Genomic DNA, 46,027 nt, shown 5'->3' with positions numbered 1-46,027 from the left:
ACTTGCTAGAGCTTGTATTTGGTCAAAAGTTATCCAATTAGGGCGTGCCGAGTGATTACGGTCTTTGCTGTAGACCTTATTAATAATCGTGTAGCGTGCATCAAATAAAGAATTAGCTAAACGCTCTCGGTCTAAACCACTGGTCATATCCAGCACGATATCCAACATATTGGCAAAGCCCAACAGTGGACTATCCCCCAGCTTCAGTTGCCCCCGGTCAAAATAAAGTGCTGTCGTGTTCCTGTGACCGAACATCAATACAGCTAGTTGTTGATTGCGTAACCAATCTACCCCCTGCTGTTTGATTCGCAGTGCCGCTAGTCCCCCACCTTCAGGACGGCACAAGAAACGCTCTAGGTTCACCTTTAAAGAAAGTTGACGTACCGTAAAATCAGCCAGCATCACCCGTAACTGTTCTTCAAAGCGGCGGCGATCGCTGTACTCATTCCACGGCAGAAGTAACGCCAGCTCCAAGTAAATTTGTTTTTTCGCCGTCACCTTGACCTTGCTTAGTTCAATAATTAAGCCAACAGCCCCTAGTACCTTCCACAAGGCATTCTCATATTTGAGTTCCTTAATGCGGTCAAGCGGATCAAAGTTAGCCGCGAACTCACCCAACACCACCACTCTGTTATTCCACTCGACCCACAGTTGTTGATCTGGTGAAGGGCTACCAATCCAGCCCAAGCGTTCCATAAAAAAATTGAGTTTATCCTTAGTAATCTCTTCTATGGCAGGTGGCAGCAGAAGATAACTAGGTTTAGTCTGGTCATCCACTTGATAAATTATCTTAGTTTGCGACCCACCAACGTCCACGCTAAGGTAAATGTCAGTCATGCAAATAGCTGGTTAAAGTAATGACTTTATGATGACGCATTTTTAGAGCAAGTTGGCACTAAATTGGTACAGATTTATCACCAATTTGGCACAAGTTGGCACACAAGACTGACTCCGACCCATGAGTGTCAGTGGTGATTTAGCCGTACTCAATTGTGCAGGTTTGCTCTAAAGCTGTGCTAAAGAGGCACTATTGTGTGCCAAGAAGTGCCAATGGCTTTCGGTTGGTGGGCGGTAGCCGCAGAATTTCGGTTAGGGGTACTAGTATGGAGGTGTACTCACTACACTTCCGCGCCCTTCGGGTGGTCGGAGACCATCCTTCGCTACGCTCAGGACGCAGAAGCTACGTTCGCCCCTTCGGGGAATTTGCACCCCTTTGGCACAATTGTAAAATCCGAAAGAAAACCAATGGTAGCTTTGGCGATTCTGCGCGTTGAAAAACTCAAATCTTTCGGCAATGTCGGGGGTAGCGAGAAGCATACCGCCCGTTTACAAGATACCCCAAACGCTGACAACACTAAAAGAAATTTCAGGCTGATTGGTACTGAGGACGGTACAGCACTGGAAGATTTAGTCAAAACGAAGATAGCCAGCACCACAAAGCACAAACCCCGCAAGGATGCCGTGCTGTGTAGTGAGATATTTTTATCGGCATCGCCCGAATATTTTCGCCCTCATGACCCATCTAAGGCTGGGGAGTGGGAGCAAGACCGCATGGTACTGTTCGCTGGAGCTTCTCGACAATGGCTGATTAACCACTATGGTGATAAGTGTGTCCGAGCAGAATTGCACTTGGATGAAGCTACTCCCCACATTCATGCTTACATCGTCCCCATCAACGACAAAACTAAACAGCTAAGTCACAAGGAAATGTTCGGTGGTGATGGTCGTGTTGGCAGCATTAAGTTATCTAAGCTGCAAGATAGTTACGCTTCGGCACTCGCTCCTTTGGGAATTGAACGGGGTGTTAAGGGCAGCAAAGCAACCCACACCAAAGTAAAGGAGTATTACCAAGCCGTTAACAGCGAACCACTAACCAACGTCTGGTCGAATAAAAAACTTGAACCCGAACCTTTTGAATCCGCTACAAATTACGTTGCCCGGATTCAGAATGATGACCAATTCCATGTCCTCAACCACCAACTGGCTGACCGGGCTTTCATGCAAGAGCGACTATCCCGTGCTGAGCAACGAGCAAGAGCCAGCGAGAAGGAGCGACAACGGTTAGAAAAAGAAGTGCGCGAACTTGAGTTAAAGACCCAACAACTGCGCGACTTGGCTTTGGAGGATGTCGCCTGGGAGTTGGGGCTAGATTACGATCAGCAACGGTGGAGGGGTCACAGTCACATCATTAATATAGATGGCTCAAAATTTTACGACTTTTCACCCGACCAGCAGAAGGGGGGCGGTGGTGCGATTGATTTGGTGATGCATGTACAGGGGTGCAATTTTCGCTCTGCGATCGCTTGGCTGGGTGACCGATTTGGTGAAGCCGGGGCAGAACGGGCAGCTCTAGCCCACGCTAAAAAAGCTACTGCTGACATTATCCAGGCTGAACCGCGTCCCCAATTCACCCCACCTGTTGAGGATAAAGCTAACTGGACTCCCGTTGAACGTTACCTCACCCAAACACGGGGCATCCCCTCTGACTGTATTCAAATGCTTCATAACCAGGGGCTTGTTTACGCTGATGACCAACAAAACGCTGTTTTTGTCATGCGGAATCTTGATGGTCAACGTAACGGTGCATTCCTACGAGGAACTAGGGGAGAGGACAACAGATTTAAGGGTTACTCTAAAGGCACTAAGCGCAGTGATAGCTGGTTTTACTTCAGTTTGGGGGGAAAGGCTAATGATAAAACCTCAACAGCGATTTTGTGCAAATCCCCCATCGATGCTATCTCAAGAGCCATGCTGGAATATCTTATAAGGGGCGATGTTCCACCCGAACGAACAGCTTATATAGCCATTGATGACATCAAAAGTTTGCCTGTTGAGCGATTGCAAAAAGTTCCTAATATACTGGTGGCGTTTGGTAACGATAAAAGCACTGATGCAATGGCACAGCGTGTATTAGAACTACTGCCACAGTCCCAAATCAAAAAATCTAAAGCCAGTGATTGGAATCAGCAGCTTATTGATTATGGGCGACAGTTAAGGCAACAGCAGCAGCAACAGCAGCAGGAGGATGAATTGAGTCTTTAAAAGTGGTTTTTGTAGTGCTGATGTAGTTTTTAATAGTCTTTTTTTCAAATTACTCTCCTTTCTACATGAATTTTCGCTCAAAAAAAAACAAAAGCAAAAATTTGGCGTACTGTGCCTCAAAAAACAAAATTAAAATAAAATCAATCTGACGCAAAACTGCCAATTATTAGCCATGTTGTCTCCACATATTCACTTCTTACCGAGGGTTCACCGGATTGTGTCTCTAACTCAAGTGCCGCCACTGACAGCGTATCAATCGGTGACTTACACAAAATCACCCTCAATATTTCCGAATCGGCTTTTTCACCCAGCTTGACATAAAACCAACAATCTCTGCGGCTATCAACTTGCTTAATTAGTACGATTTAACATGAATAGATTAACCCTAGCCAAACTCAAAAAAATTGCAGCACATAGAGGGTACGAAGTTCGATTTGATAGGGGCTGCTACAAAGTTTTTGAAAAGATTGCTGATTTCGATTCTTTGTCGGATGCTTCTGAGTTTATAGCCCAAAAAACACCTCCACCACCCAAACCCCCAACACCACAGTATGACCTTACTGTTATATGGCAGCGTGTTTTGGAAAATATCCCCAAAGCCTCCACTAAGGCATTAATTGGGCAAATGTGTTTTTTACGTGATTATGATGGTGAATCTGCATTAATACAGTGCAAATCGCTTTGGTACGACAAAATAACAACAGAATTACCGACACTCAGCGAGGCTTTTAAAAGTGCATTTGGTAGAGCCGTCGCTGTATCGCTGTCAAAGATTCCTACTGCACCAACGCCATACCTTACACAAAAACGAACACATATACCAGCACCACCACCGCCACCACCACCGCCACCACCAGCACCCATAACACACCCACCTATACCACCCGGCACAACCCAGATATTATTCCTCAGTTCTGGAAAATACAAAATTAGGGTACTTGATGAAGTTATTAACCAAGGCTACCCTGACTTAGATGGTCGAAAATACCTGGATGTGCTGAAAACGGTAGACATAGCGAAAATACTTGATTGTTATCAATTATCACAAGGCATGAAGTTATCTATAGCTATCCCTTTTAATTCATATCAATCTTGGTTTTTGAATTTTTCTGTTATCAGTTTGGCTATTCAATCGCTCAAGAATGGTAATTACTTACTTGTTATTTTGCAACCAATATCACGCCTTACATCCACAGATCACTATTTGAGTATCCACACATACCAGCAGTGAGGTTTTGTGTGCTTCTAACTTGCTCTAGTTCAACCTGGTGACACGTTAAAGACAATAGCAGAAAAACTTTATGGAAATGCTAATGATTGGGAGCGAATTTTTAACGTTAATAAACCCATAATAGGCCCCGATCCTGAAAGGATATACCCAGGGGTGGAAATTGTTATTCCCTAAGTTAAGGAATACCAGATATTAAAAAATACGGCGTATCAGAATAATTATTTCTACACAAAGGGAGAGGTTGTCGGCGGCAGCCTTTCCCTTCCTGTAGGAAATTCAATAATAATTCATAACGCAACTGCCACATTGTTAAGCTTCCCAGCCGGGTGAAAACGTGCTACTTCCCCAACGTGAGATTAGTGGTTGTAGCACTGGCATTACAACTGGCACAGTTCGTTACATAAGTTAATCATTTCTCGAAGTGCGATCGCGTTTGGATACTAGTAAACATCCTTTGGCAGTGTTCCGTTCCAAGCTCTTTGAAAATTGCCTCCACAATTATGTTTAAAAAGAGAAATTAACCAATCACAAACGCTTCCCTGAAGTAGGCGCACTTCTCCCCGTCTTTGGTCGCTACGTTAATAGTTCCGTGCGCCTTATCATAGCTGGCCATCTGTCCTGTGAATTTAACAGCACCCGAAAGCGATCGCAATTTTCAACACAGTTCCAGCGCGAGTGTGCTCACTCTCCCGATTGAGCCTTAATCCCCAAACGAGTTGTCGTTGACTAAAACGCGATCGCAATCGTACCTGCAATTGCTCAATGTGCTGCAACCATAAGCAGGTTTTATCAGCCAACGAAATCATCAGGGTTGTAGCGATTGCGATTGATAAGTTGGAACTGACCAAGAGCGATCGCGATTGCTACACGAACGGAGTTACAATACTTTCGGTCACTAGTTACACGAATTAGCCCAAAAGTGGAATGTCAGCTACATGTAGAAAACTGCAATGTTCAGGCGATTCGTAAACGTTCAATATCCTTTATAGGTGGTGCACCAAATAAGCGGGAATATTCACGGCTGAATTGTGAAGGACTCTCATAACCAACTTGATACGCCGCACGGGTTGCATCTGCATTTTCAGCCAGCATCAAACGACGGGCTTCCAATAACCTCAACTGCTTTTGATATTGCAACGGACTCATTGAGGTCACTGCCTTGAAGTGCCGATGAAATGATGCGGAAGACATTCTCGCTTGCTTTGCCAAATCATCCATGCTCAGTGGCTTTGTAAACTCAGCTTTGATCTGGTTAATCACCTCGGCAATGCGCTGCATCTGGCTGCCGGAGGTCGCAATCTGCCAAACCGCTTCGCTCTGGTCGCCCATTAAAAGACGGTAATAGATTTCGCGAATCATCATCGGTGCCAGGAATGGAATATCTTCGGGCGTATCCAGAAGCCGTGTGAGTCGGGTAGCACACTCAATCAACGGGGCATTTGCATCGCTAACGAACAAGCCTCTGACTGAACTTTCTTTTTGATCTCGATGGCGCTGAATTTGCTCAATAATGTCCCAAAGCCCAGTCACGTCCAGACTTAGCTTAAAGCAGAGATACGGCTGATCCGCCGTTGCTTCGACAATATTTCCGCTGAGCGGCAGATCGACCGTGACAACAATATATTGAGCCGCACCATAGTGATAGGTTTCCTGTCCTAGTAAGGTTTCTTTTCTGCCTTGAAGAATAATGCAAAGCGTCGGTTCATACACCGTGCAGAGTTCTGTCGGAGCCGCAGATTCTCGCATAAATTCCAACTGAGCGATCGCCGTTGAATGAACACCGTTTCCTCTGCCATCCGTGTGGCGAGTCACTAATCTTGCCAATTCTTGACAAGCATCAATCGTGGTCTCGCGCTTTAGAAATTCATCTGCCATACCAGATCCTTGTCAACGTTTAGCGACGTATCGTGAGACATCCCTCTCATCGTTTTACTGCACCTATTATAGAGGATTCTTTTGAGCACCATCTTGCTGTTTGAGAAAATCAGGCAATAAACTGCAAGGTTTATGTATTCATAACCTTCTTTCCAAAGCCTATGATGAACTCATGCCAGAAGAGCAATGAAAGGATAAGGCAATAAAGGAGAGCGATGCACAAAAGAACTGCCAGTTTTGACAGTAAAGGGTTAAAGTGTTCCGTCACCTTTTACACTCCAGATCAAGCCGCATCTGGTCAACGTTGTCCTGCCATTGTCATGGCGCATGGCATTGGCTTGACCAAAGAGATGGGGCTACCTCAGTTTGCTGAGCGCTTCGCTCAAGCTGGATTCGTTGTCACGCTGTTCGATTACCGCTACATCGGTGCCAGTGAGGGAAAACCTCGTGGACAAATGCTCCCGACCGAGCAGCACGAGGATTACCGCAATGCTATCACCTGGACTCAACTGCAACGTGAAGTTGATCCCAATCGCATCGGTGTTTGGGGCTTCTCCTATAGCGGTGGTCATGTGCTGCATCTGGCGGCATTTGATCGGCGCGTGAAAGCCGTCGTAGCCCAGATGCCGACAGTGAATCTTTTTCTCAACTCCCGTCGCCTGACTTCACCCCTTGACCTTGATGAACTCACAACGTTGCTTTCACAAGACCGCATCAAACGGTATCAAACTGGGGAAGTGAGCTACTTTCCCCTGGTTGCCGCACCCGGGCAACCGAGCTTTCTGCCGACACCCGATGCATACACCTGGGTTGAATCTGCTAAAAGCGCCAGTGAAGGACGATGGGAGAATCGCATCACCTTTGAATCGATCGAGCATTCGCTCTATTACGAACCCGTTCCTCACCTGGAGGCGATCTTTCCCACTCCGCTATGTCTGATTGTAGGTGAGAAGGATTTTCTTGCACCTCCCGACTTAACCGCTGCTGTCTACGCTCATGCGATGGAGCCGAAGTCTTTCACAATCTTGAAGGGTGGACACTTCGACGGTTTCCAGGGAAAGGGTTTCGAGATTGCCAGCACAACTGCCGTGAAATGGTTTGAGAAATATCTGCAACACGTTGAGGCTCCTGTCTTGGAAGTTACTGCCGCTTAATGGACGCTGGAGCAGACTGTTTTTGCGATAGCGAAGTGCTGCTGCGTTCGCCCTTGGCGTTGCCGTTAGCGAAGCGGGGCGAAGCCCAGGCTAGCGCAGATCGCATCTTTTCCACGATCGTGGCGCTTTTGATTATGTCTACAACACAGGTGACACTCTTAATCCAAACGTGAGTGTGATTAGTCAAACTTCGTGATTACTGCAATTCTGTTCCGGCACTTCTAGTTTTGTTACTGAACAATCGATCGTCATTGATAGCGGAGTTAACTTCGCCATCACAAAAGATGGTGAATGGAGGAGTGTATTGGTGTGAATCCATTACTGTTCATGACACAGCGCATTGATGAACAGGAGTATTTTTATGTCTCTAAACAATGAAAGGAAGTAATTAATGTCAGAACAACATCAAGGAACTGCTCAATACGAGCAAAATGGGCAAACTCATGTTCAAATAGCATCTCCACAAGAGAAGCTGCATGACTACGAAGAAGCGATGGAGATACTTGCCTCGAAGATCCGAGGTGAACTGATCCTGCCTGGTAACCCTGCGTATGAAGCTGAACGAAAAGTCTGGAATGGTCTCGCTGATGGCTATCCCGCTGCAATCGTGCGTTGCATTGATGCGGAAGATGTCAAAGTCGCTGTCAATTTTGCCCGTGAGCAGGCAATGACGCTCTCTGTGCGGAGTGGAGGACATAGTGCAGCCGGACATGGCACCAATAACGGTGGGCTGGTGATCGACCTCTCCTACATGAAGACGATGACAATTGATCCGGTACACCACACAGCGCGTTTGGAACCAGGTCTTACCTGGGGTGAGGTTGCCAAAAAGCTCCAACCCTTTGGATTGGCATTGACGGCAGGCGACGTTGCTTCTGTGGGTGTGGGTGGCTTGCTGCTGGGTGGCGGCATCGGTTGGATGGTTCGTGCCTACGGTTTAACGATCGATCGCCTGCAAGCAGTGGAACTGGTTACGGCAGATGGACAACTGCTGCGTGCCAGTGCTGATGAAAATCCCGAACTGTTTTGGGGATTACGCGGTGGCGGTGGCAACTTTGGCATTGCAACGGCTTTCGAGGTAAACCTGCATCCAGGCGGAACTGTTTTGGGTGGTGCCGTCTTTTATGAGGCAACCGAGGCAGAGCGCATTCTGCGAGAGTATACTTGTCTAGCAGCGGCAGCACCCGATGAACTTTCCACTGAAGTTTTGTTCATGCTGGCACCTCCTGCCCCCTTCATTCCCCCTGACAAACAAGGCACTCCAGTCGTCGGGATTATGGTCTGCTACATCGGTGACATCAGCGAGGGTGAGCGGGTTGTGGCTCCCCTGCGTCAGCTTGCCACCCCGATCGCCGACCTGATCGCTCCCATGCCCTATCCAGAGATTTTTGCGCTTACAGCGGTTGGTGAAATCCCTGGCTTTCAGCATCATTCGCGATCGCAGTTTTTCGAGACGTTCTCAGACGAGATGATACACGCATTAGTTGAATCCGCTCAATCTGTCATATCTCCTGAAACATTGGTTTCCCTACGTGTCCTGGGTGGCGCGATGAGTCGGGTCGCAACCGATGCGACCGCCTTTGCTCATCGCGATAAACAGGGCATGGTGTTGATCGCTCACTTCGCACCATTATCTGCCGATGCTGCCAGTCTCGATGCCCGTACCCAGCGAGTCTTTCGGGCGCTCTTACCCTACGCTAACGGTGCTTATGTGGGTTTCCTGGCGGATGAGGGGGAGCAGCGGATTCGTGAGGTCTATCCGACTGCCACCTACGAGCGACTCGTGGCACTCAAGAACCAGTATGACCCAACCAATCTGTTTCATCGCAACCAGAATATCAAACCCACCGCTACCCCAGCGATGCTTGTTACCTCAGTAAGTTCATAGCACTACCTTTACCCCTAAAACAATGAGTACTCAATTCAATCAAAGCAAAGTTGCAATTGTTGGACAGAGCGAGAACCTCGACTGGTTCGATACAATGCCCGGCGAGCAGATGGCTATCCGCGTCCATAGCAAAGATGTCGATGGGGCTTTCACAATTATTGAAGTGAATGTTCCACCGTTTGTAGGGCCGCCACTCCACTATCACAAAGATAGGGAAGAAATCTTTGAAGTGCTTGAAGGCAGATTTCGCTTCCACTGTGCTGGTAAAGAGTTTGAGGCTGGGCCAGGAACATCGGTTGTGGTACCCCGTAACACCGTGCATGGATGGGTGAATCTTGGACCCGGAAGGGCCCGGATGCTCGGCACTTTCGTCCCCGGTGGCATCGACGAATTTTTCCCCAAAATCGGTCAAACGCCGCCCGAAGGTTGGACAGAGCTTGCACGCCAGCACGACACTTGGATCGTTGGAGCGCCCCTGTCTGTTCAAGCTCCATCTTCCAACGCTGCTACTGAACCTGCACTGAATTAACGTGAGTTTGGGATAGGGAGGGGTGGAACAGATACCGTTGAAAGTACTTACTTCTCAACCCATCTAACCACCCCATCCCTATGTCGCGACATAGATGATCGATTGATGGGGCAAGATTCCTGGCTGTCACCAGCCTCTTGAAGTCGCTGTCATTTAATACCCTCAAGCATACCGCGCCTTTTTCTCATACCGAAGGTCTCGCTGATACAGATGCATTGGCAAATCCCCTGTTTAGACTTTACGGAATTGTGCAATATCCTTAATGGGTGACATACCAAACATACGAGAATATTCACGGCTGAATTGTGAGGCACTCTCATACCCAACTTGATAAGCAGCATTGGTTACATCGGTGTTTTCGATCCGCATTAGACGACGGGCTTCCATCAGCCTCAACTGTTTTTGATATTGCATCGGACTCATTGAAGTGACTGCTTTGAAGTGACGATGGAATGATGCGGGAGACATATTTGCTTGCTTTGCCAAATCATCAACCCGCAATGTTTTTGTAAACTCAGCTTTGATCTGTTTGATCGCTTCCGCAATGCGCTGCATATGACTCCCAAATGTCGCAATCTGCCGAACTGCTTCGTCTTGTTCACCAATTAAAAGGCGGTAATAGATTTCGCGAACAATCATCGGTGCCAGAAATGGAATATGCTGCGGCGTATCTAAAAGCCGTGTCAGCCTGATGGCACAATCAATCAACGATTCATCAGCATCACTGACGAACAAGCCTCTGACTGAACTTTCTTTTTGATCTGAACTGTGCTGGATTTGATCGATAATATTCCAAAGCTGAGTCGCGTCCAGACTGAGCTTAAAGCATAGATATGGCTGCTCCGGTGTTGCTTCGACAATCAATCCGCTGAGTGGCAGATCGACCGTGACCACGATGTATTGAGCCGTCCCATAGTGATAGGTTTCCTTGCCCAGTAAGGTTTCTTTTTTACCCTGAAGAATTATGCAAAGTGTCGGTTCATACACGGCACAGAGTGCTGTCGGAGCAGTAGATTCCCGCATCAATTCCAACTGCTCAATGGCGGTTGAATGGATACCGTTTCCCTTTCCATGAGTGTGCCGAATCACTAATGTTGCCAATTCTTGACATAAATTGCTCGCTGTACCCCGCTTCATTATTTCAATCGCCCTGCTGGATGCTTGAGAAATTTAGGCATTTCCAGACACTATATAGAGAATATTCCCTCTGGTCAATCCTCTACCTGAGAGTATTAGGCAAGTATGTGCAAGTTTTATGTATTTAGTGCTAACTCTTTCAACTCTATGATGAACACATTCCAAGGGGAAATGAAAGGATAAGGCAATGAGCAAGGCATAACGAAACTTGCTTTGATAGCTGGATCAATCGGACTATTGGACAAAAATACGGCTACTCATTCAATGAGATAACGCTGTTATTCACTAATTCTTAGAAGAACAAAGATGTCTCAAAGAACTTGAGTGATTTGTATTGGGCAATCGCTGAACACTGAAATGTAGCTAGGATAGGCAGCAAGCTCACTAACCTAACGGGGACAAAATGAGCACTGAATTAGGTTGTAACGAAAAATGCGTTTGAGCTTCTGTCTATCGGTGGGCATTATGCGTCAGTCGGATTGGTGGGCGATCGAATTGACATCCCGCTGTTTCCGTTGGTGGCTCGCGAATATACCTATCACGGTTCGTTCTGGGGCAATTACAACGATCTGACCGAAGTCATGGCGCTTGCCTCGCAGGGCAAGATTCGTCACACGGTCAAAATTATCAACCTCGATCAGGTCAACGAAACCCTCGATCTCCTGTGGACGGGCAATGTTGTTGGGCGGGCGGTCATCAAATTCTGACTGATCGGTTCCGTCGCAAAGAAACTCGTGGAGCGATGATTTTGAGAAGCTACCTCAACCCCAGAAGGAGTGTACATGTTTACCCGCGCAGGATACCTTTTTGTTGCCGTCATCATCGCATGTTTGATGGGAACTCCAACTATGAATGCCTCTGAAACAAAGACCGAAGTGAACAAGCAACTGATTCAAGCAAGTTTTGATCGCTGGCGCGCTGGAACCGGAGGACCATTCGAGTTGCTTGCGGCTGATGCTACCTGGACAATTACAGGAAATTCTCTAGTTGCTAAAGAATATGCGTCTCGCGATGAATTTCTAGATGCGGTGATCAAACCGTTCAACGCCCGGTTGACCAAACCCCTATCCCCCACTATCCGCAGTTTATACAGCGAAGGTGACACAGTTATCGTGTTGTTTGATGGTGAGGCCACAGCAGTGGACGGTAAGCCCTATCGCAACACCTACGCTTGGTTCATGGAGATGCGGGACGGAAAGATTGTCAAAGTCATCGCATTCTTTGACTCGATAGCCTTCGATGAATTCTGGAGGCGCGTACCGCCGCGCAAGAAGTGATAAAACATTGCGATTTGCAGTACACCGAGCGTCAATGCCTGTTTCACCCTCCAGTTTGAGAAAATTAGGCAATAACCTGCAAGGTTTATGTATTTAGAACCTTTTCCCTAAAGCCTATGATGAACCCATACCAGAAAAGTAATGAAAGGATAAGGCAATAAAGGAGATAGACAGATGACTCAGAAAACATGGTTCATTACAGGTGCTTCCCGTGGAATTGGTGCCGAAATCGCGAAAGCTGTTTTGGCAGCAGGGGACCAATTAATTGCAACTGCCCGCAAAAAGACCGATCTGCATCAATTTGAGTCGAACCCAAATGTGTTGGCGCTCAGTTTGGATATTACCGACGAGGCTCAGGTGCAAGCGGCAGTTGCAGCAGGACTGGAACGCTTTGGGCAGATCGATGTGTTAGTCAACAATGCCGGATTCGGTGTACTCGGCGGCATCGAAGAAACCAGTGCCGAAGAGGTTGAGCGGGTCTATCGCACCAATGTCTTCGGGCTGTTGAATATGACCCGTGCCGTATTGCCCAGTATGCGCCAGCGCCGCTCTGGACACATTATCAACCTATCGTCGATCGGGGGCTATCGCTCCACTCCAGGGTGGGGCATCTACTCCTCAACCAAGTTTGCAGTTGAAGGCATTACCGAAGCGCTGCATGATGAGTTAGCGCCTCTGGGCATCCATGCAACGGTGGTCGAGCCAGGATACTTCCGCACCAATTTTCTCGATGGCAGTTCACTCCAGCGCACTGCAATGGAAATTCCCGATTACGCCGAGACAGTTGGTAAAGTTCGTAAAATCGCCTCCCAACTGAGCTATCAACAGCCGGGAGACCCGACCAAGCTTGCCCAGGCGATGCTTCAACTCGCGAATGCGGATACGCCACCGCTACGGTTGCCGCTCGGCACAGACACCCTTCGAGCCATTGCCCAGAAAAACGCTTACGTCGAGCAAGAGACGGCACAATGGCGGACTCTGGCTGAATCCACTGATTACAGATAGTGGAAGATGGTGAAAAAAAAGTAGATATGAATAAATGCTTCAAGTTCTCGGTGGCAAGATTACTTCTTACCTTCTTACTGAGGACTTGAGCCGCGTCACAAAGGTTATGTTCCTGACTTGGTTGCATCAAGGTGTCGATCTTCAGTCTGCCAAAGAGCGATCGCGTAGAGAAAGGAATTGTTGATGCTTGGCGGGAGCATCCTAGTGAGCCTGTTCGCGGCGTTTAAGTAGCATCTGTGCAAGAACTTACACATTCATATTTTTAGCCAGAAAGGCAGAGGGCAGGAGGCAGAAGGCAGAAGGGAATTCAGATTCCTGCCCTCTGCCACGACCGAAGGGAGTAAGGGTTGAAGCCCCACTCCAAAATCTCTGATTTGGTGTCCTGCAATCAGTGTAGGTCTGAAGCCTACACTGATTGCAAACCTTCTGCCCTCTGCCCTCTGCCTTCTGCCTTTTTCACTTTGAATGTTTTGTCAATAGAACTCTTGCCACGACTGGGCAACAGCGATGCTCGGTCGCAGATCTCGGCTGCTGTCTGGGTACAGCAGTCATGGGCCACAGTCGTCAGTCTGAACTGAGAATGAGTAAATCACAGTCCGGAGTCTAGTTAATCTTGGTCATTTCATTTAAGACCCATTCATAACAAGCCAGAATGTACTGCTTTGATTGAGAGGGAATGGTAGCACTGTCGGCAATTAAAATTTGTACATTGCTGCAAGAAGAAGCGTAAATCTTGCCTACAGCCACTTGGTAACCTTCACCCAGCATACAAGCCTTATGTAGTGCAGCCACTACACTTTTGTAATCAGAGTAGTTGATATTATCTATATCCAATTGTAGTTGGCAACTGTCGGCGACTGTCGGCGGGACTTTTGGCAAGATGTCGGCAGACTCTTCTTCTTGTTCTACATCGGTTTGCGCTTGTGTTGATGATTTTGTCGGCAATTGTGTCGGCGATTTTGTCGGCGAGTTTTCGGCAGCCCCAACTGGCTCTGTATCAAGGGTTGGCGCTTCTAATGGTGAATTTGTCGGCGATGTCGGCGCAATTAGAGATATATTTTCATCTCTTTTTAGGGGTGGCGAATCTCCAAGATTGATTGAGCCAACATTTTGACCCCCTTGCACCAAATTTGAAATTCCTAAACCGCCGACAAATTCATCCCCTTGCGCCAAATCTGAAATTCCTAAACCGCCGACAAATTCACCCCCTTGTGTCAAATCTGAAATTCCTAAACCGCCGACAAATTCACCCCCTTGCGCCAAATTTGAAATTCCTAAACCACCGACATTTTCACCCCCTGCCAAATTTTCAGAATTTGCCCAAAAATCGCCGACATCGCCGACAAAATTTAATTGAGATGGTTCAAACCCAGTATTTTCATTGCTTCCAACTATTTCATCAGTCGCCGACATTTCGCCGACAACCGCCGACATTTTTTGAGGCTCAGGACTCAAAACCATTGGTATATTAGGCTTGGCTGCGTTTAACCCATTCGCCGACATTTCGCCGACAATTTTGCTGGAGCGAAATTCTAACTTTGTTCCACTCCCCCTTAACTCCCCATACCCCATATCTTTGGCTTTAGTCATCAGTTCTCTAATCTCAAGGGACTTCATCCGTCCCTTAGCACTCTGATGGCGGCTAATCTCCCTGGCGTTTAACCATCCTTCTTCTCCTAGTGACTGCCGTTTTACCGACAAGTTAATCATGGCGACGATCGCCGAGGAGGTGGTTTCCCCTGCAATCTGTAAATGGACTGCCTGAATCTGCTTTAATAAATGCTCTAGTATACCTGCGGCTTGTTTTACCCGCATTAAGGGGATAACTGTTGGCGGTGTGCCACAATACGGATTTGATAGTTCATGGATGAGATGCAGGTTGAGTGATAGCCGTCCCAACAACCCTTTGCATTTCTTCAAGAATTCTTTTAATGCCCCATTGGGCAACTTTGCCGCTTCATACTGCCATTTAGTATCTACTTCCCGGAAATATTTATACGCTTCACCCGTAATGTGATACGTTTGTGGCTGGCAATCCAGAATGGCTCTGTAGAGTCCAGTTAATATCCCGGTGACATCAATGCAAGAAGCATTCTCATCCGGTAATAGCCGAATGATTTCCGGCAAGACAGAGAATGTGAACCTGGGCAGTAGCCCATCGCTTGCCCCTAACTGAAAATACTTGTGGAGTATGGTCGGTTGTAACCCGCCCAGCCAAGCGGTATTACTTTTTTCCACAAAAATATTTTTGGAAACTTTGGCTTCACTGAAACCATCACCGTCATACAAGCTTAAAAACTCTTGACGGTCATTACCTTGCCCGCGTTTGTATTGATTAAATCCCCCGAATAAACCTGATAACTCGTCAACCACATTCAGGATTGAGTAATCTGGGGCTTTGGCTATGTAATCTTTTAATCCCTCTAGAGTTGCCCCGGTTAGGTACATTCGGTTAATCGGTTTTGGCGGTTCTGGTTGGGGAGTAGATTCACCGGATTGTTCCCAAGCGGCTAAATCTTTGTCGTACTGTTGTGAGGACTCTAGGTAGCGTTTAGTTTCTGCCTTTCTTAAAGCATTGAGTGGTTTTTTCACTAAAGCTCTAAAAATAATTGATTTCCCAGACCCACTATCACCAACTAGGGCATGGTTGATGGCGGGATTTTGATAAAATTCGTTGTGTTTATTGCCAATCAATACCTGTGTACCAATCAGGTGAGATGCACTAATGACGCTAATTAGCGACATCATTAATGATGTTTGTGGCAGAGATTGGTTGATGCCAAACAGCATCAAAGCAGTGGCTAATTTTTCGGGTAAAAACTGCCTGATATCTAGTTCGTGTTTGTCGGAATCAAGTACGAGTTGGATATCTTCTTTGATGAGTTCGTCATCTTCTGCTGTGCGATATTCGGTTTCGACATCGCTCAGGAATTTATCTAGTTTAATGGGATAATATTCTTTGCCTACTTCTGCTTTAAAGCGGCTTAACTCTGATTTGGATGCACCTGCTTCCAGTAATTTGATGTAAGAAGTTTTGAGTGCATCGTAGTTGATGGTGACAGTTGGGTGCAGGACAACATTATTTGTTGTGTTGGTGTGAGCGCCTTTGGTGGTGCTGTCAGTGATTGCGTTCCGCCCATTGCCGGCGGCGTGAGCGCGTCCCTGATGATGGCTTATTCCCTGACTCTGGTTTCTGTGCCATGCTTTAATGCAATTCAAAAGAGCGTCATCGGTCAGTGTGGCTGAGGGATTGCTTTTGGCTGCTGATTTCCAGATGCGCTCTGCATCTTTAGTAGACAGGGGCGGCGAACATCTAGAGCAATAATCATCAAACAGTTGCCTAGCGTCACCCTCATACCGATACCCAAGGTGCGTTAATCGGCTAGCTGTGCCAATCAAGTTACGGGCAAGTTTAGCCCCGTTATCATCCCTTGAGCCTGACCCTACACCGCAGTCAATTAAATCCCTGTCATCTTTAGTTAAGCACTGGTAGAGAGGTACATCGCCAGTTAGTAGCGTTGTGGATGTGCTATTTGTAGTGACAGTAGTGGATTCATTTAAGAAATACTCAATTATCCAGGTGGGGCATTGGGCGATCGCGCAATCTTGAGGCGAATTTACCCATTTATATGAGCCTGTTTCTGGGTGAACTGATGGAGGTAAAACGCTTTGACATCCATTCCAGCGCAGTTCTAGAAGCTGGTCTTTCCCGTCAGCACCTTTTACGCCAGTGTTAATTTTTTTGGTTGAAATCACTGACCAATATTCTTGAGGTACTTGCACAAGATACTGGCATCGCCCTGGCTTACCTGATGTGAAGCTGACGGTTTTGGGCAATCCACCAAGTTGATTTAATTTTTCATGGGCTGCTTCTCCATCAGCGTCGAGAGCTAAAATCCCGTTAGACCATTTACCAGTTCTCAGCCCGTACCCCTGTGGATAAACCGTAAAAAGCCCATTTTTTCCGCTTGCTGTATCGCCATTTTCTATGACCGCTATTAATTGTCGGCGACTCATGGGAATAGCGTGGTTCCAATCTTCGCGGTATGGATTTTTATTGCCTAAAACTGGTGTTAATGCCCAATCTAAAGGTATTAGCTTCAAGCCACAGAGAAGTTGAGCTTTGTCAAAGTCGGAGGTAGTGAAGAATTGTGCAACCATTACACCATACCTCCAAAAACATTATTTAATTTTTGACCGTTGCTTAATAGATAATTTTGTGGTTCCTTGGATGCGACTGATGCGTAGTGTCGCTTGCTACGAGTGGCTGAGTCATTAAATAGCTGTATCTGCACTTCCCGATCCTCCATTAACTGTGTGTTTTGGAGGAATTGGAGCTATCCTTTACAGTAATCTTCTAATACAAACTTTCAGAAATATAAGCACGAAATTACATAAAATTCCTGAATTACTGTTTGTCTCTAGCTATGCAGTGTAACAAGGGCTTAACACTCACTTCGTGTAAGATAAGATTACTATTAGGGATATTAATCAGGCGCTGTTAAAACCCGATACCCCAATTCCATTGGAAAACCTCGCTGTCCTCGCAGGACGTGAGGTTTTCATTGTTTTGCCTATTTGTACTGGGCTAACCAAGCCTTGATAAACTCGGTTATTTCCTCCTGTTGAATTACAAATGCAGTCCCTTTCCTTCTGAGAGCTAGAGTTTTCATACCTCCAACTTCAGAAAAAAGGTGTGAATTATGATCGTCGGCCGCCTTGGTGGGAGGCCATAAGACCAAAACTTTTGCTGTGGGTGTCTTTTGAGCTTCACGAGAGGACATCCCAAACAAATTTCTGTTTTTGTCAAACCAGCTTTTGTAATCTGCTAGTTCAACTAGAGGGCAGGGTTCCCAGGTTCTTAAACCACCTTTGTTTTTCCGCTTTACCTGTAAAATCTCCCTCTTTTCGTTATAAATAATCTCGCTGTCTCCTTTTGAGCGAATCGAGATAAATAAGTGAGTTTTGCGCGGAAACCTAATGAACAAGTCGATAGGGTTTTTGTCTTCTACCTTAATTACCGGAAAGACTTGTATTTCCTCGCTCTTAAACTCATCCAAAAGAGCAGCTGTTAATTTTTCTAACCGTGCAAGTTTTTGAATTCGTACCAAAGGTTTGTAAGCCAATGCAAAAGCAACCCAGCCAAAAGGACTAATGAAACTGCCTGTACCAAGTGCAAAACTACCAGCCGCTAGAGCAAGAGCGGATTCATGCTCTATAGCTTCCCTAATCATCTCTAACGCCGCTTCGTTGTGCGGCGGGAGTTGAAAATTGGGTAGTGGGTCTTTAACTGTGGTCATTGGTGGTATCAAAAATCATAGTTAAGTCAGGGTTCATCTGTATGCTGGATTGAATTTATCTGTCCTGTCTTAGTGATTAACTTATGCTGTACCCTTACCTTTTTTAGGTTTGGCAGATTCACTTTGTTCTTGATGTTCTCTGACAGCCTGACTTAGCAAGTAAGCTGCAAGATTAGCCAATGGTCGTTCTTCTCGATCTGCCCATTCATTAAGATACTGATAAACGTCATCAGACACGGTAACTGTAATTCGCGGTCGTGCCATTAATTCACAACTAATTGCTGTATACAGCATCCATATTACTCTCCTAGCACATTAAAGATATCAAAAGCACTAATAACATTAGTAGCACTAAAAGTTCTATTAGCACTATTAGCACTATTAGTGCTATACTAGCATCATCAAGCCAAAAGCAGTCACCCAACAAAGGCAACAGAAGCCAGAAAGTGAAGTTTAGGCTTGCCAAAACCTGGATGAGTGGATTATGGGCACTTCAGCCGATAAATTCTCCAAACCCAGAATAAATAAGACTTTTACCAATCATCTGAACCATGACAACCACATATACCAATGCCAAAAATTGGCTCGTTCAAGCTGACTTATTAGCCAATTCCGGGCTAACTGACCTTACAGGAGGTAAAGACCCAGGCGCAGGATATGGCAAGGCAATCATCGGTGATTTTTGCATCATGATGCCTGCCGCATACTCACTAGTTCGCAACCGCAACATCATGCACCACGAAACCATCTCAAAAGATGGGGCATGGGTACGGTATGTAGAAGGTTCACGCCTGGACTTAAAAGATATTCAATTTTTCTGGGGCAGTGCAGCTCTAGCACAGGCTGACCACACCCTACTTCATGAAGACAAAGCTAAAAAAGCAGAACTGGCATTAGAAAGCATCCTTGCAGACTTAGCAGTTCTCAACATTCCCGATGGGTTCAAGCTTTCAATTAGTTTGAGCAACCACAACCCGGAACGTTGGGGACAAGAGATTAAACGCAGAGTGTCAGGAATTCACACCTTTGAGCATTTACACCCACTTACTCGTTCCATTGTCAACAAGACAGTTGAAATCGCGGTTACTGGCGTATATCCAGAGGGTTTTGGAAGCATTGCTCACTGCTTATTTGGTGAAGCATCTTTAGTACTAGACCCTTCAGAATTGGCGATCGCTCTCGATATCGGTTCATCAACTTGGCTAGTGACTGTCTTTAACGGCAGTGGTGCAGTCATAGACCGCCATCTAATTGAGGGTGGAGCCGGTGAACTCCACTCGATGATTGCAGAAGCCCTCGATAAGCGAAACGACCGAGTAAGTCTGCTGTCCAAGGATGTGAAGCACTCACCCAGTCTCGTTAACCAGGGCATTCTAGAAGGCACTTTCACATACGGGGGCAATCACCTAACTGGTAAGAAGTTTGAAACCGAGTACAGCCAGTGTCTTGACACTTGGTGGAGTACCAGAATTGAGAAATTTGCCAACTTTGTCACTGCTGGTAATTACCTAGACCGCGCTAAATACCTTGTCGCCTGGGGTGGGGGTGTTTCTCTACCAGTGGTGGATCAAAATCTCGCCTCTTTAGGTTTTGTGGTCTTGAAAAATCCCCAATTTATCAATGCATTGGGCTTGAAACTATTAAGTCAAATATCTCTAGGAGCCTAATTAATGAATTACGAATCTCGGCGTATAACCATCTCCTACCTAGCAGTAATTGAATTGTGCAAGATTTTTGATTTACCCCAAGATGCACCGACACAAGCCCTTAGTGCAGGTGTAGAAAAGTTGATTTTTCAACACGGTAATGTACAAACATCGCCCAAAGTAGAAACACCGCAACCTACACAGCCAAATAAATCGGCACTTAGCGCAATGGTCACTAATTTTAAGGGAGCAGCATGACCAAATCCACAGTAAAGAACACGCTTTTTGGCATTGGTGCAACAGCCGTAACTATTGCATTGGGCTATTTCGGAGTGCAGTACATCGGTAAAAACAATATGTTCACTATCGCTGCTGCTGTGGGTGGTGCTGGGGCAATCAGCTATGTACTTCAAAAGCCAAAAGAACAGCCAGTCTCGACACAATTGGAGCCAGAATTATCCAAAACAAAAAAGAGGTCTAAGAAGGTATGAGCGACCAACAAACCATGCAGACACAACCATCACTAACAACAACCGAAATAATGACCATTCTCTTGGGTTGCGAACAGACTCTTAGGTTCGTGCAAGCATCACCAAATTACAAACAAATTGAAGGCTTCTCAAGGTTCAGCACATCGAATGATTTGCGTTTGGGTGATGCCATTCAAGCACTTTTAGAGATTCACGAAGCAATCCTAGATATCGAGTTTTATTCCCAAGTTGAGGGAGAAACAAATGCTAAATAGAGTTTATGACTCAACCCTACTAACCAATTCCAAAGTTTACCAAATCGACCGAACGCTATACCAGTACCTATTTAGAACAGGGACAATCCAGCATCAAAAATATCACTTTCGCCCTCTATCTGGACAACGAAAGAAGGCTGATTTATTGCTGAATCACAAAGCTTTAACTACTCGCTGTTACGAAGTGTCAGGGATGTCTACTAATGCTTCAGTTATCAGTCAAGAATCGCTGCAATTATCAATTTTTTGAGGTGAATTATGAATATTCAACCACTGCCAGAATTGATTGCACAAGCCCAACAATTAGTAACCCAAATTAGGCAGCATCCACAATATCAAGGCTTACATTTTGATTGTGATTTAACGCTTGGGGATGTCAGCCAGTTTTTCAATACTCTGCAATGGTCAGCCACAGCTTCAACTGTGGACATTTCTAGAGAAGGCTTTTTTCAGTGATGGGAGAGCGATCGCAGAAAGCCGGCAAGCACAGCGTTCGCCCATCTGATGCATCAAGTACATCACACAATTTGGATCTTACAGCATGACACTTGACTACAAAAATCCCAACGATTGGGGCAAATCACCCCTGACCGACTCTGCCCTTAGACTACAGCAAATCAAAACCGAAAATCCTGAACAGTGGGCGGCAATGATTGAGGCGGATATCGAGGCACTTGACACACCATTAGAAGAGATTGAAGATTACCCACCTTTCACCGGAACCGAATTCTTAGCAACTCATTCAACCATTGATGACCATCCATACTCTGCTGCATTTGGTCAATTCTTGGGTAATGGGATTGACGCGGACATTGCAAATATCTTGGCGTTTGGCTCCAACAGATTTGATTTAATTTCTGAAGATTTTGACGACCCCGTAAGGCAACTGGCAACGAGAATTTATAACCGATTTGAAGAGATGGGTTACTGGGATGAAGTGCCCCAAGAGTCGAGTGATATCAACTACGACTACATACCTTATTAGGAGTGTCAGCAATGGACTTTGCAATACGCAATCCGGTACTTGGTCATGCAAGCCACATTGATGAGAAAGCACAATCTTGGGGAGGATTTGAGTCTGATATTCTGGGCTATCTTTCGGATATAAATAAGCTCGAACAATTCGCTGATTATGCGAATAATGCCCAAGAATTAAGTGACCGATTAGAGCCATTTCTGGACAATGCCAAGGTTGTCTTTGAGGCGATGGAGAAGCTAACAAAAGGTCAGGTTACTTGGACAGAACTTCGTAAACAATACGGCTCTCATGTTGCGGGTGCTATCGCCAAAATTCGCAAACTAAACTCCGAGTTCGATTCGGAGATGAGTAAAATAGATGCCCAAGATAGAGCAGACCTCCTGCGAATTGACCAAAAACGGAAGCACGGTTTAACCGAAATTGCAGCCCAATTACACAATGATTTACAAGCTGAATTGTGGCGGCATGAAAATAAAATCAGCAGCATAGAAAATAAGCAAACTGTGCAAGCTGAAAGGCAAGCAATTACTACGGGATTAAGAGAGAAACGACAACAACTTTTAGCCCGTGCAAGGTTTGGCTCAAGAGCATTAGAACCGAATCAAGCCCCCCAAGAAGTGATACCAGTTACTAGCCAAACTTCTGCACCATCTTCTAGTGTTTCTGCAACCGGAACAGTTCGCGGTTGGGGTGCAATGTTGGGTAACTTGTGGCAGAAACTAGGCGACAGATAATCAATTAATTAGGTAAGGCTGATGCTAGTAAGGAAACGAAATGAAGATCCTCATAGCGTCAGCCCTTTCTTGCATGAAGGGCTGGCCCAGAAATCACAACAACAGCAACCAGAACAACCACAACCACTTCCAGAAAATAACAGAGCTAGAACATTTAGACGCGCTGGTAATGCTTGTGAAATTGTCGCTGGCAGTTGTTTAAACAGTGCAGTAATTTTCACCTTTCATTTATTGCAAGTTCACCCAGTTGGAATGTTCTTAGCTGTGGGTACTGCACACCTGTATTTTACTGCCACTGCAACGGGTGAAGGATTCAACAAATTTGTCACTAATTTAATGACTGGTTGCAGTGCATCACTAGCTCTCTTGTGTGCGCTCTATGAACCCATTAGTGAGTGGAATGAATCGAGAACTTCTACTAGTACAGTTAAGACTTCTATTGAGTCGGTTTATAAACCAAAAACCGCTGAATCTTCAAGTTGGATAGATGGTGCAGGAGTGGCCATATTTCTAGTGATCTTAATGTTTTTTCTATTTGGTGGTGGTAAGAATAAATGAATTATTTAACCGAGAAACATAAAGAGTTAGAAGAGTCACAACAATCGGGTTTAATGTTGTGGTTTGGTCAGTTGCCAATGGACAAGAAAGCTGTTGCAATTGGGCTGAGTCTGACTGTAGGAATTAGCTCGGCTGCGATGGCATGGCAGGGAACGAGCAGCGACCGCATTTACTTCTGCATCAAAACCCCTTTAAAAACATTGGTGTGTCAGGACAAGAATAACCGACCTTTCAGAATGACCCCCTTCTATTGGCAACAGTGGCAGAATGATGGAATGCCCACTCAGATTGTGCGTGACCCAGCAACCGGAGTAAACGGGCTGGTGAAAGCAACTAATCCATATAAACCGTTTTGGGCGTTTGGGGGATTCCTGGGGTTTGCGCTAGCTGGGTGGATGTTGCGCCATTGCCAGGATGAAGAGAAGCAGAGAGCAGTTTTTGTTGACATTGCCCAAAAACGGGATGCTGCAAAAGCAGAAATGGCAGCACGTTCAGAGCTACTGGACAGTTACAAAGACGTTGCTATTAAAGAAGTAGAGTTACAAGCCGATTTGGATTTAATCGCCGGCGATCGCACTGTTGACATCCAAAAAGCAGAGATTTACGCCAACACTGAAATTGAAGTTACCCAGATGGAGGCATCTGACGCTATTTTTGAAGCGCAAACGGCGGGGATGAGCGAAGAACAGAAGGCAGAGTACATTAAGCATCTGCGCGACACGAAAACGCCTTACTTACAAGGTAGCCAGACTTTACAGGGGACGATTGACCCCAACGATAAAGTAACTGGGGGAGAACAGCCGGCGATCGCTCCACAGGAGAATAAAACGGCGTGGGTACAGAATTTAATCAAACAAACTGCCCTCATCTGGGGCAACCAAGGGGGTGGTAAGTCGTGGTTAGCCCGTTACGTCGCATTAAAGAAGAAAGAGGCAGGTTACAGGGTGATTGTGCTTGACCCTGACAGCAACCGCGCCGAATGGAAAGGGCTAGAAAGCTATCACTCATGGTCAGATATTGAAGCACAGATCCGCGCTTATGTTGAGGAAATAGAAAGCCGACTTTTTACCTTCAATAACTCCAACTTGAGTGAAGACCAATGGCGACAAAAGCTATGGGCTGATGGTAAAGCAACCGCTCTGATTTGTGAAGAAGTCACTACCTACAGCGATTTTATTAAGGATGAAGAATTACTTTCAAAGTTCGGCAAGCTGGCGTTAACCAAATCCAGAAAACAGGAGATGCCTATTACTGTGGTAGCTCACAACAACACCCAGACGTGTTTATTTGGCATCAAGGGATTACATAATCTTGTTTCTAAAATGCTCCAAGTTGAATGTTTAGCAGAAGTAGATCCTGTCACACTACAGCCCAAATCTACGGGTAAAGCCAAGGTAAAACTCGATAGTTCTAACGAATGGCTTGATGTTAATCTGCCGACTATGACAGCCAAAATATCTGATTTTAGTGACACTGCAACACCAGTATCTAACTCAATTCCGCCCATAGATAAAGCCACTTGGGAACGCATTTATGAACTGGAATTTAATATCGGTGGCAAGAGTGGTGATACTCAAAATAAAAAGAATCAGCTATCACCCCAGGCGCAAAAATTGTATGAATATCTCACCAGGACTGAGCGAATAGAAGCTGATGTAAGAGAGTTCAAAGGCAATTTTAAAGTGAACGGTGAGAGATTTACTGTTGAGCAAATCAAGGGCTGGATGTACGAAATTGTTGGGGCTGATTTAGCAGAATGGATAGGCGAGGGAGTTATCAAGCTCAATCAAATTTGACGGCGATTGGTGGCTGGTGTCTAGCCCCAAAAACGCCCTTTTTTTGCGGACACTGGACACCGGACACCACAGACACTAAAGCCCGAAACCCTTATACAGCCGAGACACCAGCAGACACCACCCCAGACACCGCCCAGACACCAAGTGTCTAATACGTGTCCGCTAGACACCAATAATAAATACCCGAATAAACAGCCATTTATTATTAGAAGATTATCAACATCATGCTGAGAATAGTAATTGTTGAACCAGAAACATTCACGCTCTTAGGCATTAAAGGAGCTATTGAAAAGTCTCCTGATATAGAAGTTACAGGGTCAGCCACCAGTGGAAAGATAGGTTTTCAGTTAATTGAACAAGTAAATCCTGATGTTGTGTTAGTCGATTTACTATTGCCCGATATGAGTGGTTTAGAACTTACTCGTTAAATTAAAAGAGAAGCTAATAGTAAAGTGGTGATTTTTCCTAATCAGACTCATTCAGACTTTATTAACTCGGCTTTCCGTCATTGGGCTGATTCTTATATGCTCAAGAGTGCTGATATAGAATTGATTGAACTAGCCATCAAGAGAGCTTACTTTGATGAATGCCTGCTCGACCCTAAGTTGGCTAAAAAATTATTAGAAAATCTTTATCACAACAGATATATTGACCCCAAATTCGTTGACAAAAACTTGCTTGACTCTCCCACCGAGTGCCAAATACAAGTCCTGCGTTTACTGGCTCAGGGTTTAGTTTTTCAAGATATTGCCAAAGAAATGTTTCTCTTAGTTAGTACAGTCAAATGCTATGCCAGTGATTTATATAGTAAATGGGGCGTAAAAAATCGTTATGATGCGATAAAAAGAAGGGCGATGCTTGGTTATATCGACTATAGCTTGATTGTGAATGAATGATGTATTGGTGAGGAGAGGGAAAGAATTAAGTCGGGAATTGAAGTATAAAAACTGGTATTGCCAAAATTAATGTGCTTTAAAGCGTTGTAATTACGGAATTTATCGTGGTATATCTGTATCCAAAAAACAAAATTGGATGCTGCACCCAACCATGCCCAAAGACTTCTCTGATCAAAATCTCCGAGGATGCTCATTTAAGGGTCAAAACCTTGAGGGAGCAAATTTTAGTGGCGCAGATATTCGGAGCGCAGATTTTACTGGTGCTAATCTGAAGGGTGCAAACTTCAGCCATGCTACTGCTGGACTGCAAAGGCGTTGGGCTATTTTTCTAGTTTGTGTTTCGTGGTTGCTGTCTGGAGTTTCTGGATTTTTATCAGCTTTGATTGGATATTTAATGGTTTTCATATTTGATATTTCTATTCTGGAAACTCAGGTTGGAGGCTGGACTGCCTTAATAGTAGTAATTGTTGTGGGCATCGTTATAATTCGTCAAGGATTAAATACAGCTATCCCCGTCGTCATAGCCGTCACCATGGCCGGAGCCTTCGGCGGAACCGGATTCTTCGCTGGAGGCTTCGCCGGAGCCTTCGCCATCGCCTTCGCCGGAGCCTTCACCATCGCCGTCGCCGTCGCCGTCGCCTTCGCCGGCACCATCGCCGGCACCTTCGCCATCGCCATCGCCATCGCCTTCGCTGTCGCCTTCGCCTTCGTCGGAGCCATCGCCGGAGGCTTCGCCGTCGCCTTCGCCGTCGCCGTCGCCTTCCCCGAAGTTTTACTCAGTGCCTACATTGCTTGGCGAGCGATGAAAGGAGATGAAAAATACTCCTTGATTCGCAACATGGCTATTGCCTTTGCAGCTATCGGTGGTACAAACTTTCGCAACGCTGACCTAACCGATGCTAAGTTTACCGGAGCCACACTCAAAAGCACAGATTTAAGAAATGCCATGCTTATTCGGACTTGTTTTTCCAACACCAAACTACTCAATCGTGTTCGTCCTGGGAACACTTATCTTCAGAATGCCCAGTTACGCCAATTGGTAACTACAGGACTGGGGCAAGATAAGAACTTTGACCGTCAAGATTTGCACGGTGTCAATTTACAAAAAGCTATTCTCACAGATGCCAGTTTTATTGGTGCAGATTTAAGTGAAGCTAACTTACAAGATGCTGATTTATCAAGAGCCAAGCTGGTAAAGGCTCAACTAGATACAACAGACTTCACGGGTGCAACTCTGACTGGGGCATATATTGAGGACTGGGGCATTACCAGTGATACCAAATTTGATGGAGTTAGGTGTGAGTATGTTTTCATGCGACTACCCACTAAAGACAACCCAGACCCCCTACGCAAGCCTGACAACAATAAAGAAGTATTTGCAGATGGGGAGTTTGGTGATTTTATTAAACCCATTGTTGATACTCTCGACCTTTATCATAACCAAGGAGTTGACCCACGTGCGATCGCAATTTCATTCAAACAGTTAGCAGAGAATCACCCTGATGCTGAATTAGAAATCGTAGCGATGGAAAAACGAGGTGAAGATAAGTTTTTGCTTCGTGCTAAAACAGCAGATTCTGCAAACAAATCAGAACTGAGTGCAGAATATTTCAGCACTTATAATCAACTAAAAGAACTGCCAGAACGAGAAATACAATTATTATTAGCCGAAAAAGATAGCAGAATTCGTAGTTTAGAAACTATGGTGATGACGGCGTTAGAACGCCCTAGTTTTTATGCTCAAACTTATCAAAATCAAGGAGATACTATCGTGACTGGAAATCGCAATATCAACACAGGTGGCGGCAACTATAACGAGCGCATTCAAGGTAACTATGTTCAAGGTAATTACTACGCTGCCGGACAACCCCAAAGTCTTGCTGAAGCTGCTGCTGAGATTCAACTATTACTAAAACAATTAGAGCAAACTTACCCAACCACTACTACATCACAACAAATGGTAGTAGCAGCAGAAGCCATCAATCGAATTGAAAACAATCCAACCTTGAAAAAACGAGTAATAAATGCTGTTAAGGAAGGTGGTTTAGCTGCTTTTGAGAAAGCTATTGATAACCCAGCAGGTGCTTTTATTGTTGGTGCTATCAAAGGCTGGCAGGAAGTAGATGCAGAAGATTAAGGAAACTGAACTAACATACTTCTAAGTTCATAGTTTACCAACCCGCAGCTTCTAGGCTGAAAATTTAGCTCATGCAAAAATATGGAAGAGCCGAAACCGCCTGAAAACCGCAATATTAATACTGGAGGAGGTAATTATAACGAACGGATTGAAGGCGACTATATTCAAGGTAACGTTTTTCAAAATATTTTTAATATTCTAGGTGGGCAGACAACAACACCAGTGGGCAACCCTGCTCAACCGATGACAAATGATTGGCTTCAGAAACGATTAAATGATGCTAAAGCTCAAGCAGGTAAACGATATTCGCCAGAACTTTCAGTAAACGTTCCCGCGTTTAGTGCCTTAGAAGCTTTTACCCATCAAGATACTTGGACAGAAAAAACTAAAAGGTATTTAAAAGAGTTAAATGAGAATATTCAAAAATGGAATATTCATGTTAGTAATGCGGATGAATTACATAAAAATAGCCATCAGATAATCCAAAATATTACAGAACATATTGTTTTACTTAATTCTATTTTAAATGAAGCTGTTGACCCTCTACCCTCTACTAATGTACAGACTGTAAGCTTACAAGTTAGTAGTTTAATAGAAAACATAATAAGAATAGAAGAAATATTTCTGAATGTACTTCTAGAAGAACATGGTCAAAATGCAGATACTCCCCAATTTAGACAGTTTCAGGCTGAGTATCAATGTGAGTTCCCTGCTGCAAAGTTAGATACATCTCGTGATTTATTAAAATGTTTACATACAATTGCTGAATGGGTAAATAGCCCAGAATTTCTCCTACCTAAAAGCCAATTTATGCTACTTCGTGGCTGTGCTGGAGTAGGGAAAACTCATGCTATTGTAGACCATGCTCTACATAGTAGTAAAACTGGACAGATGTGTTTAGTATTTTACGGTGAAGATTTTACTGGAGATGAACCCTGGAAAATTATTGTTAATAAACTGGGGCTATCTAGTAATGTTACCAGGGATGAACTTTGGGGGATGATTGATTCGGCAGCAGAAACAACTGGAAAACCCGCAATAATTTATATTGATGCACTTAACGAATCGCCAGAGATGCAAAGATGGAAGACATCTTGGCTGGCTCCTTTATGCCAACAAATTACTCATTTTTCACGTTTAAAATTATGTGTTTCATGCCGTGATACTTATTTGGATGAAGTATTTGATGATAGAAATCAATGGGTTGAGTTTGAGCATAATGGTTTCTTTGGATGTGAGTTTTATGCAATTAAGCAATTTTTTGAATTTTATAAGTTAGAACCACCAACTACTCCATTATTACAATCAGAGTTTACCAATCCTCTATTTTTACATTTAGTATGCCAAGCTATACAAAGCCTAGAATCTAGATCGATACCTCTAGGCACTCTTGGATTTACTGATGTTTTACGTTTATTACTCGAAGAAAAAAATAAGCGAATAGCTAAAGTGTGTCGTTATGATGGAAGAAATGACAAGGTGACTGAAGCTGTTAATGCTTTAGCTAAAAAAATGGCTGAAGAAAAAACTCGACTCCTTTCAAGAGAGGCAGCTGAGGAAACTGTTCATCGAATATTTTACGTTGATGATAGTGAACGTTCTCTATTTATTCAATTAGAAAAGGAAGGGCTAATTGCTCTGATTGAACATAGAAGTAGACCTCTTGCACCAAAACAATGGTTTTGTCGCTTTACATTTGAACGTGTAGCAGACTTTTTAATTGCTTTATTCTTATTAGAAGGAATTGAATTTTACCAATTGAGCGATATTGTTGCTTCTTATTCTGACAATGAAGTTTTCACTCAACATCAAGGTTTGCTTGAAGCTTTCTCAATTATCTTACCTGAAAAATTTCAAATCGAACTAAGTGACATTATTAGTAATCTAGATCGGTATAAATTTTTATTACCAATTATTAGTTCGGGATTCCAATGGCGTGCTATTGAAAGTTTTTCTGAAAAAGCTCAGGATTTAGTTTTTGAAGGGTTATCTAATTCTATTTGTTGTGCAACAATTTTAAATTCTCTTTTTGGAATTGCTATAATTCCAAATCATCCTCTTAATGCGGAATTTATTGATGACTTACTAAATCAACAGGATTTAACAACTAGAGATCCGTTTTGGTGTGCTTTGCTTCACGAAGATTTTGAGAATAAAGGAGGAGCTTGGCGTTTAATTGAGTGGTCAATCAAAGCAGATTTATCTTCATTTAGTGAAGAAACTAGTTGTTTATGGGCATTATTCTTAAGTTGGTGTTGTGCTGCTTCAGATAGACGAGTAAGAGATAGAGCAACTAAAGGGTTAACCAGACTTTTTATTAGTCAGCCTAGCATTATTAACATTACTCTACTTCGATTTATTGATATTGATGATGATTATGTCTTAGAAAGAGTGAGTCTAGCTGCTTATAGCTCAATCTTACTTGCCAATGATAACAATTTAATTCAGGATGTGGCCAACACAATTTATACTCAGATTTTTGAGACAGATAATATTTCTGAAAATGCTCTTATTCGTGACTGGCTAAGATTAATTATTGAACTAGCTTATAGTCGTCATCTTTTGAATGATACTATTAGTATCAATAAGTGTAGACCACCCTACAATAGTCAACCTATTCAGATTCCTTTAGAAGAAGAGATTGCTCATTTAGTAGAGCAAGATGCTTTTGGAAGAAATATGAATCTTGATGAATTTCCAGGTGGATTTGGAGAAACTGATTTTGCTAAGTATGTCTTAAGACCTAAAGTTCTTAGACACTATGATCTAGATGCCACAGGCATAAATCAAAAGCAAATTCATCGCTGGTTTATTAAAAGTGTTTCTGAGTTAGGGTATCCAGGCTTTAATGAAAAATGCTACAACTATGATCGCTATCTTTTAGGGAAATATGGCGGAGGAAGAGGACGGCCAACTTGGGCTGAACGGCTTGGGAAAAAATATTATTGGATTTTATTACACCGTTTAGCAGGAATTTTGGCAGATCATTTACCGAGAAAGATAGAATCTTGGGAAAATGAAACTTCTTTCCCCAGACTACAAGGGATAGACTTACGAGATATAGACCCAACTGATTTAAGGGCTTTTTATTCTAAGGGAGAAATCAATACAGAGTGGTATCAACCTGTTGATTATAATTTTAATATAGCTTTCAATTCTAGTCATGAAGAATGGATAGCATTACAAGATTTTCCTGCTCTGGAACAGATAGTAAACATTACTGATAATCAAGAAGAACAATGGCTCCATCTCTGGCTTAATTCTTCATTAAAGAAAACTATTTCTAGTACACTGTATCCTTATCGGAATTTAGAAACTGGTATCAGAACAGCTTTTATACCTTATTCTGATATTGAGAGCATTAAAGAACAATTGTCTATTACTCATTTTTTTGCTGATTTAGACATTCCACATGACTATAGACTATTAATGGCAGAGTACCCCAATACACTGTCCTGGACGCAGCGTTTAGAAACTGGAGAGCTATCTTTAGAAGATGAACTTTTAGGTACAGAAAATGCTCACTTTACAGCGATTAGCCTTCTAAGAGGTAATGAATGGGAATATGATTGTACTCAAGGTGAAGATGAATATGTTCCCAATTTTAATGTTCCTGCACCAGATTTAGTTAATTTTAGCAACTTTACGTGGGATGGGCAATCTAGTTGGTTAGATGAGTCAAATACTATCCAAATTACTGAAATATCTACAGAGAGCAATTCTGGTGTTTTAATTAAAACGGATTATATTAAAAAATTTCTTCAAACTTCTTCATTAGCTCTCGTTTTAATTGGATATCAAAGAAAATTGCTGGTGAATGGTCATTCTCGTAGTCCTAGTATTCATGAGCTTATAACTGTCTATATATTTGATGGTCACAATATTACTCAAGCTTATAACTTTTTTGAAAATAGTTAGGCGTAAATTAGTTAATAACGACACATTAAAAATTAGTATTAAGATTGCTTGAATTTTCGCATTTCCTTCTTTCGCAAATTCAGTAGCAGAGCTAGTGAGGCTGCCACTAAGACCTGCTTCTCAAAATTGATATCACGAGTTTGATAGTCACAATTTAGCAAACGGCGTTACATAAGCCAGTACAGACAGTTTTGATAGCAATATTGCTATCAACTGTTGAAATCCCTACCTCTGCTCAACACACACTCTTACACCCTAACCCCCTCTAGATGGATAGTGGTGTTCGTTGACCGTCAAATCACGTACTGACTCGTCAATCCTTACACTTTTATCGCAGAAAATTTCGCCTCATCGCCCTCCCTCACTGTAAATCATCTGACAATTACTTTTCAAACCCCTCCCCCCACCTTGCTGAGACATAGTGCGACAATATAGTTTTTCACACCACTTAGAGTAATAAACACCTCTCTTCAACTAAGATAGAGCAAGAGTATTCAACTTCCCAAATCTCTGCGGCGCTATCACCAATGACACCCATTCACCCTGAAAATCTTAGTGTCTTAGAAAACTCACTCGCCTTAGCGATCGGCTCTGATTTCTCGCTAGAGAATGACCCTGATGTAATTCAGCAGTTGATTGGGGATAAGCGATCTCTGAATACCAAGCGCGAATACCAGAAAGACCTGAAAGATTTCTTTCTGTTTGTCGCCAAAAAAGAACCCAGCCGGGATTTAGTGTTAGAGTTTCTTCACCTGGAACAGCGTCACGCTGTCGCTGTGGTTCTCAAGTACAAGGCACATCTCATCAAAAAGAAACTGGCTGAAGCTACGGTGAACCGTCGTCTTAGTGCTATCAAGTCAATGGTAGAGATGGGGCGACGGCTGGGGGTCTGCAACTTCTCTTTAGATGATGTCAAAGGTGAAAGGGTCGAAACCTACCGGGACACTACAGGTATTTCCGCTAGTGACTATGCTAAGGTAATCGCCCTGGTTGACCAGAATACTTTGAAGGGCAAGCGTGACTATGCCATTCTGCGGTTACTTTGGGATAATGGCTTGCGCCGTAATGAGATAGTCAACTTAAATGTAAGTGATTTTAACCCCAAGGAGAAAACGCTTTTTATTCTGGGTAAGGGCAAGGGTAGCCAGAAGGATATTCTTGATTTATCAGACAAAACTGCAATGGCGATCGCCGGTTGGATAAAAGCTTCTAAGAAAAAACGTGGCGATGACCCGCTTTTTACAGTGCTGGCTTATCACAAAAATGGCGCGAGATTAACAGGGGAAGCAATCAGGCGATTGGTGGATGGGCTTTGCAAGGAAGCCGGAATTACTAAGAAGATGTCACCGCATCGTGTCCGCCATAGTGCGATTACTACAGTTTTGGATCTTAATAATGGCAACTACCGGGCTACTCAACGTTTCAGCAGACACGCCCAAGTGCAGACGGTATTGAAATATGATGATAACCGCCAGCGTTTGCAAAAGCAGATGAGCGACTCGATATCAGAACTTATTTAGGAATGTCAATTTGAAAATTCTGAGGATTTCTCAGAATAAAATGATTGTCTACTTTGACTAAATCACCTGTGCAGTGAATTGGTAAACGTTCCTGATAAGCTTTAATCGCTAAGATATAATCATGGTCAGCCAGTGAGGTTTTAATCTCTTGTAATCTCTCAAAAATTGCTCCTAGTAAAGTAATTTCTCCACTCAATTTATCAATTGATGGAGTAGCAATTTGCATGACTACACCAAGAACCGTGAAGTTGGGATAATTGGTAATAAATTCGCTTAAAATATCAACTTGTGAACGATTTTCTACCGCAGATAATGTTTTTAATATGTCGCTGATTCTTTCGGCGTAATCTCCTAAATCATGTTGGAGAGGTAACAAAATTTCATATTCAGGATCTGCATCTTTTTTTAGTCGCCAAATTGCCCCAGCATCGTTATATATACGCCCTGTCTCCTGCCAGCCTGTTGCTTGCAAATGTGTCTGTATCACTTCCGGGTTAACGGTTTTGAGGATTTGGCTATCTTTAAACGCTTGCATTTGCGGAAAATCGCGCTGAATAATTTCGATAGCTTTTGTTTGACTTTCTTTGTCGTTAACAATCAGTTGTGCAGTACCATCACCCTGAGAACCAACGCCTTTTCCTCCAAAGATATAAGGACTCAGAGGCTCGTGATTAAGAAGGAGATGCAGCTTCTTTGCAGTTAATTCTTCTGGACAAGCCGGTACTACGTACTGATCAAATTCAGCTTGGGCTTTTGTCATTAAAGCCCCAAGAAGTTGGGCATCTCCAAGCTGTATGGCTTCAACGGCCGCCTGGGTAATTTCCGCGCTAATAGAACCCAAGTATTTTTGTACATTTTGCCCTATTGGATTAGTAGCTATTGGATAACACTCATTCAATCGTCTGAGAATCTCTTGTGTGTCTTTGCTGCCACCGAGATCCACAATTACAAAAAACAAATCTTTGCTAACTGTAAGCTCCCTTATGTCGATTTGTTCACCATCAAATATCATCAAGATTGGGCGATTTCCATAAGCACAAGCCTGATCCATACGACCACAAAGACTAGGAGTGGTTCTTTCTCCGAGGTATGCCAACTCCATTTCTTCTCGAATTGTCATCTTCAAGTCGTACAGATGATTAAATGCCCTTGCAATGAGAACGCAAAAGGCAGCACTTGAAGATAATCCCTTTTGGATGGGTAAGTCGGTTAGATAATTATCAACCTCAAGTCCGCCTACACCATAACGAGTAAGAAATTGATAAGCTGTACCAGCAGCATAACTAAAAAAACCGCCCTTTTGGGCTACGCATAAAAGGGTGTTAGATTCCATAGGTAATCTGAGCGGTTCATAATGCCTTCCATCATTAAGAGAAGGGCGAATAATTAACTCAGTTGAATTAGGTTTGACCGAGGCATAAATTCCTTGATTAGTACCAACAATTAAGGTATAGCCCTTTTCAATTTGAGGATTAATCCGCCGATATTCTCCTGCCCAATCGCTATGTTCTCCGAACAAACAAAGACGACCCGTCACAAAAATTCTCATTTTCAGTTTCCTATTGTTAATCGGGGTATATGCTATCCTGATTAACTTCAATGATTCCATTGCTACTGTTTCAATCCCACACTGTTTTAACCGCAACGAGATTGTTGGGCGCGTCTTTTTATTTCACAAATTGAATGTTTCTGACACTTCCATATCCTGCGCTCATATTGAATCCAGCAACTTGATGAAAGTCATCACGGACAAACTGCAAAGTGATGTCCGTACCTTCCAGTAAATCTTTGTTAATTGGCTTGAGGGTTTCTCGAAGAGAATTTCTTCGATTTAGCAGCAACTCTCCGTCTTCTATACTGATTCTGTAGGTGACATCTAACTCTTTGCAATAATACTCTCCTGTAAAATCCATCAACTGTTCAGAATCAGGAGGAGCAAAGTCTAGCCGTTGGAAAACGTCCCGTGTTTTGCCCTCCCAACAAACGTAAAGATGGGAGGGTTCATCTAAACCTGCCTCTTCAAATTCAACATCGGCATTATAAGGAATATCCATTATTACAAAATGATTTGAACTCACAGGAGCAAGTGTAAAGCTCATTCCAGCAAATTCCACGCTTAATTTCCCATCCTTGACCAATAACTCCCAAACGGTTCCTGTTTTTGGGTTTTGATAAAAGCCAGTCTTGCTCTCTAAATCAACCGATGGAATTTCTCTTATTTGGGTTTGGCGGCTTACAGATTCTATGCTTTGCTCAGTAAAGTCATCAACTAAGTAGATATCTGCGACTTTTCTGGCAAGTTCTGGCGGTTCAGCGCTGCCCAAATTTGACAAGCAAATTACAGAGAATCTCTGTTTGGGGAATCGAAGCATCTGTGAGCTGTAACCCATCCATCCACCACTGTGGCTGATGGTTTCTAATCCTCGGTAATGCCCTATAACTAAACCAAAGGCATAATCTATCCCTTCGCCGCTATTCAATCTTCCAGGTGTAATGATTTCTTCGATCAGGTCTTGCCCATATCCTCCTAATTTGTTTTGGTAAAAATTCTCATCCCAGATACATAGATCCTCAACTGTGGTATAGATACCACCGTCACCCACGACATCAAAAATAGACATATCAATCCGAAAGCTACTTTCGTCCCTCACAGAGTAGCCAATCGCTCTATTCCTGACAATCCTTGTGAAATCATCGTGAAAGTGAGTTGTCTTCATCCCCAGCGGACTGAAAATATGCTTATCAGAAAAAACCGCAAGAGATTCTCCGGAGACACGTTTTACAATTTCTGCCAAAAGAAAATATCCTGAGTTGCTGTACAAATGCTCCTCTCCTGGCTTGAAGTTCAATTCTTTTTGACGAGCTATTAAACCAATGATTTCGTTCTCAGGATACTCATTCTCACATCGCATTCCTGCCAACCCCATGAGGGTTAGGTAATCACGAATGCCGCTTGTGTGGTGAATCAGATGCCGCACAGTAATGGGATACTCATATCTGGGTATCTCTGAAATGTAGATTTGGATCTCGTCATCTAAAGAAAGTTCCCCCTTTCTTGCAAGTAAAGCAATGCACATCGCTGTAAACTGCTTGGACGTTGAGGCAATATCAAAGACCGAATTCGGAGAAATCGTTACGTTGTGTTCTAAGTCAGCGATACCATAGCCGCGCTTATAGACAGTCTTACCATCTTTGATGATGGCTAAAGCAAAACCAGGAGAGCCTGGTTTATCCCATTCAGAAAATAATTCATCGACTTTATTTGGTGATGGGAGTGTCATTATTGAAAGCTTGAAAGATTACTTATTTACTTATTATTGTACGAAGCGTCGATTATTAAGCCATTTTCTTACTTGTAAGCACCTGTGTAAGTTTCTTTACCAACTTCGATGCTGACGCTTTTTAGTGCTTGGTTATTCATCTTATATGGTTAAGCAATGGTTAAAATTTTCTTATCTTGGAAAAGATACAAGAAGTTATCAGTAAAATTACTTTTCATATATAAATCCTTATTAAATTTATTTTTAAGATAATTAAAAATCTATCCAAGTACCGACCGAGCAAGAAGGTTATGCTGTCGCACCCCGATAAAACCCTTACTATTCCTTAGCTCTTGACAACTCTTGGTAAGAAATTAATTGCTCCGTTTCTTAATGCAGTAAAACTTTATTTTCATAATTTCGCATTGGCGAAATTTCGGCAATTGAAAAATTCATATTTTCGTATTACTGCCATTTTATATTGTTAAATCTCGTTAAATTCTAACCTTCTGCTACTGAAGTAATTTTGGCTAAAAGTGATCAAGCACAGATGAGGATAAGAAATAGAGTTTACAACCAAGATTCAACGGATAATGTTTTCACTTGTTGAATCCTCTGAAAGTCACTGTCGGCTGACACAACGATAAGACCATGTTGTAAGGCAGAAGCCGCAATCCAAAGGTCATTTTCATCAAAGCCTAGATCAGTGATTTTTGTTTTTCTCCGCTTGCTTTTATCTTTTGGTGCAAATTGATTAAATAAAGCAGCTTTGAGTTGTCCGTAGATAGTGGCAGTAAATCCATCAATATTATGAATGTATATACCCGTTAGAAAACGGTGAATTAGAGCTAAGTTACTTTCTTTACGTTGAGAACGTTCTGCCATGTCTATCAATTCGCCTTGAACGATGGCACAGGTTGTAATCACAGAATTTTCCACTTCCGCAAGGCGATTAAGCACATTGGGATTACCAAGTATTGCTTGGCTACAGTGATTTGTATCTAACAGGTACATTATTCAAAAGGGTTTTCGTAATCAAATTTGGCTTTGCCGCGAGTGGCATAAACTAAAGAAAGACATTCTTCTAAATCATCACCTGACCATTTACCAATTGTTTTTAAGTGTTCGAGCAGTGAGCGACCTGTGGAATTTACCGTAGTGTGAGGGGCGGAAGGAGAAACTTCAGAAACAGGCTGTGTTTGAGTTGACTTCGTTTTCAAAAAGCGTATAAAGTCTAGCGTTTCAGCCAGAATGGTATCTGGGGTCGATTCGATTTCCAAGAGAAGCAGTTCTTTGATAGTCATATTAGGTATATCCTCCACTGGAGCGAAAATCCACGCATCGCTGCATCTGTCTTCTTCATTATTGCAATAGTTTCTTTTAGCGTTACTACACTAAGTTCCAGGCATTCAGCTAGGGGTCAGTCTAATTTAGAATTTCGCCTTGGCGTAAATTCATCAATTAGTAAATTTATATTTTCACCTTGCTGCCATACTAAGTTCCAGGCATTCAGCTAGAGGTTAGTCTAATTTAGAATTTCGCCTTGGCGTAAATTCATCAATTAGTAAATTTATATTTTCACCTTGCTGCCATACTAAGTTCCAGGCAGTCAGCTAGAGGTCAGTCTAATTTAGAATTTCGCCTTGGCGTAAATTCGTCAATTAGTAAATCTATATTTTCACCTTGCTGCCATTTAACCCAGACAGCCATCAGAAAATCTACCAATTCGCTTTTATCAATCTCTACGCCACGTCTTTTGAGTTTGAGTAATTCTTCCTCTACATCTAAATCTGTTGAGCGTTTCACATAGTAAGTGCGCCCAATCCAAGAATCATCAGACCGCTTTCCAGTTGCAGGTCTGCCACGTTTGCGTGGTTCATTTTGAGTTGGTACTGGTGTGGGTGGTGTTGGAGTTTGTATCACGTTACTCTCTATAGTTTCCTCTTTTGGTTGTTCTGGCTCAATTTGTGGTTCTTCTTTGGTTTCAAATAACTTTTTAAAAGGGCTAGGCTTGCTCATGACAGTATCTCCTTACCCACCTCTTGATACTCGCGCCATGCTATTTTGCTGCTGCGGTCTTTTACTTGATAAACTGGCAGACCTTCCAGTGCCGCTTTTTCATAAGCAGCAAATCGTCTAATCCCATGTTGAAATAGTGGTATTCCTTCTGCTTCCAATGCTTCCCGTGCCTGCTGTCCTGTTAAGCGAGGGGCAGGAGGAATAATTGTAAGCAATACACGATAGCGCGAGCTGCCCAATGATTTGAGAGTGCCTACAGTCTGTAACAATGCATCCATCGCTAAAGCATCAGGAGTAGTAGGCAGGATTAATAGATTGCACCCGTCAGCGAGTGCTTCTAAATCTTCCTGGCTGGGTCGGGCTGCTGTGTCAATGACCACATGATCAAAATTACGGCTGTGCATAGGGGCTTGTAATAAATCTACAACTTTAAAAGGTAATGCTCCTCGCTTTGCCCATCCTGTAGCACTGTGGTTTGGGTCGCCATCCACCAACAAAGTGCTGCCCTTCTGAGATAAAAAGCAAGCAATATGAATGGCGCTTGTCGTTTTAGCTACGCCACCCTTGAAACTAGCTAGGGTGATAATCACTCCATATACTCCAATAAATGCTGCTAGTTTACCCTCAAAATAACGAAAATTTGTATTTCTTAATTTATAAAATGTTAACTTGGCGAAATTTTATATTTTCGCCAAGTCAAAAATCTAAAATCTCCTAAGTTGCAACTGTCAGTGTTCGATTCCCTAACAGTTCAAGTTGCTTATACTGAAAAACACTTTTACTCAAGTATTAGATGCCGTTATCACCTGAATTTTATAACTTTCAATAAGATAGGTAATTCAAACCAGGAAAACGTTTGTATTATCTACTACAAGAGTTATTAATTTTTTGAAAAAATCTCTATCAACTCCAGGATATGTATCAAAAAAATCATTTGGCATAATGTATCGACCTCCCTAGTTGCCTAGTCAACTACAGAGACAGACAGCCTAAGACAGCCACTTTTACTCCTTGAAAGCCCATTTGCTCCCTATGGCTATTACCTATAAGTTAATTCAAGAAACCACAGCACGGTACAAACAGCGTCATCATGAGCGTGAACAACACCTGAGTGAGATGGAAGCTGGGAATTTACTTAATGTAGATACTCCAGAGCGAGTCAGAAAGAGACTCGAACGAATTGCCAACCATCCTCTGGCTGTTAGAACGATGGTTGAGGAAAGCCAACCTGAAGTTACTGGGGTTAAAATTTTATCTCCAGAAAATTTCAATCGTCTCGTCCAAGAACGCATTCTCGGTCAAAACGACCTAATGAGTGTGAGTTACCTAGAGTATGGGTTGAGCGTCTCCCGTTCTATCGGTCGCATTCTCATCCGCAATAATAGCAACCGCCTTGTTGGCTATGGCACGGGCTTCATGGTTTCTCCTCGCCTCCTACTGACTAACAACCATGTCCTGTCAGATGCCCGGCAAGCAGGTTTTAGCCTGATAGAGTTCAATTACCAAAGCGGTGTGGGAGGGCAAATGCTCCAGTCCTATACCTATGAACTCGATCCTGCCACTTTCTTTCTTACCGATAAACTTCTTGATTTCAGTTTAGTGGCAGTCAAAGATAGTTCTAGTGGACAACCTCTTCTAGGGACTTTTGGTTGGAATCGCTTGATAGAAGAGGAAGGCAAGGCGATTCTAGGAGAGTACGTCAACATCATTCAACACCCATCTGGGCAACCGAAGCAGCTGGCACTGCGGGAAAATCGGCTAGTCGATCTCTTCGATGATTTCCTTCACTATCAGACAGATACAGCACCTGGGTCTTCTGGATCTCCTGTCTTCAACGATCAGTGGGAAGTAGTCGGGCTACACCACTCAGGTGTTCCCAAAAAAGATGAGCAGGGCAGAATCTTAGCAACCGACGGTCAAGTGTGGACTCCGGAGTTGGGAGAGGATAAAGTGGCCTGGGAAGCCAATGAAGGCATTCGCATCAGCCGCATCGTCAAGTATGTCAAACAGCACAACCTATCTCTAACACAGCGCCCTCTGCGAGATGAGATGTTCGAGAAGCTCCCACTTCCCCCAGAAGTAATTAAGGAAGAAACACCTAAAATTAGTCCCAATTTGCCTAACCTTGCTAGTGATGGCAGTGTAACTTGGACAATTCCGCTTCTGTTGAGCGTGCGTTTGGGAGAAGCAGCTACGCCCTCTGTTCCTGTGCCTCAACCTGACAACCTGTCATCCAAGCCCACAGCTAGTAGCCGCCAAGACGATACCCAGTGGGATATTGAAAGTGACCCGGAACTGGCTAAAGAGCTACAAATTCTAGAACAAGCCCGTCGCGGAACAATTCCCTACTATGATGAAGCTACCGATCGCACTGAGCAAGCTAATTATTATGGCAATCTAATTGAAACAGTTTCATCACTGAATTCACGGGAGTTGTTCAAGCAATTAAAGGATCTACTCCGTACTACTCATACCAAGCTGTTATCTTACAAGCCACGAGTGTATCTTTATCCTTGGGTAGACATACAGCCCGATCTCAAAATTCGGAGCATCTATTCACAGTTGGAATTCGAGCCTGAGCAGATCATCCGGGAAGATTTACAAATTGAGCAAGAGCGAACTGCTAGGTTACAGGAGTTAGTACGCTCTGAATCCCTTGGTAGGACTTTTCAACTGAGTGAGCAGCTCGAACTGTTGGAAGCAGAGTTACCCTACAACTGCGAACACGTCGTACCTCAATCTTGGTTTCAAAAAAGAGAACCCATGAAGGGAGACTTGCACCACTTGTTTGCTTGCGAACCAGCCTGTAACAGCTTCCGGGGCAACACCCCGTTCTATGACTTTCCTGACTTTGAAGTTGAAGAAACAATCCGCAATAACTGTGGCAAGTCTGAAGGCAACAAATTTGAGCCAGGCAATGGGAAGGGAGAGGTAGCGCGAGCAACTCTTTATTTCTTACTGCGATACCCAGAGCAAATTGACAACAGGAGTAATGAATACGAAGCCCAACGCTTGGAAACTCTACTGAAGTGGCATCAAGATTACCCTGTCAACGAACACGAAAAACATCGAAATATGGCTATCTATAAAAAGCAGGGCAATCGCAATCCTCTTATCGACTTCCCTGAATGGGCAGATAAAATTGAATTCCGCTTAGGCCTTGGGTAGCTACTATGAAAATAGTTTGGCTCTAGCCCTAATCATCGTTTTGTCTAACTTTGGAGAATGATCTACTGGTTAATACAGTCTTCACAAGTTTTTTTGGCAACAATTTATATTTCCGTCAATCTAAATTGTTGCCAATATGTATTTTCAAAAAATCGTATTTTCGCCAAGTCAAAATAAAAAGCAGTATACTTTATTACCTAAGTTTCACGATTGCATGAGCGATCGCCACCTCATCACAATACTGGTTAACCATCTATTAACCATCTACTGGATGCGTAGATTTGCCTTCTATGTCATCCTAAGAATGAGAGTTAATTCGGTGGCAGTGTTTGTTTTTAGTATTCACAGGCTTCTCTCCGAAATTTAAATCTCTACACGCTGATAATTTTGGAGAAAATCGATGTCAATTTATGTAGGCAACCTCTCTTACCAAGTTACGGAAGATGACATAAGAAGTGTTTTTGCTGAATATGGTACTGTAAAGCGGGTTCAAGTACCACAAGACCGGGAAACAGGTCGTCCGCGAGGCTTCGCTTTCGTGGAAATGGGAACAGATGCCGAAGAAACTGCTGCTATTGAAGGACTTGATGGTGCTGAGTGGATGGGCCGTGACCTGAAAGTTAATAAAGCCAAGCCCAGAGAAGACAGAAGTTCTTCTGGTGGCAACCGGGGCGGATATGGTGGCGGCGGTGGTGGACGCGGACGCTACTAAGATTTGAAACCGTATTGAAAGAGAGAGCAAATTTTTAGGACATTGATGAAGTCAATTTACTAGGAGAGAGAATGACCCAAATTATAGTGGGTGAAAACGAACATCTTGAGTCAGCGTTACGCCGATTTAAGCGAGAAGTATCCAAAGCGGGGATTTTTCAAGATATGAGAAAGCATCGTCACTTTGAAACCCCTATTGAAAAATCCAAGCGCAAAAAACTTGCCTTGCAAAAGCAGGGTAAAAGACGTTTCCGCACTTGAGAACTGACATAGATTTTAACGAATGCCCTCATAGTGTTGATGAGGGTTTTCTTTATGGAATTTAGCAGCAGTAAGCAAAATTTAAGCAATGGTAATTCTTACTGGCTTCAAAGCTATAAAGGAATTGGCCCAAATAAACTTTAATTTTGTACCTCATAAAGAGCGAATCTGCTGTATTTAGCATTGCTGTATCAAAAAGTTTCAGTATAATAGTTGTTTGGAATTGAACTTGACATTTGACGAGTTTTATCCAGTTGCATTCTACATAGAGCAAACGACTATGAAAAAAAGAAATACTTTTGTCCTCATCACCTGTCTAACCTTTATTTTGTGGCTGTTTATTTACATCAACCAGACAACTATTAACTCTAACGCCTTAGCTTCCGTCCCCAATAGTGGAAATATCGCAGATCAACCTACATCTATTAACTTTGACCTGAATAGACGCTCAAAAGTTGGTTTTGTGTATGAAGCTTTTTTAAGTCCTCAGCAAGAACCGGGCGAAGAGAAAGACACACCCTCCATTACCCCCAAAGAATTTCGGTCTACTGCACCATCTTTGCTGAGAAATGAGCGCAAATCACGCGGTTATGGAGTAATACGCTTTACGAACGACTTGAGTAAAGCTTATGTGGATGTCAAAGTTGAAAATGTCAATCCTAAAGATGTTGTCATGTTTCACATTCATTGTGGTAGACCTGATCAACTTGGCCCGATCTTAGTTGATTTTGCTGTTGCTGGTAATATTCAAGAAAATATTGCTGATGGTGTGTTTTCAGTAGAAATCAACAATGCACATATTGAAAAAACCAGTAAATCAGGACATGGAATAGTTGGTGCATTTACGGTGGGATGTCCAATTGTTCCAGGTACATCAGATAAGGTGAAAACAATTGCAGGTATGGAATACATTCTCCAAAAAGGCGAACTTTACTTTAACTTACATACAAAAGGACAAACTTTTTACGGAGATATTCGCGGACAACTCCATCGTGCATAAAATCATTTATCTGGAGTTATATGTAGCAATTTCTTTATTTCACTATTTCGCTACATAACTCCCGTTGAAAGCTTTCTCAAATACTCAATCCGACAGCACCCCCGCTTCCATAGTTGTCTAGTAGTTTTATCGTCAGGATGGTAATAAGCCCAAATACTTCCATCTGGCGCTTCATATAAGGAGATAATAAAAACCCTTTGTACACCAAAGTTACAGGTACTTACTTCAATCTTTTCTTTAATACTAAATGTTTGCCCTTCACTATTAGTTGCTGTCTCTAATTTTTTATAGGACGGTTTTTTCCTAGATTGGGCTTGGTCTAAATCTATCTCTGATTGCCCATATTCATCAGATTTACCTTCAGCAAAAGCAGTTGATTCTGATAAATTAACTGCTGCTGTCTGTTGAGTTTGGGGTAAATCCAACTGTTCATTCTCTGCTTCTCTTGTTTGAGGCACAGCCTCAGAAGCCAGGACAGAGCTACTGTTTGGTTCTGAAACTTCAATGCTTTGACCGTAGTTATTATTTACTTCTAATTCCGCCTCAACTGGCTGATTTTCCGTTGGTAATGCAGTTGATACTGAGTCAGATTGTGCAGAGTTATTATCGTCAGTGGCAGTATTATTCTGTTTGACGACACGTAAAATAGCAGGTTTATTTGGCGTGGCTTCTTCTTTTGATGCTGAACTATTCGTTTTAGGGGATTTACGTTTAGGCATAATAAATTCTTGGCAGCAATGCACTCTGAAAGGTTGATTAAATCAGCAATTAACAAAGAATAACTACACTTTTTCTGTCGGTTTAGCTCTCAGTTAGCTCACTAGTATCTTCGGCTGTATTGGTTGAGATATCTGAAGTTGATAATTGCTCACGAAGAGGAGATTTAATGCACTCCCCTGATTGAATTACCAAGCTAGTCCCCACTCGCCGCACGTAAAAATTCCAGAATTGTTTAATTGATTTTGGCGGTAAATAACCTTGGAGTCTTAGTTGAAAATCTTTAGGTGGCTCAAAATCACTCCGAGGTTTTCTGTGAATTTTGACTTCGACTATCCCTTGTTCCAAGTCTTGATGTACAACTACTCCTTGTACAGAAAAGTTATCAGCTAGCAATTGCAATTCGGCTTTTACTGAGTCGGTATATTCTTTAGGTGTGCGAACATTTATTAAACTTACCCTTAGTTTGGTCAGAGAATCTTCTAATAGTGTCCTTGGGTAAGCAGTCCACAAGTATTCAAGTGATAAGTCAATTCGAGCGTTTTGAACTAGTATTGATGCTCTTTTTGCAAGGTTTGTCTCAAGCATTACACCGTCAGCAGTTATTAGTTGACCTTGATAAATAAGATCCTCACTTGGAACATACCTCCCCCAGAGCCGACCAATTGCACGATATTCTAGTGGCTCTGTCGGCCTTATAGGTTGACTATTAACTAATAACTGCTGTGTATCGGTATTAATGCTCATGCAGACAATCTGAAAATATAGTTTTTTGAACGCTATGAATGATTGTAAACTGCGGCTAGAGCTAAATATTCTTCGCTCAATCTCCTCCAAAAATCGCATCCAATTCTTGCGATGAAGCCTGACCCGGAACTAGAGTTGCTGGTCTGATTGAATCAGCCGCTTCCCCCTCAAGCTCAGGCGACTCTAAAGCATTACTCAAGTAACTTGGGGCATTGACCGTTACAACTGGTGCAGGCAAAGCAGGCTGTGACAGCACAAACTGCGGTTGTTCCACCGACAGTGCCAAACGCATATAACTACCGTGTTTATTCAATGAATCCTGCGCTTCCCAACAAGCAAAACGGATCTGCTCTGGCGTAAAATTACCGCTCGAATACCGCGCCACTGGCAAGAAAGCAGCCACCAAGATATCAGCCACCTTACGCTGTGCCTCATCCTTGGGCAACGAGTTTAAGTAATCAACCACCTCCGCTAAAACATCCCCCTCATAAGGCTGAAGCCGCAAACTCAAAGACTTGCGTTTCTTTTTGCTTTGGTTCATTGACTTGTCTCCATCCCCAATAAATAATCAAACATCCCAAAGCAGTCCACCAAACGCGCTGAGGTACTATACCTATACGTTTGCTCTGAATCTAAATTAAAAGTTTCTTGCACCTGAGTTATAAAACCACTACCCCAAACCATCGGTATCATTGGCAATTTGTCGTCTTTGGGGATGTATTCACCAGTTCTTTCGTAAACACTGCTATACTTATCTATTTTCTGGAGTTCCCATGC

At 43.3% G+C, this 46,027-nt stretch carries 48 protein-coding genes and 1 pseudogene; 30 read left to right on the top strand and 19 right to left on the bottom strand.

Annotated elements, in window-relative coordinates:
* A partial coding sequence (locus H6H03_RS32525; RefSeq protein ID WP_190959156.1) for a ParM/StbA family protein occupies positions 1 to 837 on the bottom strand: 837 nt, incomplete at its 3' end.
* A gap of 408 nt (positions 838 to 1,245) precedes the next feature.
* Between H6H03_RS32525 and mobV the strand changes: the two genes are divergently transcribed.
* Both mobV and H6H03_RS32515 read left to right on the top strand, forming a co-directional pair.
* Complete coding sequence (gene mobV / locus H6H03_RS32520; protein ID WP_190959164.1) at positions 1,246 to 3,042, top strand: MobV family relaxase; 1,797 nt, start codon at positions 1,246 to 1,248, stop codon at positions 3,040 to 3,042.
* Positions 3,043 to 3,412: 370 nt separating this feature from the next.
* Positions 3,413 to 4,273 (top strand): hypothetical protein, encoded by an 861-nt coding sequence (locus tag H6H03_RS32515; protein ID WP_190959155.1) that lies wholly within the window; start codon positions 3,413 to 3,415, stop codon positions 4,271 to 4,273.
* 626 nt (positions 4,274 to 4,899) lie between these two features.
* Here the strand turns inward: H6H03_RS32515 and H6H03_RS32505 are convergent.
* On the bottom strand, positions 4,900 to 5,079 hold the full coding sequence (locus tag H6H03_RS32505) for a hypothetical protein (RefSeq protein ID WP_190959154.1): 180 nt from the start codon (positions 5,077 to 5,079) through the stop codon (positions 4,900 to 4,902).
* Positions 5,080 to 5,227: 148 nt separating this feature from the next.
* Positions 5,228 to 6,148, bottom strand: coding sequence for an AraC family transcriptional regulator (locus H6H03_RS32500; RefSeq protein ID WP_190959153.1), 921 nt, complete (start codon positions 6,146 to 6,148; stop codon positions 5,228 to 5,230).
* A 215-nt stretch (positions 6,149 to 6,363) separates the two neighbouring features.
* On the opposite strand from H6H03_RS32500, the gene H6H03_RS32495 reads away from it, so the two are divergent.
* Positions 6,364 to 7,302, top strand: a complete 939-nt coding sequence (locus H6H03_RS32495; protein ID WP_190959152.1) for an alpha/beta hydrolase — start codon at positions 6,364 to 6,366, stop codon at positions 7,300 to 7,302.
* A complete protein-coding gene (locus H6H03_RS32490; RefSeq protein ID WP_190959151.1) occupies positions 7,302 to 7,475 on the top strand; it encodes a hypothetical protein in 174 nt (57 codons plus the stop codon). The genes H6H03_RS32495 and H6H03_RS32490 overlap by 1 nt, the downstream gene beginning before the upstream one ends.
* 23 nt (positions 7,476 to 7,498) lie before the next feature.
* Here the strand turns inward: H6H03_RS32490 and H6H03_RS41585 are convergent, their stop codons facing one another.
* A complete protein-coding gene (locus H6H03_RS41585) occupies positions 7,499 to 7,621 on the bottom strand; it encodes a hypothetical protein (RefSeq protein WP_277926215.1) in 123 nt (40 codons plus the stop codon).
* A 72-nt stretch (positions 7,622 to 7,693) separates the two neighbouring features.
* Here H6H03_RS41585 and H6H03_RS32485 point away from each other — a divergent pair, with 72 nt between their 5' ends.
* Entirely contained in the window at positions 7,694 to 9,190 is a 1,497-nt protein-coding gene (locus tag H6H03_RS32485) for an FAD-binding oxidoreductase (protein ID WP_190959150.1), read from the top strand.
* Positions 9,191 to 9,212: 22 nt separating this feature from the next.
* Entirely contained in the window at positions 9,213 to 9,719 is a 507-nt protein-coding gene (locus H6H03_RS32480; protein WP_190959149.1) for a cupin domain-containing protein, read from the top strand.
* Positions 9,720 to 9,950: 231 nt separating this feature from the next.
* Here H6H03_RS32480 and H6H03_RS32475 read toward each other — a convergent pair whose 3' ends face one another.
* Positions 9,951 to 10,856 (bottom strand): AraC family transcriptional regulator, encoded by a 906-nt coding sequence (locus H6H03_RS32475; RefSeq protein WP_190959148.1) that lies wholly within the window; start codon positions 10,854 to 10,856, stop codon positions 9,951 to 9,953.
* A gap of 482 nt (positions 10,857 to 11,338) precedes the next feature.
* Here H6H03_RS32475 and H6H03_RS32470 point away from each other — a divergent pair, with 482 nt between their 5' ends.
* The 4 genes from H6H03_RS32470 (at position 11,339) to H6H03_RS32455 (ending at position 13,322) form a co-directional block, all read left to right on the top strand.
* Positions 11,339 to 11,563: a hypothetical protein gene (locus H6H03_RS32470; protein ID WP_199339167.1), complete on the top strand. Its 225-nt coding sequence runs from the start codon at positions 11,339 to 11,341 to the stop codon at positions 11,561 to 11,563.
* A 75-nt stretch (positions 11,564 to 11,638) separates the two neighbouring features.
* Entirely contained in the window at positions 11,639 to 12,133 is a 495-nt protein-coding gene (locus tag H6H03_RS32465) for a nuclear transport factor 2 family protein (RefSeq protein ID WP_190959147.1), read from the top strand.
* A 174-nt stretch (positions 12,134 to 12,307) separates the two neighbouring features.
* Positions 12,308 to 13,138: an oxidoreductase gene (locus H6H03_RS32460; RefSeq protein ID WP_190959146.1), complete on the top strand. Its 831-nt coding sequence runs from the start codon at positions 12,308 to 12,310 to the stop codon at positions 13,136 to 13,138.
* A gap of 34 nt (positions 13,139 to 13,172) precedes the next feature.
* The gene (locus H6H03_RS32455) at positions 13,173 to 13,322 is read left to right on the top strand and encodes a hypothetical protein (protein ID WP_190959145.1); all 150 of its coding nucleotides are present in this window, start codon (positions 13,173 to 13,175) and stop codon (positions 13,320 to 13,322) included.
* 419 nt (positions 13,323 to 13,741) lie between these two features.
* Here the strand turns inward: H6H03_RS32455 and H6H03_RS32450 are convergent, their stop codons facing one another.
* The 4 genes from H6H03_RS32450 to H6H03_RS32440 all read right to left on the bottom strand — a co-directional run bounded on the left by H6H03_RS32450 (position 13,742) and on the right by H6H03_RS32440 (position 18,732).
* Complete coding sequence (locus H6H03_RS32450) at positions 13,742 to 17,299, bottom strand: DUF3987 domain-containing protein (protein ID WP_242058096.1); 3,558 nt, start codon at positions 17,297 to 17,299, stop codon at positions 13,742 to 13,744.
* Positions 17,299 to 17,433 carry a hypothetical protein gene (locus H6H03_RS41580; protein ID WP_277926214.1) on the bottom strand — a complete coding sequence of 45 codons (135 nt, stop codon included), beginning with the start codon at positions 17,431 to 17,433 and terminating at the stop codon, positions 17,299 to 17,301. Before H6H03_RS41580 ends, H6H03_RS32450 begins: the two co-directional genes overlap by 1 nt.
* Positions 17,434 to 17,712: 279 nt before the next feature.
* Positions 17,713 to 18,438: a hypothetical protein gene (locus H6H03_RS32445; protein ID WP_190959144.1), complete on the bottom strand. Its 726-nt coding sequence runs from the start codon at positions 18,436 to 18,438 to the stop codon at positions 17,713 to 17,715.
* An 81-nt stretch (positions 18,439 to 18,519) separates the two neighbouring features.
* The gene (locus H6H03_RS32440) at positions 18,520 to 18,732 is read right to left on the bottom strand and encodes a ribbon-helix-helix domain-containing protein (RefSeq protein ID WP_242058095.1); all 213 of its coding nucleotides are present in this window, start codon (positions 18,730 to 18,732) and stop codon (positions 18,520 to 18,522) included.
* 257 nt (positions 18,733 to 18,989) lie between these two features.
* Between H6H03_RS32440 and H6H03_RS32435 the strand changes: the two genes are divergently transcribed.
* From H6H03_RS32435 to H6H03_RS32365, 16 genes are all read left to right on the top strand, one after another.
* The gene (locus H6H03_RS32435) at positions 18,990 to 20,105 is read left to right on the top strand and encodes a ParM/StbA family protein (RefSeq protein ID WP_190959143.1); all 1,116 of its coding nucleotides are present in this window, start codon (positions 18,990 to 18,992) and stop codon (positions 20,103 to 20,105) included.
* A 3-nt stretch (positions 20,106 to 20,108) separates the two neighbouring features.
* Positions 20,109 to 20,342: a hypothetical protein gene (locus H6H03_RS32430; RefSeq protein ID WP_190959142.1), complete on the top strand. Its 234-nt coding sequence runs from the start codon at positions 20,109 to 20,111 to the stop codon at positions 20,340 to 20,342.
* Positions 20,339 to 20,575 (top strand): hypothetical protein, encoded by a 237-nt coding sequence (locus tag H6H03_RS32425; RefSeq protein ID WP_190959141.1) that lies wholly within the window; start codon positions 20,339 to 20,341, stop codon positions 20,573 to 20,575. The genes H6H03_RS32430 and H6H03_RS32425 overlap by 4 nt, the downstream gene beginning before the upstream one ends.
* Positions 20,572 to 20,829, top strand: a complete 258-nt coding sequence (locus H6H03_RS32420; protein WP_190959140.1) for a hypothetical protein — start codon at positions 20,572 to 20,574, stop codon at positions 20,827 to 20,829. Before H6H03_RS32425 ends, H6H03_RS32420 begins: the two co-directional genes overlap by 4 nt.
* Positions 20,819 to 21,079, top strand: coding sequence for a hypothetical protein (locus tag H6H03_RS32415; RefSeq protein ID WP_190959139.1), 261 nt, complete (start codon positions 20,819 to 20,821; stop codon positions 21,077 to 21,079). The genes H6H03_RS32420 and H6H03_RS32415 overlap by 11 nt, the downstream gene beginning before the upstream one ends.
* 8 nt (positions 21,080 to 21,087) lie before the next feature.
* Positions 21,088 to 21,285 carry a hypothetical protein gene (locus H6H03_RS32410; protein WP_190959138.1) on the top strand — a complete coding sequence of 66 codons (198 nt, stop codon included), beginning with the start codon at positions 21,088 to 21,090 and terminating at the stop codon, positions 21,283 to 21,285.
* Between the two features lie 85 nt (positions 21,286 to 21,370).
* Positions 21,371 to 21,814 (top strand): hypothetical protein, encoded by a 444-nt coding sequence (locus H6H03_RS32405; RefSeq protein ID WP_190959137.1) that lies wholly within the window; start codon positions 21,371 to 21,373, stop codon positions 21,812 to 21,814.
* 11 nt (positions 21,815 to 21,825) lie between these two features.
* Positions 21,826 to 22,542, top strand: coding sequence for a hypothetical protein (locus H6H03_RS32400; RefSeq protein ID WP_190959136.1), 717 nt, complete (start codon positions 21,826 to 21,828; stop codon positions 22,540 to 22,542).
* A 21-nt stretch (positions 22,543 to 22,563) separates the two neighbouring features.
* On the top strand, positions 22,564 to 23,100 hold the full coding sequence (locus H6H03_RS32395; protein WP_190959135.1) for a hypothetical protein: 537 nt from the start codon (positions 22,564 to 22,566) through the stop codon (positions 23,098 to 23,100).
* Positions 23,097 to 24,896, top strand: coding sequence for a hypothetical protein (locus H6H03_RS32390; RefSeq protein ID WP_190959134.1), 1,800 nt, complete (start codon positions 23,097 to 23,099; stop codon positions 24,894 to 24,896). Before H6H03_RS32395 ends, H6H03_RS32390 begins: the two co-directional genes overlap by 4 nt.
* Positions 24,857 to 25,048: a hypothetical protein gene (locus tag H6H03_RS32385; RefSeq protein WP_190959133.1), complete on the top strand. Its 192-nt coding sequence runs from the start codon at positions 24,857 to 24,859 to the stop codon at positions 25,046 to 25,048. The genes H6H03_RS32390 and H6H03_RS32385 overlap by 40 nt, the downstream gene beginning before the upstream one ends.
* A 72-nt stretch (positions 25,049 to 25,120) precedes the next feature.
* Positions 25,121 to 25,324 carry a response regulator transcription factor gene (locus H6H03_RS40745; RefSeq protein WP_242058094.1) on the top strand — a complete coding sequence of 68 codons (204 nt, stop codon included), beginning with the start codon at positions 25,121 to 25,123 and terminating at the stop codon, positions 25,322 to 25,324.
* Positions 25,325 to 25,348: 24 nt separating this feature from the next.
* On the top strand, positions 25,349 to 25,792 hold the full coding sequence (locus H6H03_RS41575) for a response regulator transcription factor (protein WP_313931979.1): 444 nt from the start codon (positions 25,349 to 25,351) through the stop codon (positions 25,790 to 25,792).
* 136 nt (positions 25,793 to 25,928) lie between these two features.
* Complete coding sequence (locus H6H03_RS32375) at positions 25,929 to 27,929, top strand: pentapeptide repeat-containing protein (RefSeq protein ID WP_242058093.1); 2,001 nt, start codon at positions 25,929 to 25,931, stop codon at positions 27,927 to 27,929.
* Positions 27,930 to 28,010: 81 nt separating this feature from the next.
* Positions 28,011 to 31,847, top strand: a complete 3,837-nt coding sequence (locus H6H03_RS32370) for a hypothetical protein (protein WP_190959132.1) — start codon at positions 28,011 to 28,013, stop codon at positions 31,845 to 31,847.
* Between the two features lie 527 nt (positions 31,848 to 32,374).
* A complete protein-coding gene (locus H6H03_RS32365) occupies positions 32,375 to 33,367 on the top strand; it encodes a tyrosine-type recombinase/integrase (RefSeq protein ID WP_190959131.1) in 993 nt (330 codons plus the stop codon).
* Here the strand turns inward: H6H03_RS32365 and H6H03_RS32355 are convergent.
* The 6 genes from H6H03_RS32355 to H6H03_RS32330 form a co-directional block, all read right to left on the bottom strand.
* Positions 33,360 to 34,916 (bottom strand): mevalonate kinase family protein, encoded by a 1,557-nt coding sequence (locus tag H6H03_RS32355; RefSeq protein ID WP_313931978.1) that lies wholly within the window; start codon positions 34,914 to 34,916, stop codon positions 33,360 to 33,362. The two genes, H6H03_RS32365 and H6H03_RS32355, sit on opposite strands and share 8 nt — an antisense overlap.
* Before the next feature lie 118 nt (positions 34,917 to 35,034).
* Positions 35,035 to 36,648 (bottom strand): serine hydrolase domain-containing protein, encoded by a 1,614-nt coding sequence (locus H6H03_RS32350; protein WP_190959130.1) that lies wholly within the window; start codon positions 36,646 to 36,648, stop codon positions 35,035 to 35,037.
* A gap of 549 nt (positions 36,649 to 37,197) precedes the next feature.
* On the bottom strand, positions 37,198 to 37,641 hold the full coding sequence (locus H6H03_RS32345; RefSeq protein WP_190959129.1) for a type II toxin-antitoxin system VapC family toxin: 444 nt from the start codon (positions 37,639 to 37,641) through the stop codon (positions 37,198 to 37,200).
* Positions 37,641 to 37,931, bottom strand: a complete 291-nt coding sequence (locus tag H6H03_RS32340; RefSeq protein WP_190959128.1) for a DUF2281 domain-containing protein — start codon at positions 37,929 to 37,931, stop codon at positions 37,641 to 37,643. The genes H6H03_RS32345 and H6H03_RS32340 overlap by 1 nt, the downstream gene beginning before the upstream one ends.
* Positions 37,932 to 38,247: 316 nt before the next feature.
* Positions 38,248 to 38,646 carry a hypothetical protein gene (locus tag H6H03_RS32335; RefSeq protein ID WP_190959127.1) on the bottom strand — a complete coding sequence of 133 codons (399 nt, stop codon included), beginning with the start codon at positions 38,644 to 38,646 and terminating at the stop codon, positions 38,248 to 38,250.
* A complete protein-coding gene (locus H6H03_RS32330; RefSeq protein ID WP_190959126.1) occupies positions 38,643 to 39,236 on the bottom strand; it encodes a ParA family protein in 594 nt (197 codons plus the stop codon). The genes H6H03_RS32335 and H6H03_RS32330 overlap by 4 nt, the downstream gene beginning before the upstream one ends.
* A gap of 442 nt (positions 39,237 to 39,678) precedes the next feature.
* On the opposite strand from H6H03_RS32330, the gene H6H03_RS32325 reads away from it, so the two are divergent.
* From H6H03_RS32325 to H6H03_RS32310, 4 genes are all read left to right on the top strand, one after another.
* Positions 39,679 to 41,814 (top strand): endonuclease, encoded by a 2,136-nt coding sequence (locus H6H03_RS32325; protein WP_190959125.1) that lies wholly within the window; start codon positions 39,679 to 39,681, stop codon positions 41,812 to 41,814.
* Between the two features lie 400 nt (positions 41,815 to 42,214).
* Positions 42,215 to 42,526, top strand: coding sequence for an RNA recognition motif domain-containing protein (locus tag H6H03_RS32320; protein WP_190959124.1), 312 nt, complete (start codon positions 42,215 to 42,217; stop codon positions 42,524 to 42,526).
* A gap of 71 nt (positions 42,527 to 42,597) precedes the next feature.
* Positions 42,598 to 42,786, top strand: a complete 189-nt coding sequence (gene rpsU / locus H6H03_RS32315) for a 30S ribosomal protein S21 (RefSeq protein WP_015115835.1) — start codon at positions 42,598 to 42,600, stop codon at positions 42,784 to 42,786.
* 229 nt (positions 42,787 to 43,015) lie between these two features.
* The gene (locus tag H6H03_RS32310; protein ID WP_242065754.1) at positions 43,016 to 43,786 is read left to right on the top strand and encodes a CHRD domain-containing protein; all 771 of its coding nucleotides are present in this window, start codon (positions 43,016 to 43,018) and stop codon (positions 43,784 to 43,786) included.
* A 50-nt stretch (positions 43,787 to 43,836) separates the two neighbouring features.
* On the opposite strand, the gene H6H03_RS32305 is transcribed toward H6H03_RS32310, so the two are convergent.
* From H6H03_RS32305 to H6H03_RS32290, 4 genes and pseudogenes are all read right to left on the bottom strand, one after another.
* Positions 43,837 to 44,505 carry a hypothetical protein gene (locus tag H6H03_RS32305; RefSeq protein WP_190959123.1) on the bottom strand — a complete coding sequence of 223 codons (669 nt, stop codon included), beginning with the start codon at positions 44,503 to 44,505 and terminating at the stop codon, positions 43,837 to 43,839.
* A gap of 82 nt (positions 44,506 to 44,587) precedes the next feature.
* Positions 44,588 to 45,250, bottom strand: coding sequence for a hypothetical protein (locus tag H6H03_RS32300; protein WP_190959122.1), 663 nt, complete (start codon positions 45,248 to 45,250; stop codon positions 44,588 to 44,590).
* Between the two features lie 76 nt (positions 45,251 to 45,326).
* On the bottom strand, positions 45,327 to 45,791 hold the full coding sequence (locus H6H03_RS32295) for a hypothetical protein (RefSeq protein ID WP_190959121.1): 465 nt from the start codon (positions 45,789 to 45,791) through the stop codon (positions 45,327 to 45,329).
* A pseudogene (locus tag H6H03_RS32290) lies at positions 45,788 to 46,027 on the bottom strand (ParM/StbA family protein); the annotation flags it as partial. The gene H6H03_RS32295 and the pseudogene H6H03_RS32290, both read right to left, overlap by 4 nt.

The organism is Nostoc paludosum FACHB-159, from assembly GCF_014698835.1.
In the GTDB taxonomy this organism is placed as follows: Bacteria; Cyanobacteriota; Cyanobacteriia; order Cyanobacteriales; family Nostocaceae; genus Nostoc; species Nostoc paludosum.
This window is presented reverse-complemented; position numbering and strand designations above follow the sequence as displayed.

Excerpts from the sequence above, each read along its gene's own strand:
- H6H03_RS32305 (WP_190959123.1), bottom strand. The coding sequence starts at position 44,505 with ATGCCTAAACGTAAATCCCCTAAAACGAATAGTTCAGCATCAAAAGAA.
- H6H03_RS32415 (WP_190959139.1), top strand. The coding sequence starts at position 20,819 with ATGCTAAATAGAGTTTATGACTCAACCCTACTAACCAATTCCAAAGTT.
- H6H03_RS32385 (WP_190959133.1), top strand. The coding sequence starts at position 24,857 with ATGGATAGGCGAGGGAGTTATCAAGCTCAATCAAATTTGACGGCGATT.
- H6H03_RS32495 (WP_190959152.1), top strand. The coding sequence starts at position 6,364 with ATGCACAAAAGAACTGCCAGTTTTGACAGTAAAGGGTTAAAGTGTTCC.
- H6H03_RS32355 (WP_313931978.1), bottom strand. The coding sequence starts at position 34,916 with ATGAGAATTTTTGTGACGGGTCGTCTTTGTTTGTTCGGAGAACATAGC.
- H6H03_RS32515 (WP_190959155.1), top strand. The coding sequence starts at position 3,413 with ATGAATAGATTAACCCTAGCCAAACTCAAAAAAATTGCAGCACATAGA.
- mobV (WP_190959164.1), top strand. The coding sequence starts at position 1,246 with ATGGTAGCTTTGGCGATTCTGCGCGTTGAAAAACTCAAATCTTTCGGC.
- H6H03_RS32500 (WP_190959153.1), bottom strand. The coding sequence starts at position 6,148 with ATGGCAGATGAATTTCTAAAGCGCGAGACCACGATTGATGCTTGTCAA.
- H6H03_RS32300 (WP_190959122.1), bottom strand. The coding sequence starts at position 45,250 with ATGAGCATTAATACCGATACACAGCAGTTATTAGTTAATAGTCAACCT.
- H6H03_RS32465 (WP_190959147.1), top strand. The coding sequence starts at position 11,639 with ATGTTTACCCGCGCAGGATACCTTTTTGTTGCCGTCATCATCGCATGT.
- H6H03_RS32435 (WP_190959143.1), top strand. The coding sequence starts at position 18,990 with ATGACAACCACATATACCAATGCCAAAAATTGGCTCGTTCAAGCTGAC.
- H6H03_RS32375 (WP_242058093.1), top strand. The coding sequence starts at position 25,929 with ATGCTGCACCCAACCATGCCCAAAGACTTCTCTGATCAAAATCTCCGA.
- H6H03_RS32420 (WP_190959140.1), top strand. The coding sequence starts at position 20,572 with ATGAGCGACCAACAAACCATGCAGACACAACCATCACTAACAACAACC.
- H6H03_RS41585 (WP_277926215.1), bottom strand. The coding sequence starts at position 7,621 with ATGGATTCACACCAATACACTCCTCCATTCACCATCTTTTGTGATGGC.
- H6H03_RS32410 (WP_190959138.1), top strand. The coding sequence starts at position 21,088 with ATGAATATTCAACCACTGCCAGAATTGATTGCACAAGCCCAACAATTA.
- H6H03_RS32395 (WP_190959135.1), top strand. The coding sequence starts at position 22,564 with ATGCTAGTAAGGAAACGAAATGAAGATCCTCATAGCGTCAGCCCTTTC.
- H6H03_RS32485 (WP_190959150.1), top strand. The coding sequence starts at position 7,694 with ATGTCAGAACAACATCAAGGAACTGCTCAATACGAGCAAAATGGGCAA.
- H6H03_RS32440 (WP_242058095.1), bottom strand. The coding sequence starts at position 18,732 with ATGCTGTATACAGCAATTAGTTGTGAATTAATGGCACGACCGCGAATT.
- H6H03_RS32505 (WP_190959154.1), bottom strand. The coding sequence starts at position 5,079 with ATGATTTCGTTGGCTGATAAAACCTGCTTATGGTTGCAGCACATTGAG.
- H6H03_RS32445 (WP_190959144.1), bottom strand. The coding sequence starts at position 18,438 with ATGACCACAGTTAAAGACCCACTACCCAATTTTCAACTCCCGCCGCAC.
- H6H03_RS32480 (WP_190959149.1), top strand. The coding sequence starts at position 9,213 with ATGAGTACTCAATTCAATCAAAGCAAAGTTGCAATTGTTGGACAGAGC.
- H6H03_RS32350 (WP_190959130.1), bottom strand. The coding sequence starts at position 36,648 with ATGACACTCCCATCACCAAATAAAGTCGATGAATTATTTTCTGAATGG.
- H6H03_RS32390 (WP_190959134.1), top strand. The coding sequence starts at position 23,097 with ATGAATTATTTAACCGAGAAACATAAAGAGTTAGAAGAGTCACAACAA.
- H6H03_RS32320 (WP_190959124.1), top strand. The coding sequence starts at position 42,215 with ATGTCAATTTATGTAGGCAACCTCTCTTACCAAGTTACGGAAGATGAC.
- H6H03_RS32450 (WP_242058096.1), bottom strand. The coding sequence starts at position 17,299 with ATGGTTGCACAATTCTTCACTACCTCCGACTTTGACAAAGCTCAACTT.
- rpsU (WP_015115835.1), top strand. The coding sequence starts at position 42,598 with ATGACCCAAATTATAGTGGGTGAAAACGAACATCTTGAGTCAGCGTTA.
- H6H03_RS32490 (WP_190959151.1), top strand. The coding sequence starts at position 7,302 with ATGGACGCTGGAGCAGACTGTTTTTGCGATAGCGAAGTGCTGCTGCGT.
- H6H03_RS32400 (WP_190959136.1), top strand. The coding sequence starts at position 21,826 with ATGGACTTTGCAATACGCAATCCGGTACTTGGTCATGCAAGCCACATT.
- H6H03_RS32370 (WP_190959132.1), top strand. The coding sequence starts at position 28,011 with ATGGAAGAGCCGAAACCGCCTGAAAACCGCAATATTAATACTGGAGGA.
- H6H03_RS32365 (WP_190959131.1), top strand. The coding sequence starts at position 32,375 with ATGACACCCATTCACCCTGAAAATCTTAGTGTCTTAGAAAACTCACTC.
- H6H03_RS32460 (WP_190959146.1), top strand. The coding sequence starts at position 12,308 with ATGACTCAGAAAACATGGTTCATTACAGGTGCTTCCCGTGGAATTGGT.
- H6H03_RS40745 (WP_242058094.1), top strand. The coding sequence starts at position 25,121 with ATGCTGAGAATAGTAATTGTTGAACCAGAAACATTCACGCTCTTAGGC.
- H6H03_RS32325 (WP_190959125.1), top strand. The coding sequence starts at position 39,679 with ATGGCTATTACCTATAAGTTAATTCAAGAAACCACAGCACGGTACAAA.
- H6H03_RS32425 (WP_190959141.1), top strand. The coding sequence starts at position 20,339 with ATGACCAAATCCACAGTAAAGAACACGCTTTTTGGCATTGGTGCAACA.
- H6H03_RS32295 (WP_190959121.1), bottom strand. The coding sequence starts at position 45,791 with ATGAACCAAAGCAAAAAGAAACGCAAGTCTTTGAGTTTGCGGCTTCAG.
- H6H03_RS32345 (WP_190959129.1), bottom strand. The coding sequence starts at position 37,641 with ATGTACCTGTTAGATACAAATCACTGTAGCCAAGCAATACTTGGTAAT.
- H6H03_RS32455 (WP_190959145.1), top strand. The coding sequence starts at position 13,173 with ATGCTTCAAGTTCTCGGTGGCAAGATTACTTCTTACCTTCTTACTGAG.
- H6H03_RS32335 (WP_190959127.1), bottom strand. The coding sequence starts at position 38,646 with ATGAGCAAGCCTAGCCCTTTTAAAAAGTTATTTGAAACCAAAGAAGAA.
- H6H03_RS32340 (WP_190959128.1), bottom strand. The coding sequence starts at position 37,931 with ATGACTATCAAAGAACTGCTTCTCTTGGAAATCGAATCGACCCCAGAT.
- H6H03_RS32475 (WP_190959148.1), bottom strand. The coding sequence starts at position 10,856 with ATGAAGCGGGGTACAGCGAGCAATTTATGTCAAGAATTGGCAACATTA.
- H6H03_RS32430 (WP_190959142.1), top strand. The coding sequence starts at position 20,109 with ATGAATTACGAATCTCGGCGTATAACCATCTCCTACCTAGCAGTAATT.
- H6H03_RS32405 (WP_190959137.1), top strand. The coding sequence starts at position 21,371 with ATGACACTTGACTACAAAAATCCCAACGATTGGGGCAAATCACCCCTG.